The following is a 51841-nucleotide window of genomic DNA, read 5'->3' on the forward strand; positions in this document are numbered from 1 at the left end:
CAATCCGTCTCCGTCATTCTCGTCAACATCGCCGACCTCCGAACCAGCCGGCATTCCATGAATCACATCGAGTCTCTTGGCGGAATCCTCAAACCGATACCTGAGTCAATTCGTCCACACTGCCTAGTGTCGGCGCACCGGGCTGGATAGAATGGCCGCCGGAATGGCTGCAGCGGAACAGGCGCAATCGTCACCGTGAGCAAAGGGCAGGGCCGCGGATGGGCGATCGCCGCGCTTCTCCCGCTTCTTCTCGGCGGCCTCATCGCGGCGGCGATCCTGCCCGTGATCCTGGTCGGATTCTTCGGATCGCAGGATGTGTCCCGGCGATTGCTGCGCGATCGCACCGACCTGCTGATCGAAGCCGTCGTCACGCCCATCGAGCATCTGTTGACGCCGGTCAGCCAGGAAACGGACAGGGCGGCGGGGCTGGTCGCCGAGGGGCGCATCGACCCGGCGGACATCGATGCCTTCGGGGCGTTCACCGCAGGCCTGGCCGCTTCGACCCCCCAGGTCAGCACGATCGCCGTCATCACGCCTGATGGCGGCCAGCGTCTCTGGCCAGGGGGCGAGCTGGCTCCGCCGGTCGACACGAACGTCCTCGCGATCCGGAAGCGCCTGCTCGACCAGGCGGAGCGCGGAGCCGCCGGGCGGTGGTCGGCGCCGTTCGTGCGCCATTCGGATGGGGCGATCGTGCTGAGCTATCGCGCCCCCATCCGCAGGGACGGGCGGCTTCTCGGCCTTCTGGCCGCCGACGTCTCCGTCGGAAGCCTGTCGTCTTCGCTCGACGGCATCGGCCGAGAGTTCGAGGTGGTGCCCTTCATTCTGGCGGATCGCACCCGCGTGGTGGCCCATCCCGCCATGGCCGCACCGGAGCGGCTGCGGTCCATTGCCGAGGCCGGCGATGTGCCGACGATCGACACGATCGACGACGCCAGCATGGCGGCGATCTGGTCCTCGCCCAATGCACTGACCTCGATCGATCCGCCGCGGCGGGGGACCGCCCATTGGGGACCGGTCGGCGACGCGTATTACACCTACATCTATCGGGATCTTCCGATCCCGGCCGATCTGCCGCTGATCGCCGGCTTCTACCGCAACTCGGCCACCACCGGGCGCGACCGCTGGAGCGGCACGGTCGTCCTCGGCGTCAGCATCGTCCTCCTGATGCTGGCGGTGCTGGCGGCTGCCGTCCTGGGCCGCCGCCTGGCGCGCCCGCTGACCGCGTTCGGAGAGGCGTCGACGGCGATCGCGCAGTTCGACTTCCGGGAGCCGGGGTTGGAGCGCTGGGAGAGGAGCCCGGTCAGCGAGGTGGCGAGCACGGCTGCGGCCATCCGGCGAACGGCCACGGCGGTCCGGTCGTTCGAACGCTATGCGCCCAAGGCCCTGGTTCGCGAGCTGCTGTCCCTGGGCCCGGAAAGCAGCCTGCCGGACAAGCGCGAGATGACCATCCTGTTCCTCGATCTCGAGGGCTACACCCGTTTCGCCGACGGGCGCAGCGCGACGGAGGTCGCGGACTATCTCAATACGATCTTCGGCCGCATCGGGCCGATCGTCGAAGAGGCGGGGGGCACTATCGACAAATACACCGGCGACGGGCTGATGGCCTTCTGGGGCGCGCCGCTGCGGGACGACGATCATGCCCGGCATGCGGTGGCGGGAGCCCGGCGGATCGCCGTGGAACTGGCCGGCTTCATCGACGGGGAGCGGAGCGCCGGCCGCGCCGCCTGCCGGGTCCGGATCGGCCTGCACACGGGCGAGGTCGTGGTCGGCGACCTCGGCTATCCCGGACGGATGAACTACACGGTGGTGGGGGAGACGGCGAACACGGCCAAGCGGACGGAAGCAGCGCTGCGCGGGGTGAGGCCGGAGGCGCCCGTGGTGCTGGGCGTCACCCGAAGCACGATCGAGCGGTCCGGCCTGGAGCAGAGCGGCCGCCCGCTGACGCCGCTCGAGGGCGGCCGGGTCTGGCTGGTCGGTCTGGATTGAGGGAGCCCCGGAGGCGCAAGCATCCCTTCTACTCTCCCCCTCCCCTCGCGGGAGGGGGCAGGGGGAGGGGGTTGGCGCCATCAAGGCCGGGCTGAACTCTGACGCTTCGGCCATGACGGCGAGGCCTGTCCTCCGCGCATTGGCGCGCGGACGCGCGCAGACCCCTCCCCCAACCCCCTCCCGCAAGGGGAGGGGGAGTGTGGAAGGCTGCGTTCGCGAATGCTGAAGGTTGGTGAAGCGGGTGGGTTCGCCGGCGGTCACCCCGTATCCGGCGGCCTGGGCTTGCGGCCGCCGGCTGAGCCGGGCTTGGGCGGATCCTCAGGCGGATCGTCCTCGCCGTCCTGCGGCGGTATGAAGCCCAGCTCCTCCATGGCCACGTCGGCCATCTCCAGCCAGCGCTCCACTTGCACCGGGAAGCCCCAGCGCCGGCACAACGCCGCCACCGCGACCGGCGCCCGGCTGGCCTCGATCAGCTCCAGCACCTCGGGCCGCTCCAGCTGCTCGCGCACCTCGGTGACGCGGCGGTCGATCTCCTCATTGTCCTCGGACACCTCGTAGGCCGCCGCCAGCATCGCCAGCTTCACCCGCAGATCGTGAAAATCCTCCTGCGCCGCCTCCCGCTTCGCCGCGGCCTTGCGACGCTCGTCGACCTGCTGCGACAGCTTGTCCTTGAGCAGCAGGGTCAGCCGCACCGAGCGCGCGACGGTGGCGATCCGCTGGCAATAGTCAACGCCGGGCTGCGGTGCTTGCAACGCCTCCTGCTGCGTCGCCCGGGCGATCGACATCTGGATCTCGACCAGCTCCGCCAGCACGCGCAGATCCGCGGCCCGCTCCTCCTGGGGAGCGGCCGGGGCTTCCGGGATCGAATCGGTCTGCGCGGTGTCCATAGAACGTAGCATGAACATGATCGCAGATTAATACAAGAGAACAATGTGTTAACAGCCGATCGCACCAACCGGCGAGGTGTTGCCCCGAAGCGGTTCTTTTTTGTTCCCCCTCCCCTTGCGGGAGGGGGCAGGGGGAGGGGTCTGCGCGCGTCCGCGCGCGAATGCGCAGGAACAGGTCCCAGGTCGGAGCCGGATCGCCAGAGTCCAGGCCAGTCTTGGCGGCAAAAACCCCCTCCCCCTACCCCCTCCCGCGAGGGGAGGGGGGACTCTTTTCTCTTTCGGTCGATGCCGTTACTGGTCCCCAAAATGGCCCGAGAGACATTCTGAAGAAATCCCGCTTGCGGGACCTTTTCGGAACAGCAATCCATCCCTTTGCCGTCATTCCCGCGAAAGCGGGAATCTCTGTCCGGTCAAAGCGTGACGAGATCCCCGCTTTCGCGGGGATGACGGGTTGGGGGATTCTGAAAAGTCCCGCAAGCGGAAGAGGGCGGAAACGCCCGTCATTCCGTTTGTTCTTCGGCGCCGGCATGATTCAGCCTGAAACGATCACGCCCCCCGTCATTGAGTTTGCGAATCTTGCTTGTGGGTCTCGCAGCTCGCGAATAGGATGCTATGCATTCGACGGATGGGGACGCCCGTCGCGGCCAAGTAATTCAGTTCCGGATATCGAGACCCCCGATAGTTTTCCGATCTTTTGCGCGCTGTCGAAACATGGCCCTGGACGCGGTGGCCGGCGGTGAATTCGAGTTGGGGGGTGTGATGACGCGACTGTCTTCCTGGTATGTCCGCTCGACCGCAGCACTGCCGGTCGCCGAGATTTCCGCGGCCGAGGCATGGGCCCGGCCCGCGACACCGCCGACCGGGCGGGTGGCGATGCAGGGCTGGTCGACCCCCGCCTCGCGAAGCCTCCTCGCCGGGCTGCTCGGCAGCGCGGCGTGGCTCGCCTTGCCGGTCCAGGCCACGGCGCAGAGCTGCAGCTTGCAGAACGGCGTCTATACCTGCACCATCCCGCAAGGAACCTCTACGTCTACCATCCACGCGACGGCACCGCACGACGGCCCGAATGCCGCGGAGCCTTCGCCCATGGCGGTGACGTCCCAGGGCGACCTGCAGATCGCGGTGTCGTCCAGCCAGACGGTCGGGCTGTTGCTCTCTGCCGCCGGGAATGATGACGGAGGCAATACCGGCGGGAACACCCAGGGGATCGACCTCACCAATTCGGGATCGATCACCTTGTCGGAAAATGCGTCGTCGATCGACCTGACCGTCGACGCCATCTTCGTGCGGCAGGAGGCCGGATCGGGCAATCCCGGCGGCTCCAGCGTCAGCGTGTCCGGCAGCAGCGTCCAGGCAGGGATCACCATCGACAACTCCGGCCAGATCACCCTGAACCTGTCGACCCTCCAGGGGCAGGGCGGAGCGGCGATCTGGGCGGAGGACATCGGCGGCGCCGGATTCTCGAACCAGGGCAGCAGCGGCGGGGATTCCGCAAGCGTGAGCATCGTGAACAGCGGCACGATCTTCGCCTCGCTGGCAGGTCAGGGCGGCTTCGTCGGAATCGGGGCCATCAGCCGCGGCGGAGCTGGCGGCAGCGGCGGCTCGGGCTCGAACGGCGGAGCCGCCGGTACTGCCACCATAACCAACAGCGCGGCGGTCGCGGTCGACTGGGCCTGGCAGAACGATCCCCAAGGCAACGATGGTGTCTTTGGCATCGCGGCGTGGTCCGAGGGCGGGGGCACCAGCAACAATAGCGGCGGCGCCGGTGGTGGAGGGGGGGCCGCAGGGCAGGCGAGCGTCAACCTCTCCGGCGATGTGAGCCTCACCGTGACCGGGACGCCCCCGAGTTCCTCCTCCCAAGAGATCCTGAGCGCCGGGGTCGCGGCGGTGAGCGAGGGCGGCGACGGTGGGGATGGGAACGACGTGGACCCCGACGGCGGCAATGGCGGCGGCGGCGGGACTGCCGGAGGCGCCGACATCGCCGTGGCCGCGCCCGGCTCGGCCCCCGTCTCCGTAACGACAGCAGGCCCGACCTCGCCAGGGCTCCTTGCGGGCAGTCTCGGCGGCACTGGCGGCGACGGGGGCCAAGGCAGCACCAGCTTCGGCGGGGTCGCCGAGGGCGGCCAGGGCGGCACGGGCGGAGCCGGCGGCGACATTTCCGTCGGCCTGACGGGCGGCTCCATAGCGACGACAGGCGCTTCCTCCCCGGGCATCGTCGCCTACTCGGAGGGAGGCATCGGGGGTGACGGCGGAATGGCTATAGCCTCCTTCGGCAAAGCGATCACCGGAGACGGTGGGGATGGCGGCGACGCGGGCGACGTGTCGGTGACGCTCGACAGCGCCTCCGGGATCCAGACGTCCAGTACGGACTCCGTCGGCATCCTGGCGCAGAGCCTCAGCGCCTCGGGCGGTGATGCCGGCGGCGGGTCCGGTGGTGGCGGCGGCGGCGGCCAAGGCGGGGCCAGCGGCGATGCGGGCAATGTGACGGTCACGAACGGCGGTTCGATCACCACGGAAGGGACGACGGCCCGCGGCATCCTCGTGCAATCGATGGCGGGGGCTGGCGGCTCGGGAGGATCGGCCTGGGGCCTGATCCACGGCGGCGGCGGCTCGGGCGGCTCGGCCGGCACCACCGGCAATGTGAGCGTGACCAACAACGGGTCGATCGTCACCGGCGGGTCGAACGCCGAGGCTGTCCTGCTGCAGGCGATCGGCGGCGGCGGCGGCGCCGGTGGGCAGGGATCGGGCCCGATCTCCTCGGTCGGCGGCAACGGCGACGTGGCCGGCAACGGGGGCACCGTCGATTTCACCGCCGGGGACGGCAGCAGCATCGCGACGAGCGGCTTCGCCACGATCGGCGTGCTGGGCCAGTCGATCGGCGGCGGCGGCGGCGATGGCGGCGGCGCGAAGGGTGGTGTCGCCACCGTGGGTGGGTCAGGCGCCGCGGGCGGCGCCGGCGGGGCCGTGACCGGGACGTTCGGCGCCGGCGCGAACGTCGTCGGCACGACCGGCGATTTCTCGCCTGCCATCGTCATGCAATCGATCGGCGGCGGCGGCGGCAACGCCGGCAATGCCGCCGCCGGGCAGCTGTTCGCGTCGGTCGTCATCGGCGGCTCGGGCGGCGGCGGCAACACCGGCGGGTCGGTCACCATCGACACCAATGGGGCGACGATCACGACCAGCGGGTCGAAGTCGCCCGGGCTCGTCGCCCAGTCGATCGGCGGCGGCGGCGGGACCGGCGGCGGGGCGTTCGCCGGGTCGGTGGGGCCGGGATTTTCGGGCTCGGTCGCCGTGGGCGGCACGGGGGGCTCGGGTGGAGCCAGTGGCCTGGCTGCGGTCACGGTGGTCGGCGGCACGATCGCGACGGGCCAGGACTCACTGCTGCTGACCGGTCAGGGGTCCAGCCAGAGTGCCTGCCCCTCGTCGCCCTGCAACACGCTCCCGGTCGACGCCTATGGGGTCGTGGTCCAGAGCATCGGCGGCGGGGGCGGCCATGGCGGCTCGGCGACGGCGAAATCCATCGCGATCGCAGTCCCCACCCCCGACGAGGGCGGACAGAACTCACTGGCCGTCTCCGTCGCGGTCGGCGGGGCGGGCGGCTCCGGGGCCGCGTCCGGCAACGGGGGCGATGCCGCACAGTTTTCCCTGTCGAATGGCGGGGCGATCACGACCAGCGGCCAGGGCTCGACGGCCGTGCTGCTGCAGTCGATCGGCGGCGGCGGCGGGGCGGGCGGCGATTCCTCCGCAATGTCCGCGGTGCTGGGATACGACCTGACGCCGGTGCCTGACAATCCGTCGACACTCGGCACGACGATAAACGTCAAGGTCGGGGGCACCGGCGGCCCCGGCGGTGCGGGCGGTGACGTCCAGGCGGCGATCGGCGGCACGGTCACGGGCAGCGTGATCTCTCAGGATCCGACCGGCAGCAACCCGACCTCCATCGTGACCTTCGGCGACTATGCGGACGGGCTCAAGGCGCAATCGATCGGCGGCGGCGGCGGCGATTCCGGCATCGGCAGCGGCAACACGCAGTCGTTCGGCACCGGGAACACCGCGTCGGTCAACGTCACGCTGGGCTCGCAGGGCGGGAACGGCGGCAATGGCGGTGACGTCACGGCCTTTCTCTACGGCGGATCGAGCGGCATCACGACCTACGGCTCGGGGGCGATCGGGCTGCTGGCGCATTCGATCGGCGGCGGCGGCGGCTCGTCCCAGGGCGGCTCCGTCAGCGCGGCGCAGTCGTACTCGGTGGGCGAGAAGGGGACCGTCAAGCCGAGCGTGACATTCAGCCTCGGTGCCACCGGCACCGGCGGCGGAAACGGCGGCGATGTCACGGTCGCCGTGACAGCCCCGATCGCGACCCATGGCGGCGATGCGACCGGCATTCTGGCGCAGTCGATCGGCGGCGGCGGCGGGCTTGGCGGCTCGGCCGGGTCCGACGCTTCGCCCGACAACCCGGTCATCGCCGCACTGAAGGGGCGCGAGGCGCAGAGCGAGATCGAGGGCTATCTCAACAGCGGTTCGATTCCGCAGATCGATATCGGCTTGTCCCTCTCCCTCGGCGGCACCGGGGGGACGGGCGGCACGGGTGGATCGGTCACGGTGTACCCCGCCGCGTCGATCACGACGCTAGGGGATTGGGCCAACGGCGTCGTCGCGCAGTCGATCGGCGGCGGCGGCGGCAAGGGCGGCACCGCGGCCGCGCACGGCACCGGCGGGTTTCCCGAGATATCGGTCAACCTCGATATGCTCGTCGGCGGCAACGGCGGCGACGGTGGTGACGGCGGCGACGTGATCGTCCAGCAGGGCAGCGGCGAGACGACCATCAGCACCGCGGGGTTCGGCGCCGCCGGTGTGATCGCCCAGAGCATCGGCGGTGGCGGAGGCATCGGCGCCGACGGCTCGGACAGCGCGGTCGGCAATCTCAGATTGGGCTGGAATTTGGACCACGGCGGCGACAGCAATGGCGGCACGGTGGTGCTGAACTTCGGGCAGGGCAACGCCATGACGATTGCCACCAACGTCGACACGGCCAACGGCGACGCGGCCGACGGCATCGTCCTGCAATCGATCGGCGGCGGCGGCGGGATTGTGGGCGCCGGCAGCCACTACTTCGAATCCGGCTTTCAACAGTCCGGCACCCTGCAATTCCACGCCGGCCAGGGCCAGGCCACCAGCGGCGACGGCGGCTCGGTCACTCTCGAACCTGTCGGGGGACCGGCGCCCCTCACGATCAGCACGACCGGCAATAATTCCTACGGCATCCTGGCACAGAGCATCGGCGGCAGCGGCGGGAGCATCATCAGCCAGCCGAGCGGCCAGATCACGATCAACGCCGACAATATCGGGCTCGGGGGTGGGGGGGCCAGCGGCGGTGGCGGACCCGTCAGCATCACCCTCGACAATCAGAGCAGCATCTCGACGACAGGCGTCGGGGCGCACGGCGTCGTGGCGCAGTCGGTCGGCGGCGGCGGCGGGCTCATCCGCGTCGTCAACCAATCCAGCGACACTCCGGAAGTGACCACGGACTTGTCGCCCCTCGCGTACCACTCGTCCAGTGGGACCGGCGGAGCCGTATCCGTCGAGACCGATGGCGCGATCAGCGTCACCGGCGCGGGGGCGATCGGCATCCTTGCGCAAAGCGTCGGCGGCGCCGGGGGGATCGTCAGCATCGGCGACACGATCTACGCCGGTTCACCTTATACCTCGGCCGCCGGTGGGGCCGTCACCGTCACCGTGGATGGTACGGTGTCGGCCACCGGCACGAACGGGATCGGCATCTTCGCACAAAGCGCGGGCTCCTCCGACAGCGGGCCGGTCAACATCAACGTCTCCGGCACCGTTGTCGGCGGGACGACGAAGAGCAGCGGTCAAACGGCGGCGCCCCTCGGTGCGAACGCCGACGCCGCGGGCGCATCCGGCGGCACGGCCATTCGGCTCGACACGCCCGCCGCCGGCAAGGTGACTGTGGGCTCGGTGGGCTTGATCACCACGGTGTCCGGGACAGACGGCACGGCCATCCGGGCGTCGGGGGGCGGACATGCCGATGTCACCAGCGACGGCACCGTCACCGGCTCGCTGTTCCACAATGGCGGCCTGTTCGCCAATCGCGGCACCTACAACTCCGGCGCCGAGGTGCAGGGCCGCGTGCTCAACAGCGGCACCGTCAATCTCGGCATGCCGGGCGAGCTGCGGGCCACCCATGTCACCGGCGACTTCACCCAGACCGGTGAGGGCCGGCTGGGCGTGACCGTCGACTCGCTCAACAAGGCGGCCGACCACCTGCAGGTCGACGGCACGGCGACGCTGGACGGCAAGATCGTGCCGACGGTGCTGACGCTGCTGCCGGGCGCGTTGCCGGTGGTGACCGCGGGGCACCTCACCTCCACCGCCGACGGGCTGGACGCGCTGCTGTTCCATTGGGACACGGCGCAGTCCGGCAATACCCTGACGCTGGCGCCGCGGTCGGACTTCAAGCCCGGCGACGTGGCGCTGAACGACAGCCAGTCCTCGCTCGCCGGCTATTACGGCCGGGCCTGGACCAATGGCGACAAGGCCTTCGCCACCCGCTTCGCCCAGCTGTCGACGATCAACGACCGCAGCGACTACAAGGCAGCGCTCGACGCCTGGTCCAGCAAGGCGGCGCATGCCCAGTCGATCGCCCTGGCCAATTCGGCCGGCACCATCCTGGGGGCGGCGATGAGCTGCCCGGTCTTCATCGACGACACCGTGCTGCTGGGCGAGGACAACTGCGCCTGGGCCAAGGTCACCGGGCGCTGGACCGACCAGTCCTCCACCAGCGACACCCAGGGCTACTACGTCTCGGGCACGACCTACCGGATCGGCGCCCAGCACGAGATCGCCCCGGACTGGTATCTCGGCGCCTCCTTCGGCTTCGGCCAGAGCTGGGCGACCATGGATGGCGGCTCCTCCGGCAACGGCGACACCTATGACGGGTCGGTCACGGTCAAGCGGGTCATGGGGCCGTGGCAGTTCGCCGGGTCGGTCGCCTTCGCCGGCGGCTCGTTCCACACCGACCGGCGGGTCGACATCCCCGGCATCGCCGGCGAGACGCTGAAGAGCGACCCGAGCATCTTCCTGGCCGGCGGCCGGTTGCGCGCCGCCTATGAGGTCGCCTTCGACGACTGGTACATCCGGCCTTATGGCGACCTCGACGTGGTCTACACCGACCTGCCCGGCTTCGAGGAGAAGGGCGACGACCTCTACGCGCTGGATGTGCGCGGCAGCAGCAAGACCAGCGTGGCGCTGTCGCCGATGGTGGAGTTCGGCGGGCGGCTGGACCTGGATCCGGAGACCGCGCTGCGGGCCTATGTCGCCTTCGGCATGAGCTACCTGCCGGACAACAGCCGGACGATCCATTCCAGCTTCGCCGGGGCGTCCTCGGCGAACGGCACCTTCAGCGACCAGATCGACTCGCCGGAGGTGCTGGGCCGGATCGATGTCGGGCTGCAGCTGTTCCGGGCCGGCGGCTTCGAGCTGAAGGGCGAGTACACGGCCGATATCGGCGGCTCGTTCCTCAGCCAGTCCGCCAGCGCCCGCGCCGCCTATCACTTCTGACGGCGAGACAGCAAAGCCATCGACCGAAAGTGAAAAGAGTCCCCACTCCCCTCGCGGGCTACGGCATTCACCCATCTCATCCGCACGCCCGCCGAGTCCTGTTGTCCGACCTCTCCCGCAAGCGGGAGAGGCAATCTGTTCGCCTACCTGCAGTCGGTCTCACTGATCGATGTGCGAATGCCGTAGCCCTCGCGGGAGGGGGGTAGGGGGAGGGGGTTTTCGCCGTCAAGATCGGCCTGGACTCTGGCGATCCGGCTCTGATCGCGGGACCTGTTCTCTGCCCATTCGCGCGCGGACGCGCGCAGACCCTCCCCCTTGCCCCCTCCCGCAAGGGGAGGGGGGACTAAAAAGGAAGGGGCTTCGGCTATTTTGAAAAGGTCCTGTTTGCGGAAGACAAAAAAGAAAGGGCTACAGCTATTTTTCAAAAGGTCCCGCTTGAGGGGGACTAAAAAGGAACGGGCTTCAACTGTTTTGAAAAGGTCTCGCTTGCAGATTTTTTCAGAATCCCCAACACCGTCATTGCGAGCGCAGCGAAGCAATCCAGGGCCGCTTGGCGTGGCCTCTGGATTGCTTCGTCGGCTTCGCCCCCTCGCAATGACGGCGAGGGATAGGCGTCGTGAAAAGGTCCCGACAGGCGGGAGAGGCAACATGACGACGGCCGACGTCCTTTCAGTCCCCGCCGAAATACGCTGACGTGACCCGACCCCAATTCATTCCGCTCTGAACTCATCCCGATCTAGCCAGGCCACAGCTTGTGGGCCTTCAGCGGCAGGGTGCGGATGCGCTTTCCCGTCGCGGCGAACACCGCATTGGCCAGGGCGGCTGCCACCGGCGGCAGCCCGGTCTCGCCGATGCCGCCCCAGCGGTCGCTGTAGCGGTCACCGCTCGGCACGATCGCGGTCTCGACCGGCGGGACCTCGTCGATGCGCAGGATGGTGTAGTCGTGGAAGTTGCTCTGCTCCGGCCGGCCGTCCTTGAAGGTGATCTCGCCGCTCAGCGCCGCCGACAGGCCCTGGATGATCGCGCTCTCGATCTGGGCCGTGATCGTGTCCGGATTGATGGCGTAACCCGGATCCACGGCGCAGACGACCCGATGCAGCTTGATCGTGCCGTCGGTCCCGACCGAGATCTCGACCACCTGGGCGCAGACCGAGCCGTCGCCTTCGATCACGGCGATGCCCTGGTGAATGCCGTCCGGCGCCTGGCCCCAGCCCGCCCGCCGCGCCGCCTCGTCCAGCACGGCCAGCGTGCGCGGCGCCCCGGCCAGCAGCGTGCGCCGGAACTGGTAGGGGTCCTGGCCAGAGGCCTGGGCCATCTCGTCGACGAAGGCCTCGCGGAAGTAGCCGTTCTGGGACAGGTTCACGCCGCGCCAGAAGCCGACCGGGATGGCGGTGGTCCGTATCACGCTGCCGGATTCGAAGTTCGGCACGTCGTACAGCATGTCGTCGTCGTGGAAGCCGTCCGTCATCGCCATGTCCTGGCCGTCGCGCAGCCATTGCGGCGACAGCGTCGCGGCGATCGAGGAGCCGCAGACCCGGACCCGCCAGGCGACCAGCCGCCCCAGGGCGTCGAAGCCGGCGACATGGCGGGCCGCGACCATCGGCCGGTAGTAGTCGTGGGTGATGTCCTCCTCGCGGCTCCACACCACCTTCACCGGCAGCCCCACGGCCTTGCCGATCAGCGCCGCCTGCCGGGCCCAGTCCTGGGCGATGCCGCGGCGCCCGAAGCCGCCGCCGAGCTGGCGCTTGTGCACGATCACCTGGGACGGGTCGAGCTTCAGCGTCCCGGCGACGGCGCGCAGCGTGCCTTCGCCGTTCTGCGTCGGCGCCCAGATCTCGGCCCGGTCCGCCGTCACATGGGCGGTGCAGGTCTGCGGCTCCATGGTGCCATGGGCGAGGTAGGGCGCGCGGTAGACCGCCTCGATGCGGGTGACGGCCGAGGCGAGGGCGGCATCGACGTCGCCGCGCCGCAGCGCGAATTTGGCGTCGCCGTCGGCGTCGAGGCCCTGCTCGAACATCTGCTGCAGGGCGTCGGTCGACAGCCCGGCGCCGCCGCTCTCGTCCCAGGTCACCGGCAAGGCATCCAGCGCGGTCTTGGCCTGCCACCAGGATGCGGCCACCACGGCGACCGCGGAGTCCCCGACCGGCACGACGCTGTGCACGCCGGGCATCGCCTGCACGGTGCCGGCGTCGAAGCCCTTCAGCTTGCCGCCATAGGCCGGGCAGGCGCTGACCGCCGCATACAGCATGCCCGGCAGGCGCATGTCGCTGGCGTAGATCGGCTGGCCCATGGTCTTTTCCACCGTGTCCAGGCGGCGGACCGGCGTGCCGATCAGATGCCAGGCCTCAGGCGGCTTCAGCGTCACCTCGGCCGGGACCGGGCGGCGGGACGCGGCCTCGGCGATCTCGCCGTAGCGCAGGGTCCGGCCGGTCCCGGCATGGCTGACCACACTGTCCTTGGCGCTGCAGTCCTCGACCGGGACGCCCCAGCGGCCGGCCGCCTCCGCCAGCAGCATCGACCGCGCTTGCGCCCCGGCCTTGCGCAGCATCTCCTGCGAGTTGCGGACCGAGTTGCTGTTCGAGGTCACCATGTCGCCCCAGGGCTTGCCCCGGGCCAGGTTCTCGGCGGCGCCGATATATTCCGTCCGCACCCGCGACCAGTCGCATTCCAGCTCTTCCGCCACCAGCATGGCCAGGGCCGTGGCGATGCCCTGGCCCATCTCCGAGCGGGCGATGCGGATGACCGTGGTGTCGTCGGGCTCGATCACCACCCAGGCCGTCACCTCCGGCGCGCCTGCGATGGCGTCGAGGTCGGGCTGGGCCAGCGCGGCGCCGGGGCGGAGGCCGAGCACAAGCCCGCCGCCGAGGGCGCTGATGCCGAAGACGAAGCCGCGGCGCGAGATCACGGGCTGCATGATGGTCATGGCCGGGCCTGCGGCTCGGCCGGCGCGGCGTCGGCCCGCCGGCCGGCATCGCCGCCGGCCGCGGCGGCCTGGTGGATGGCGGCGCGGATCCGCGGATAGGTGCCGCAGCGGCACAGATTGCCCGACATCGCCGTGTCGATATCGGCATCGGTCGGGCTGGGGGTGGTGGCCAGCAGCGCCGCCGCCTGCATGATCTGCCCGGACTGACAGTAGCCGCATTGCGGCACGCCGATCGCGATCCAGGCGGCCTGCAGCGGGTGCGGACCGCCGGCGCCCAGCCCCTCGATGGTCAGGACCGAGGCGCCGCCCAGATCGGCCATGGTGACGCTGCAGGACCGGGTGGCCTCGCCGCCGACATGGACGGTGCAGCAGCCGCACAGCCCGGCGCCGCAGCCGAAGCGGGTGCCCATCAGGCCGATCTCGTCGCGCAGGAACCAGAGCAGGGGCGTGCCGGGATCGCCGTCGAAGCGGTGCGGGCTGCCGTTGACCGTGAGCTCGATCATGGGGGGCGTCACTTCGCAGTCGTGGAACAGCCGGTGCCTGAAGGCGCCAGCGTCCCAAGGATGGGGAGGGGTCTGATCGGCGTCCAATCGGAATCTCGCGATCTGTGATAAGGAATGGCTATCACAAGAGGAGAGGCCCGATGGATGTGCGGTCGCTGGAATGCTTTGCCGTGGTGGCGGAGGAGCTGCATTTCCGGCGCGCCGCGGCCCGGCTCAACCTGACCCAGCCGTCGCTGAGCGGGCGCATCCAGGCGCTCGAGGCCGAGGTCGGCGTGACCCTGCTGGAGCGGAACCGGCGCCAAGTCCTGCTCACCGATGCGGGCCGCAGTTTCCTCGACCATGCCCGGGTCGCGGTGCGCAGCGCCAGGGACGCGATGGCGGGCGCGCGCCGGGCCGCGGCCGGCGAGATCGGGCGCCTGCGCTTCGGCTTCACGGCGCTGACCTCCTATGTCGGGATGCCCGAGCTAGTGCAGCGCTTCCGGTCCGCCTTCCCCGAGGTCGCGATCGATCTCGTGCAGGCCGAGACGGCGCGGCTGGAGGCCGGGCTGCTGGCGGAGGAGATCGACATCGCGCTGCTGCACCCGCCGCTTTCGGCCCCGGGCCTGGCGCAGCGGGATCTCGGCGCGGACGAGCTGGTCCTGGCGATCCCGATGTCGAATGAGCTGTCCCGGCTGGAAGCGGTTCCACCGCACCGCCTGGCCGGCCAGCCCTTCCTGATCGGCCCTCGTTCCATCGGGCCGCATCTCTACGATCAGATCATCCTGCTCTGCCGGCAGGCCGGCTTCAGCCCGAACATCGTCCAGGAGCTTGCGTCGATGACCACCCTGATCGGCCTGGCCGCGGCCGGGGTCGGCTGCGGCTTCGTCGCCGGATCGCTGCAGGTCATCCAGCGGCCCGGCGTCGCCTACCGGCCCCTGTCGGGCGTCCGGGCACCCAGCCTGCCCACCGCGCTGGCCTGGCGGGACGGCGCCTTGTCCGCGCCCGGCCGCCGGTTCCTCGAGCTGGCCTCGGCCGAACGGCCTCAGATAGCCTGAAAGCTGTGGTTCTTGACCGGCAGGTCGCGAATCCGTTGGCCGGTGGCCGCAAAGATGGCGTTGAGGACGGCCGGCGCGGCAACACTGATCACAGGCTCGCCGGCGCCGCCCCAGAAGCCGCCGGACGGCACGATCACGGTTTCCGCCAGCGGCATGTCTGCCAGACGCATGACCTCGTAGTCGTGATAGTTGGTCTGCTCGATCGCACCGTTGGCGACCGTGCATTCGCCGTAGAGGCAGGCGGAGAGGCCGAAGGCGAGGCAGCCTTCGGTCTGTCGCCTCACAAGTTCGGGGTTGACCACATAACCGGGGTCGATCGCGGCCACGACGCGATGGATCTTGAGGCGGCCGTCCGCGACCGACACTTCCGCGACCGCGGCGATGTAGCTGCCGTAGCCCATCGCGACGGCCAGGCCTCGATGCACGCCCGGGGGCGGCCGGGTCGACCATCCCGCCCGTTCCGCGGCCGCCGTCAGAACGGCGAGATGCTTCGGGTGCTCGCGCAAAAGCTCCTGACGGAAGACCAGCGGGTCCTTGCCGGCCGCGTGCGCGACCTCGTCGAGGAAGCATTCCACGTAGATGGTGTTCTGGTTGAGGTGAACCCCCCGCCAGGAACCGGGCGTCACGGCCGGCTGGCAGATGACGTGGTCGATCAGGAGGTTCGGGATCGAGTAGCCGAATGTCTCCTCGGTCAGGCCGTGAAACACGTGCGGGTCGCCCGTGCCGCCGTTGACCAGCCGGTGCGGCGCCCATCTGGCGCGGATGGACTGGCCAGCGATGCGCATGTGCAGCGCGGTCAGATGGCCTTGCGCGTCCAATGCCGCGGTCAATCTGGACTTGGTGATCGGGTGATAGGCGTCATGCGTCATGTCCTCTTCGCGCGACCAGATCAGCTTGATCGGCGTGCCCGGAACCTGTTTGGCGATCAGGACGGCTTGCCGCACGAAATCGGTGTAGAGACGCCGTCCGAAGCCCCCGCCGAGATGCAGCCGGTAGACTTCGCACTGCTCGCGCGGGAGCCCGCTCGCGGACGCCGTTTCCTCGAGGCTCGCCGTCGTGTTCTGCGTCGGAGCCCAGACCTCGCATCTGTCGGGGGTGTAGAGCGCGGTCGCGTTGAGCGGCTCCATGGCGGCATGCGCCTGGTAAGGGTAGCTGTAGGTCGCGGTGACGGTCCGGGCCGCATGGGCGAGCGTCGAGCGCGCATCGCCGATCTCGTGGCCGGCAAATCCTTCCTCGCGGGCCAGGCCCGCGTCGATCATCGCGGCAATCGACGCGCTGCTGAGGTCACGGTTCGGTCCGGGATCCCATTCGATCGGCAACGCCTCGATGGCGGTTTTCGCCTGCCACCAACTATCGGCAACGACCGCGACCGTGGCGTCGTCGATCTGCAGCACATGACGGACACCCGACATTTTTGCCACCGCCGTGGCATCGAAGCTCTCGACCCGGCCGCCGAAGGTGGGGCAGGCGCGAACCGCTGCGTTCAGCATGCCCGGCAAGGTGAAGTCGACGCCGAAGATCTGCTTTCCGGTCAGCTTGTCGGCGGTGTCGATCCGACGCACGGACGTGCCGATGAGACGCCATTCGCTCGGCTCCTTGAGCCTGACATCGTTTGGAACGGGCATGGCGGCGGCGAGCCTGGCGACTTTGCCGTAGGTTGTCGTGCGATCGGATGCGCGGATCTCGCCACGGGACACGGTGCACAGGCCGGGGTCGACGCCCCAACTCTTCGCAGCTGCGGCGACAAGCATGAGCCTCGCGGTGGCTCCGGCCTGGCGCAGCTCCTGATGCGTTTCCCGGATCGAGCCGCTTCCGCCCGTGCTGAGATCGCCCCAGGCGTTGCCGCGGGCGATGTTTCGGGCCGGCAGGGCGTATTCGGTCCTGATGCGCGACCAGTCGCACTCCAGCTCCTCCGCCACCAGCTGCGCGAGACCGGTCAGGCTGCCCTGGCCCATCTCCGACTTGGCCATCCGAAGGACGACCGTCTCGTCGGGCTGAATGACGATCCAGGCGTTCACCTCGTCAGCAGCTGCCGTATCGGACTGTGCGCCGGCGACGCTGAAGCCCAGGCTGAAGCTGCCGGCGGCCGCGGCGGAACCGACGATGAAGCCACGGCGGGACAGGGTGATCATTGTCGTTTCCTCCCTCAGCCGCGGTTGGCAGGGCTGCCGTTGCGGGCGGCAAGCTTGATGGCGTCCCGGACGCGGTTATAGGTGCCGCAGCGGCAGATGTTGGTGATGCCTGCCGCAATATCCTCGTCGGACGGTTGTGCGTTCTCTTTGAGGAGCCCGGCTGCCGCCATGATCATTCCGGATTGGCAGTAGCCGCATTGCGGAACCTCCAGCTCCGCCCAGGCGCGCTGCACCGGATGCGAGGCGTCCGTCGACAGGCCCTCGATCGTCACGATGCGCTGGGTCTCCTTGATGGCGGAGACCGGCAGAACGCAGGAGCGCGTCGCGACGCCGTCGATCTGGACAGTGCAGGCGCCGCATTGAGCCATTCCGCAACCGTACTTCGTCCCGGTCAGCCGCAGGTCCTCGCGCAACACCCAGAGCAATGGCTTTTCTGCCTCGACCTCGACAACCCGATCCGTTCCATTGACGTTGAGTCGTTGCATTCTGTGATCTCCCCCGGCGTCTTGGCCACGACAGCGATGCTGTTCAGCGGCGAGATCGGAGCTTAGGCGCGGGCGTCTCTACAGGTTTGCCAAGGCTGTTCCGAGTTTTATCAAAGTGTGCCGAACGGCGGTCCTGGCGAACACTATTGCAATCGGCGCCGACATCTTAAGGGGCCGGCCGGCTCACGCGGCGTCCGACGCTTCGGTCTTCGCGAATTCGCCGGGGATCGGCGGCAGGTGAATGACGGCGCGCAAGCCATGCGGCACGTTGCTCAGGATGACGTCGCCGCCATGGGCTCGGGCGACGGTCCGCGCGATGGAGAGCCCCAGGCCGATGCCGCCCGTGCGCACGTTGCGGGATGCCTCCAGGCGCACGAAGGGCAGGAACACGCGCTCGATCTCCTTGTCCGGAATGCCGGGACCGTTGTCTTCGATCGCGATGTCCACGCCGGCAGGCGAGCTGGTGACCGAGACTTGTGCCCGATCCCCGTAGCGGAGGGCATTCTCGATGAGATTGCGCGTTGCGCGGCGGAGGGCCTCCGGCCTGCAGCGATAGGGAATGACGCCGCTCTCGGCGAAATGCACGTCCCGGCCCAGATCGGCAAGATCCTCGCAAATGCTTTCGACCAGCGCGGCGACATCAACCGGCCGGGTCGGCTCGTCGACCGACTGCTCCTGCGTGAGCTCGAGAGTGGCATCGGTGATGGCCTGCATCTCGTTGACGGTATCGAGCAGGCGGGCCCTGACCTCGGTATCGGCGATGAACTCGGTTCGCAGGCGCATGGTCGTGATCGGGGTGCGCAGATCGTGCCCGATGGCCGCCAGCATGGTCGTCCGGTCTGCCAGAAACCGGGTCAGGCGCTCCCGCATCTGGTTGAAGGCGATGGCTGTGCGCCGGATATCGTCCGGCCCCTCCTCGGGGATCCGGCCATTCTGCTCGCCGCGACCGAGCGATTCCACCGCAGCGGTCAGGCGCCGTATGGGCCGGGCGATGCGTCGGGCCACCAGAACCGCGAGGGCCGACAGCATGATCGCCGTGATCGCGAGCGAAACGGTCGAGGGGGACGTCCAGATGAATTTCTTGGGCGGCTTGGCATACGCCGCGTTCAGCCACAGCCCGTCGGACAGCCTGGCCACCAGCCCTGCACCGTAGTTGTCGTCGAGATGCACGATCTGCGCCGGCGTCGGCCGGTCCAGCGAATCGAGCTCGATCGGCTGCCAGTCAGCGTCCTTGGTGCGGTTCGTCGACTCCAGCACCGGGCTTCCCGTCGTGCCCCATTCGTTGTCGCTGCCGTCGCCCGAGCCCCAGGGTCCGCTCGGGGCATCGGGGGTGGCGGACGTGCCTTGCCGAAGCGGCAGGTGCAGCCGATGCCAGGCGTCCCGGCTCCAGGCCTCCAGGTCCCCCGGGCCGTCGGGGCTGAGCCAGAACCGGGAGTAGTTGGTCGCCATCGCGTTCAGGAGGGTATCCTGGTAGGCGCTTGGCGTGGTGTCGACGAGCTGGGCGGCCGTTGCCGAGCGGACCACGAATTCATCGAGCGCGATTTCGCGCAGCTCCGCCGCCCGGTCGTCGGCCGTGACCAGGAAGCCGATGCTCTGCGCCAGAAGCAGGATGGGCAGCATGAACCAGATGATCTGCGCCGCGAGGCTCTTGGCCCAAAACCTGTTCATGCCGCCTCGACCTCCGCGGTGAAGCAGTAGCCGCCGCCCCAATGTGTCTTGATGAACTCTGGATTGCGGGGGTCGGCTTCGATCTTCTTGCGGAGACGGCTGACCTGGTTGTCGACGCTGCGGTCGAAGACGTCGGCGGCCCGACCGACGGTGAGATCAAGCAATTGATCCCTCGTCAGGACCATCTGGGGGTGATCGAGCAGCACCATCAGCAGCCGATACTCGGCGGTGCTCAAGGGTGTGGCCAGACCCGCTCGATTGAGAAGCTCCCGCTTGCTGACATCGAGGATCCAGGGTCCGAAGCGCAGCCGCTGGCTGGTCCGACGTTGCTGCTTCGGCGGCATGCTGTTGGCGCGCCGCAGGACGGCCCTGACCCGCGCCAGCAGTTCGCGGGCGTTGAATGGCTTGGTGACGTAGTCGTCAGCTCCCATCTCGAGACCGATGATCCGGTCGGTCTCGGCGGATACCGCCGTCAGCAGGATGATCGGGATGTTCGTGGTTTCCCGCAGGTATCGGCACAGTGACAGGCCGTCTTCACCCGGCATCATGATATCGAGGACAACTAAATCCGGGGCGCTCTTCTGCAATAAGTCGCGCAGCTCGCCCGCATCTTCGGCGGCGGTGACGCGATATCCGTTCTCACTCAGGTATCGGCTGAGCAAGTTCCGGATTTCTTTATGGTCATCGACGACCGCAATATGCAGATTGGTTGCCATCTTTCAGATCCCGTTGTGAACCGTAGCACCGGGATAGGGCGATGGCGTGCGGATTTTTGTATCAATGCTTGTCAACGGGCCGACGGCTGCATAGGTCCGGAAGACATAGGCTCGTCATGCCGATCGACCCTCTGGCACACTGGCCGAATGGCCGGGGCGCCGCATCGTCGATCGATGCAGCGCCCCGTGATCGGTGCTTACGCCGCGGCCTGGGCGATGACGGACGCCACGATGTCCGAATTGGAGACGTAGACGGCGTGGCTGCCCGGCGCCTCCGTCACCCGGGCCTCGATCCGGGATGCCATCATGCGCTGCGCGTCGGGCGGGATCATCCGGTCGTCGGTCGCGACCAGGTACCAGCTCGGCTTGCTGCGCCATGCCGGCTCGCTGACGGCACCGGTCAGGGCCTCGACGGCCCACGGCACCTGGGAATCGGCCATGAACGAGGCCAGGTCCGGGCGGACGTCGGTGGCGAAAGAGGCCGCGAACCGGGCCTTGTCGAGGAACAGATAGCCATCCTGGGGCGGCAGGATGGGCGGAACGGGCGCGCCGGCCGGCGGGTTGGCGATCAGCGACGACACCGATTCGCCCCGGTCCGGCGCGAACGCGGCGATGTAGACGAGGCTGGACACCTTCGGATCATTGCCGGCCTCGGTCACGACCACCCCGCCATAGGAATGGCCGACAAGGACGACATCACCGGCGGCCGCGGCAATGGCGCGCCGGGTGACGGCGACATCGTCGGCCAGCGAAAGGGTCGGGTTCTGAACGATCGAGACCTCGAAGCCATCCTTCTTGAGCAGGCGGTAGACGCCCTCCCATCCCGAACCGTCGACGAAGCCGCCATGCACGAGGACGATGGTTTTTGCGTTGGACATGATGTCTCCAGTGGCAGGTTTTACGGGAGTCGACGGTGCGGCATGCCGGTGCCGGGCGTGGATGAACGGTCCCGCAGTGCGGAATTCATACCGGATGGCCGACTCCGGCCGGTAGCGGGATTTCGCCAGAAACTATCCCCGGCCGGCCAAGCCCATCAGCGCCGGACGATGGGTCGATCACAGGCCCGCGACCGCATTCAGGCGGCACACATAGCTGGCGGCGTCGCTGATGCTCCCGGCGCCCCGGTACCGCGGCAGGGCGGGCCAGGCGCAGGCGGGGAGGGTGGCGACGACGGCGCATGGGCCCAGCCGGCGGCCAGCAGCAGCGTCAGGCAGAGCAGGGATATCCAAAGCTGGCGACAGCGGGGCAAGGCGCGCATCGGGCTCTCCTCCGTTGACATGGTGTGCGGCAAGGCTCGCGAGCTCCGATCGCCGGTCGCTCATGCGCCGGATCGGGGTCTCTGCGGAACGGCAACCGAAGTTCGGAGGCGACCCGCGGCCGCAGGGTCTCTCCACACGATTCCAACAAACCGGTGGCTGGATAATTAACCGATCGATCGGTTAATTCAAGAGGTATGATGTTTCCGCCGATGCCCGTTTCGCGGAATTGTCGGGATGCCTAGGCGACTGCGGCGACCTCGCGCGCGAAGCCGGGAACAGCCGCCAGCAGCTCGCGGGTATAGGGGTCCTCCGGGGCCTCGAAGACGCGCTGCGCCGGCCCGATCTCGACGATCCGCCCGCGCTGCATCACCGCGACCCGGTCGCAGATGTTCGAGGCCACGCGCAGGTCGTGGGTGACGAAGATCATGGCGAAGCCGATGCGGCGCTGCAGATCCTCCAGCAGCTGCAGCACCTGCGCCTGCACCGAGACGTCGAGCGCCGACACGGCTTCGTCCGCCACGATCACCGCGGGCTCCATCGCCAGCGCGCGGGCGATGCAGATGCGCTGGCGCTGGCCGCCCGAGAACTCGTGCGGGAAACGGTCGAGCGCATCACGCCGCAAGCCGACGAGATCCATCAGATCGGCGGCGCGCCGGGTGGCGTCGCCGCGGGACAGCCCGTGCTGGACTGGCCCCTCGACCAGCGACTGGCCGATCCGGCGGCGCGGGTTGAGCGATTTGTAGGGGTCCTGGAAGATCATCTGGATGTGGCGGCGCATCTCGCGCAGGGCGGCGCCGGCGAGCCGGGAGATGTCCTGTCCCTGGAACAGGATGCGGCCTGAGTCCGGCGTCTCAAAGCGCAGCAGCGTCTTGGCCAGGCTGGTCTTGCCGGAGCCGGACTCGCCGACGATGCCGAGCGTCTCGCCGGGCGCGAGGCTGAGCGAGACGGCGTCGAGCGCGCGCGTCTCGCGCCGGGCGCCGAGGAAGCCGGTGCTGCGATAGGTCAGCGACAGCGCCTCGACGGACAGGACGGCCTCTCGCGCTGGTTCCGGCTCCGGGCGATAGCGGAACCGGGGGACGGCGTCGATCAGCGCGCGGGTATAGGGGTGCTTCGGTGCGCGCAGCACCTCGCCCGGCGCGCCGCGTTCGACCACCTCGCCCTGCCGCATCACCACGACATGGTCGGCGACATCGGCGACGACGCCGAAATCATGGGTGATCATCAGCACGCCGCTGTCGTGCTTGGTCAGCAGCTCGCGGAACAGGCGCAGGATCTGGGCCTGGGTGGTGACGTCGAGCGCCGTCGTCGGCTCGTCGGCGACGATCAGCGCCGGCTCCAACGCCAGCGCCATCGCGATCATCACCCGCTGGCGCTGGCCGCCGGAAAGCTGGTGCGGATAGGCCTTCGCCAGCCGCCCGGGATCGGGCAGGTGGACATCGGTCATCAGCTCGACGACCCGGGCCTCGACCTGCGCGCGACCCGTCCCCGGCCGGTGGATCCGCAGCACCTCGGCGATCTGGTCGCCGACCCGCATCACCGGGTTCAGCGCGGTCAGCGGCTCCTGGAAGATCATCGCCATCCGGTTGCCGCGCAGCGCGCACAGGCGCGCCGGATCGGCGGCGGCGATGTCCTCGCCCTCCAGCCGGATCGTGCCCCCGGTGATGCGCAGCGTCTTCTCGGGCAGGAGGCGCATCACCGCCGCGGCCGTCACCGATTTGCCCGAGCCGGATTCGCCGACCAGGCAGACGATCTGCCGGCGATGGACCTCGATCGACACGTCATGCACCGCATGGGTGCGGTCGAGGCCGTCGGGCAGTGCGACACTCAGGGCCTCGATGCGCAGGATCGGCTCGGATGCGGTCATGACGACACCTTCGCGGCGCGGGACAGCCGGGGGTCGAGCCGGTCGCGCAGCCCGTCGCCGAGCAGGTTCACGGCCATCACGGCGGCGGCGAGGAACAGGCCCGGAGCGAGGATCGTCCAGGGCGCGAGCTGGAACACGGCCCGGCCGTCGGCCAGCACGTTGCCCCAGCTCGGGATGTCCGGCGGAAAGCCGACGCCGAGGAAGCCGAGCACGGCCTCGGACAGGATCGCGCCGGCGAACATGTGGGTGGTCTGGACGATCAGCGGCGCGACGCAGCTCGGCAGGATGTGGCGCAGCAGGACCAGGACAGGCGGGATGCCGAGCCCTTCGGCGGCGCGGACATAGGGTTCCTCGCGCACGCTGAGAACGACGCTGCGCACCAGCCGGGCCACGCGCGGGATCTCGGCGAAGGTGATCGCCGCGACGATGCTGACGATGCCGGGGCCGACCAGCGAGACCAGGGCCACGGCGAACAGGATGCCGGGGATCGCCATCATGCCGTCCATGACCCGCATCACCACTGGATCGAGCCAGCGCAGATAGCCGGTGAGCAGGCCGATCGCGGTGCCGATGACGGCGCCGGCCAGGGCGGTGAGCAGGCCGATCAGCAGCGAGACCCGGCCGCCATGCAGCACCAGCGCGAACACGTCCCGCCCCAGCGCATCGGTGCCGAACCAGGACTCGCCGCCCGGCGGGCGCAGCCGCAGCCGCGGATGGATCAGGAAGGGATCGCCGCCGGTGATCAGCCCGGCGCAGACCGCGGAGAGGATGATCGCCAGCAGCAGGATGCCGCTGAACAGGGCGACGCGGTTGCCGCGCAGCGCCCCGGCCAGGCTGCCGCGGCGTGTCAGGGAAGGGGCCTGTCCGGCTGCCGGCATGACGGCCCTCAATAGCGGATGCGCGGGTCGACGATCACATAGGCGATGTCGATCAGCAGGTTCACGCCGACATAGATCAGCGCGAAGAACAGGATCAGCCCCTGCACCACCGGATAGTCGCGGGCGAGGATGGCGTCGATGGTGAGCCGGCCGACGCCGGGGATGTTGAACACGCTCTCGGTCACCACCACGCCGCCGATCAGCAGCGCAATGCCGAGCCCGATCACGGTGATGATCGGCACCGCCGCGTTCGGCAGCGCATGGCGCCACAGCACGCGGCGCTCGACATTGCCCTTGGCGCGCGCGGTGCGGACGAAGTCCTCGCCCAGCACCTCGAGCAGGCTGGAGCGGGTGACGCGCGCGATCAGCGCCATGAACACCAGCGCCAGCGTCACTGACGGCAGGGCGAGATGGCGCAGCGCGTCCAGCGGATCCTCGAACGGGCTGACATAGCCCTGCACCGGGAACAGGTCGGCCTTCACCGAGAACAGCAGGATCAGGATGTAGCCGATGACGAAGCCCGGCACCGAGAAGCCGACGACCGACAGCATCATCACGGCCCGGTCGATCCAGCTGTTGTGCTTCCAGGCCGCGACGGCGCCGAGCGGCACCGCGACCAGGACGGTGATCACGATCGCGCTCAGCGCCAGCACCAGCGTCGGCTCCAGCCGGTCGAAGATCAGGCTGAGCACCGGGATCTTCGACAGGATCGAGATGCCGAGATGGCCGCGCGCGATCTCGCCGAGCCAGGCGAGATACTGCACGACCAGCGGCTGGTCGAGGCCCATCTCGGCCCGGATGCGGGCCAGCGCCTCCGGCCCGGCGGTCTCGCCGGCCAGGATCAGCGCCGGGTCGCCGGGGCTCAGGCGCAGCAGCAGGAAGACGATGGTGGCGACGACCAGCATCACCGGGATGGCCATCGCGATCCGGAGGGCGATCAGCCTGGGCATCAGGCCTTGTCCGCGCCCCAGGCCACCATGACCGGCGAGGGCACGTAGCCCGAGACGTCGGCGCGGAAGGCCTCGTAGTCGAAATAGGTGCCGAGCGGGATGTAGAAGACCAGGTCGTAGGCGCGCTGCTGCATCTGCTCGACGATCGCCTTCTGCTTCGCCGGGTCGGTCTCGCGCTGATAGCGGCCCTTCAGCGCCTCGGTCTCGGGATCGTCGACGAAGCCGGTATAGGCCTTCTTGCCGCGGGCGTCGAAATTGAGGTTGCCGAGCGGCGAGATCAGGTCGATCCGGTCGAACACCGCATGGGCCAGGTTCCAGCCGCCCTCGGCGACCGGATCGGGCTTGGCGCGCCGGGCCAGGAACCCGCTCCACTCCATGGTCTGGATCTCCGACGGGATGCCGATCTGGCGCAGGACCTGCTGGGTCAGCGGCGCCAGCGGCGCGAAGGAGGCGATGTCGCCGGGCGTGATGATGACGATCTTCTCGCCGTTGTAGCCGGCCTCCTGCAGCAGGGTCTTGGCCTTGGCGATGTCGGCCGTGCCGGTGTCGGGGAAGCCGACGGCCGTCTCCAGCGGCGTGCCGCAGCCGAACAGGGCCGGGCAGAGCTGGTAGGATCCGGGATCGCCGATCGCGGCGTCCATGTAGTCCTGCTGGGTCACCACCGCTTGCACCGCCTGCCGCATCTTGACGTTGTCGAAGGGCGGCTGCGCCCAGTTGAAGCGGACGGTCGAGGCGTTCAGCCCGACCCGGCGCCGGACGACGACATCGGTGTTGTCCTGCAGCAGCGCGCGCTGGTCGGCGCCGATGTTCTCGATCAGGTCGATCTCGCCCTTGGCCAGCGCGTTGATCGCGGTCTGCTTGCTCGGGAAGGAGATCACCTCGACCCGGTCGACCTTGACGGCCTTGCCGCCGGCGAGGGCGCTCGGGGGCTCGGCGCGCGGCACATAGTTGTCGTTGCGCTCATAGGCCCAGCTGACGCCGGGCCGGAATTCGGACGCGATGAAGCGGAAGGGGCCCGAGCCGACGACCTCTTCCAGCACCGTCTCCGGCGCCAGCGCGGCGATGCGCGCGGGCATGACGAAGAGCGGGATCGAGCTCGGCCGGGCGAGGGCTTGCAGCATCGGGCCGAACGGCTCCTTCAGGGAGATCCGGAAGGTCTTGCCGTCCACCGCCGCCATGGCGGCGGTCACGGCGGCGAGGCGCAGGCCGACCACGTCCTTCTTCGCCCAGCGCGCGATCGACGCGACGCAGTCGGCGGCGGTGACCGGCTGCCCGTCATGGAAGGCGAGGCCGTCGCGCAGGGTGAAGGTCCAGACCAGCTCGTCGGGGGTGACCGACCAGTCCTGCACCATCTGCGGCTGCGGCCGGTACTGCGCGTCGACCGAGAACAGCGTGTCGTAGACCATGTAGCCGTGGTTGCGGGTGATGTAGGCGTTGGTCACCACCGGGTCGAGCACGCGCAGCGCCGCGTGCGGGGCGATGCGCAGCGTCTTCCGGCCCTGCGCCCGGGCCGGGGCCATCGCGGCGAAGAACATGCCGGCGGAGAGGGTCAGCGCGGCCCGACGGTTGATCAGCATCTTCGGTTCTCCCTGTTCCCGGGCTCGGTGCCCGTTCGTTTGAATCGGCCTGGTCAGTAGCTGCGGCCGCGGCGCGGATCGGGCCAGAACGAGACGCCCTGCCGCGCGGCACCGCCGCCGACGCCCATCGGCACGCCGTCGGCCCGCCAGCAGGCCGCGCCGGTCATCAAGCCATCCGCGCCGAAGCCGATGATCCCCATGCCGCCGGCGACATGGGCGACGGCGGAAACGCGGTGGCCGAGCCCGGCGAGCGTCGCGCGCACGGCCTCGGGCACGCCGCGCTCGATCTCCGCCTCCTGCCCCCAGGTGAAGACGCGCGGCGCCTCGGCCGCCTCCTGCGGGCTCATGCCGTGATCGACGAGGTTGAGCACGGCCTGCATGGCGGAGGCCGGGATGCGGTGCGCGCCGGGCAGGCCCAGCGCGAAGACCGGGCGGCCGTCGCGCTTGCCGATCAGCGCCGTGATACCGCTGGTGATGCGCTTGCCCGGCTCGAGCGACAGCGCCTGCCCTGGATGCGGATCGAACAGATACATGTAGTTGTTCGGGATGATCCCGGTGCCGGGGATCATGATGCGGGCGCCGAACAGACTGTTGATGGTCTGGGTCGAGGTGACGATGTTGCCGTCGCCATCGGCGATGGTGACATGGGTGGTGTTGGCGGATTCGGTGGAGCGGATGCGGGCCTCGAAGCTGCCGGCGCGGCCGCGGTCGATCTCCGGCCGGCGCAGCGCCGCGTAGTCCTTGGAGATCAGCCGCGCCACCGGCACGTCGACGAAGTCCGGATCGGCGGTGACGGCGCGGCGGTCGGCGGCGGCGATCTTCAGCGCCTCCAGCACCAGATGCAGCGTCTCGGCCGTGCCGAAGCCGAGCTCGCCGATGTCCCAGGCTTCGAGCAGGTTCAGGATCTGCAGGGTCTGGACGCCGCCGGAACAGGGCGGCGGCGGCCCGACGATCTCGACCCCGCGATAGGTGCCGCGCATCGGCTCGCGCTCGATGGTCCGGTACGATTCCAGGTCGTCGAAGCGCAGGAAGGACCCGATGCCTTCCAGATGGCTGGCGATCCTGCGGCCGAGGTTGCCGCCATAGACGGCGTCCGGCCCCTCCCGGGCGATCAGGCGCAGGGTTTCGGCGTAGTCCGTCTGGACCAGCAGGTCGCCGGCGCCGAGCGGCCGCCCGCCGGGCAGGAACACCGCGGCGATGGCGGGGTCCAGCGCCAGGTCGGGCTCGATCTCGGCGATGCAGGTGGCGAGATAGGGCGACAGCAGGAAGCCGCGTTCGGCATGGCGGATCGCCGGCTCGATCAGGTCGCGCAGCGGCAGCCGGCCGAAGCGTTCGGCCGCCTCGCACCAGGCCTTCAGCGTGCCCGGCACGGCCACGGCCTTGGGCCCGACGCGGTTGGCGCGGCCCTGCGCCTCCATATAGTCCGGCCAGTCGTCGGCGACCGGGGTGAAGCTGTCGGACCGGGACGCGGCCGGCGCGGTCGACAGCCCGTCCAGCACGATCTCCCGGCCGTCCGCGAGCCGGATCAGGGCGACGCCGCCGCCGAGGATGCCGACCATCATCGGCTCGACCACGGTCAGCGTGAACAGGGCCGAGACCGCGGCGTCGATGGCGTTGCCGCCGGCCGCCAGCATCTCGACCGCCGCCGCCGAGGCGAGGGGGTGATTGGTTACCGCCATGCCGCGATGCGCAGCGACGGCGGTCTTCTCGCAGGTGAAGGGGCTTCCGGTCCGGTCGCGCCAATCCATCGTGCCAGTCCGATCTGGATGATCGCCGATTATCGGCGCGGATATTCAGATCAGTCCAATATGCAGTCTGTCAATTTTTGAGAACTGGAGATTATCAGACCGGGTTCGCCGCCGCGCTCCGCCGGGCATGGGCCGCGAAGGCCCGCGCCACCGGGGACGGCTCGTTGCGGCGGAAGGCGACGGCCAGCTCCGCCAGCACCGGCTCGCCGGCGATGGCGCGATAGCGCAGGCCGGGCACCTGGATGCTGCGCAGCGACTGCGGCACCAGCGCGACGCCGAGGCCGACGGCGACCATGCTGGCGATGGTGACGAAATCGCGCCCCTGCGGGCCGAGGCGTGGGAAGAACCCGGCCGCGCGGCAGGCCGCGGTGGTGTGCTCGTGGAAGCTGACGCCCGCCTGATGCCGCGGCGTGATGAAGATGTCGCCGTTGAGCGCCGAGAGCGGAACGCTGTCCCGCTTCGCCAGCGGATGGCTCTCCGGCAGGGCCAGGATGATCTCCTCGAACAGGATCGGCGTCGACACGATCCCCAGCGGCAGCGGCACCGGCGGCCGGATGAAGCCGATATCGAGCTTGCCCTGGTCGAGCTGGTCCAGCTGCTGCAGCATCTCCATCTCGAAGATGTCGAGCTCGACCTCCGGATAGGCGTGGCGGAACTCGCCGATCATCGTCGTCAGGGCCCCCGAATAGGCGGCCGAGCCGACATAGCCGATCGCGATCCGCCCGATCTCGCCACGCCCGGACCGGCGCGCCACCAGCAGCGCCGTCTCGGTCTGCTGCAGCGCCTTGCGCGCCTCCTCGGCGAACAGCTCGCCGGCCAGCGTCAGCTTCACCGAGCGGCGGGTCCGGTCGAACAGCGGGGTGCCGACGATCTCCTCCAGCTTCTTGATCTGCTGGCTCAGCCCCGGCTGGGCGATGCGCAGCTTCTCCGCCGCGCGGCCGTAGTTCAGCGCCTCGGCGGTGGCCAGGAAATAGCGCAGATGGCGCAGCTCGAGCGTCGCGCTGCTGGGGCGGCGGCCTGGCGACATGGCGCTCTCCTGAGAAGCCGGAGTTCTTGAAATCCACGACTGCGCATATTGGACTGATATGAGCGGTGCCAGCAATATCGGCCGGTATCCGTCGGCGGGCGTCTCCCGGGCGCCGCCGTCCTCCTCGGCGAGTTACGCATGGACGATCCGCGCGGCATTCCCCACGCCGCCCATTGGGGCAGCTTCTTCGCGCGCCGCGACGGCGACCGGCTGGTGGTGACGCCGCATCCGGACGATCCGGCGCCGTCGCCGATCCTCGGCAATTTCACCGATGTGCTGCGCCACAAGGCTCGGATCCGCCGGCCGATGGTCCGGCGCGGCTGGCTGGATGGCGGGCCGGGGCCGCGCGACCGCGATTTCCGCGACGATCTCGTCGCCATCGGCTGGGACGAGGTGCTGGACCGGCTGGCGGCCGAGATCGCCCGGGTCCAGCGGGACTTCGGGCCGCAGGCGATCTATGGCGGTTCCTATGGCTGGGCCAGCGCCGGGCGCTTCCACCATGCCCAGAGCCAGATCCACCGCTTCTTCAACCTCGCCTGCGGCGGCTATGTCCGCTCGATCAACAGCTACAGCGCCGGCGCCTCCTCGGTGATCCTGCCGCATGTGCTGGGGCCGTTCGAGACCCTGTCGCGGCGCAACGTCACCTGGGACCAGGTCGCCGAGCACACCGATTTCGTGCTCGCCTTCGGCGGCATGCCGCTGAAGAATTCGATGATCGCCAGCGGCGGCATCACCCGCCATGTCGAGCCCGACGCCATGGCGCGAGCCGCCGCCCGGGGCTGCGCCTTCTGGTCGGTCAGCCCCCTGCGCGACGACATGCCGGGGGAGGCGCGGCCGCGCTGGCTGCCGATCCGTCCGGGCACCGACGTCGCGCTGATGCTCGGCATCGCCCACACGCTCGTCGCCGAGGACCTGTACGACCGCGCCTTCCTCGACCGCTGCTGCGTCGGCTTCGACGAGTTTGCGGCGTATCTGGCGGGCAAGGATGCGGGCTGGGCCGAAGCCATCTGCGGCATCGATGCCGGCACGATCCGCGGCATCGCCCGCAGGCTCGTCGCCGGGCGCAGCCTGATCACCGTCGCCCATGCGCTGCAGCGGGCGCAATATGGCGAGCAGCCGGTCTGGATGGCGGCGGTGCTGGCGGCGATGGTCGGCCAGATCGGCCTGCCGGGCGGCGGCTACAACTACGCGCTCGGCGCCATGGGCCACACCGGCCGGCGGGTGAACGCGGTGCCGATCCCGACCATGCCGCAGGGCAGCAACGGGGTGAAAAGCTTCATCCCCGTCGCCCGCATCGCCGACATGCTGCTCGGGCCGGGAACGCCCTTCGCTTACAACGGCCAAGCGCTCGCCTATCCCGACATCCGGCTGGTCTACTGGGCCGGGGGCAACCCGTTCCACCATCACCAGGACCTGAACCGGCTGCGCCGGGCCTTCTCGCGGGTCGACACCATCATCTGCCACGAAAGCGCCTGGACGCCGATGGCGCGCTTCGCCGATATCGTGCTGCCGGCGACGATGTCGCTCGAACGCGACGACATCGGCGCGGCCGCGACCGATCCGCGCCTGATCGCGATGAAGCGTGTGGCGGATCCAGCGGGGGAGGCCCGCGACGATTTCGAGATCTTCCGGGGGCTGGCCCGGCGCATGGGCTGCGAGGCGGCGTTCACGGAAGGGCGCTCGGCGCGCGAATGGCTGGAGCATCTCTACGAGCCCACCCGCGCCGCGCTGGCCGGACAGGGTTGGCCGGCGCCGGGCTTCGCCGAATTCTGGGACCGCGGCGAGCTCGCGCTTCCGTCCGCGCCGGACGATGGCGGCCTGCTGCGCGCCTTCCGCGACGATCCCGAGGGCCATGCCCTGCCGACGCCGAGCGGGCGGATCGAGATCGTCTCCGGGACGATCGCCGGCTTCGGCTATGACGACTGCCCGGGACACCCGGCCTGGCTGCCCGCGACCGAACAGCCCGACGCGGCCGCTCCGCTCACGCTGATCGCCAACCAGCCGGCCACGCGGCTGCACAGCCAGCTCGATTTCGGCGCCTACAGCCAGTCGGCCAAGCATCGCGGCCGGGAGTTGGTGCGCCTCCATCCGCGGGACGCGGCCGTCCGCGGCATCGGCGAGGGCGATCTGGTCCGCCTGTTCAACGCGCGCGGCGCCTGCCTCGCGGCGGCCCGTCTCAGCGACGGTGTCATGCCGGGCGTGGTCAATCTCTCCACCGGTGCCTGGTACGACCCGGTCGAGGACGGCTCGGACCGTCCGCTGTGCGGCCATGGCAACCCCAACGTCCTGACTCGCGACATCGGCACCTCGCGGCTGGCGCAGGGATGCTGCGGCCAGGTCACGACGGTCCAGTGCGAGCGCTTTGACGGCGAAGCGCCGCCCGTGCGGGCCTATGATCCGCCGCAGGACGGGGGCGGTTCACGATGACGGGGCCGCTCGCCGGGATCCGGGTCCTGGACATGACCTCGGTGCTCATGGGTCCCTACGCCACCTCGATCATGGGCGACATGGGCGCCGACGTGATCAAGCTGGAATCGCCGGAGGGCGACCTCATCCGGCAGGTCGGCCCGAGCCGCAGCGGCGCGATGGGCGGCATGTTCATGCACGCCAACCGGTCCAAGCGCAGCATCGCCGTCGACCTCAAGCAGCCCGGCGGCCGCGACGTCGCGCTCAGGCTGGCCCGGACCGCCGACGTCCTCGTCTACAACCTGCGGCCGCAGGCGATGGAACGGCTCGGGCTCGGCTACGAGGATGTGGCGAAGGCGCGGGCCGACATCATCTATGTCGGCACCTTCGGCTTCGGCCAGGACGGCCCCTATGCGGCGAAGCCGGCCTATGACGATCTCGTCCAGGGCCTGTGTGCCGTGCCGGCGCTGTTCGCCGAGGCCGGCGACGGCACGCCGCGCTACGCGCCGATCAACATCGCCGATCGCGTGGTCGGGCTGCACGCCCTGGCCGCGATCCTCGCGGCGCTGCGCCATCGCGACCGGACCGGCCAGGGCCAGCGCATCGACGTGCCGATGTTCGAGACCATGGCGAGCTTCGTGCTGGGCGACCATCTCGGCGGGCTCAGCTACGAGCCGCCGCTGGACCAGGGCGGCTATCCGCGCCTGCTGGCCCCCGAGCGCCGGCCCTTCCGGACGGCGGACGGTTTCCTCTGCGCCGTCATCTACACCGACCGTCACTGGCAGCGCTTCATCGACATCGCGGGCCGCGAGGACTGGCGCGACGATCCGCGCTTCGCCAGCCATGCCAGCCGCACGCACCACATGGCCGGGATCATGGAGAGCGTGGCGGAGATCTTCGCCGGCAGAACGACGGCCGTGTGGGAGAGCGTCCTGGTCGCGGCGGACATCCCCCATGCCCGGATGCACACGCTGGAATCGCTGCTGCAGGACCCGCATCTGGCCGCAGCCGGGTTCTTCCCGGTGTCGGACCATCCGACGGAGGGGGCTGTCCGCACCATGCGGGTCCCGTCCCGCTGGAGCGCCAGCCAGCCGGAACCGACGCGGCCTGCACCGAGGCTGGGAGAGCACAGCCGCGAGCTGCTGCAGGAGCTCCGGCTGCCGGAAGCGGAGATCGGAAGGCTGCTGTCGACGCGGGCGGTGATCTGCCCTGACGACTGATCCGATGCGCCATGAGCTAGGCCCCCGCGGCTCGACATTCGTCCGGCTTGACCGCGGCGCATGGCTTGCAGCATAGAGAGAATGAGAATGATTTGCGTTCGCGTAAGGGTGAATGGGCGATGCCTGGGCATGTGAGATCGAGATCCTGGTTCTGGTCGGGAGGAGCGGGGTGCGCCGTGTTCCTGGCGATCCCGGCGCTTCAGGCCCAGGATCAGGCCCAGGATGTCCCGCAGCTCGAGCCGATCGTGGTCCAGGGCGCGGGCCGGGAGGATCCGAAGGCGCCGGTGATCGGCTATGTCGCCACCACCAGCTCGACCGCGTCGAAGACCGGGACGCCGTTGCTGGAGACGCCGCAGTCGATCTCGGTGATCACCGCCGACCAGTTGAAGGCGCAGGGCGCCCAGACCCTGGGGCAGGCGCTGAACTACACCCCCGGCGTCGTCGGCGAGCCCTTCGGTGCCGATCCGCGCTTCGATTCGCCGATCATCCGCGGCTTCGACGGCCGCCAGAGCCAGTTCCTGAACGGGCTGAAGCTGATGCGCACGGCCGGCGCGCCGGCGATCGAGCTCTACGGCCTCGAACGTGTCGAGGTGCTGCGCGGCCCGGCCTCGGTGCTGTACGGCCAGGGCAATCCCGGCGGCCTGATCAACATGGTCAGCAAGCGCCCGGTCTTCGAGCCGTTCGGCGAGGTCGGCGCCCAGTTCGGCAGCTTCGACACCTATGAGGGGACCTTCGATCTCGGCGGCCCGATCGGCCAGGACGAGACGCTGGCCTATCGCGTGACGGGGCTTGTCCGCAACGCGGGCGAGCAGACCGATCATCTCGACAACGACCGGTATTTCCTGGCCCCGGCCCTGACCTGGAAGCCGGATTCGGACACGATGCTGACCTTCCTGACCAGCGTCCAGCACGACAATCCCAGCTCGCCGTCCGGCCTGCCGGCGGCGCTGACCCTGAACGCCGACGGCCACAAGCTGCCGCGGGACTTCTTTGTCGGCGACAAGGATTTCGACGAGTCCAGCCGGACGCTGGTCAACCTCGGCTACGAGTTCGAGCACCGCTTCGCCGACAATCTGAGCTTCCGGCAGAATTTCCGCTATTCGAACTTCGACTGGAACTACCAGGACCTGTATTTCAGCAGCCTGGGCGCCGATGGCCACACCCTGAACCGCGGCGCCATCTACCAGAGGGAGAGCCTGAACACCGTCAATGTCGACAACCAGGTCCAGGCGTCGGTCTCGACCGGTCCCGTCGACCACACCCTTCTGGTCGGTCTGGACGTCCGGTACTTCGACAACCGCACCCGGACCGAATTCGGGCTGGCCCCCACCCTCGACAGCGACGATCCGGACTACAGCATGTCGGTGCCCAAGAGCGTCTGGTACAAGGCCGATGTCCGGTCGAATCTGTGGCAGGTCGGCCTCTATGCCCAGGATGAGATCGCCCTCGACCGCTGGCGCTTGACGCTGGGTCTGCGGCAGGACTGGGCCAGCTCCAGCAGCACGACCGACTATCTCACCCGCACCTCGAAGGTGGATCAGGACGACAGCGCGCTGACCGGCCGGGCCGGCCTCAGCTATGTCTTCGACAACGGCATCGCGCCGTATATCAGCTACGCCACGTCCTTCGAGCCCGTCGTCAGCCAGGACGCCAGCGGAAATGCGCTGGAGCCGACCACGGGCGAGCAGGTGGAAGCCGGCATCAAGTACCAGCCCACCGGCTGGAACGGCTTCTTCACCGCCGCGGTCTACGACCTGCGCCAGAAGAACGTGCTGACCACGGTCGTCACCGATGGCGTGACCACCAGCGAGCAGATCGGCGAGGTGCATGTCCAGGGCCTGGAGCTGGAAGGCGTCGCCAGCCTCGCGGAGGGCCTGGATCTCAGGGCGGCCTACACCTACACGAAGGCGAGGGTGATCGGCGGCGAGGATGACGGCAACCGCCCCCAGAACGTGCCGGAGCATTCCGCCAGCCTGTGGCTCGACTACACCATCCGCGACAGCTCCGCCTGGGACGGCTTCGGCATCGGCGGCGGCGTGCGCTATATCGGGCAGCGCTTCGGCGACGCCGACAACACCTACGATCTCGAGGGCGTCACCCTGTTCGACGCGACGATCCACTACCAGTGGGACCGGTATCGGGCCTCGCTCAACATCCAGAACATCGCCGACCGGGACTATGTCGCGAATTGCGGCAGCTTCGGCTGCTACTACGGCGACGGCCGGACGATCATGGGCAAGCTGTCCTACGCCTGGTAACGCGTGCGCTCGTCGGTGTTCCCCCGGATGGACGAGACCGCGCGGCTCCTGCGGCGGCGCCGCGTGCTGGCGATGCTGGCCGGGTTGGCGCTGCCGTCCGGCGCCCGCGCCGAAGCCGTGCCGCGACGCATCGCGGCGATCGACTGGGCCATGCTCGAGACGCTGGTGGCCCTGGGCGTCGAGCCGGTGGCCGCGGCGGAGCTCCAGCTGTTCCGTGTGGATGCGGTCGAGCCGGCCCTGTCGCCGACGGTGGTGGATCTCGGCCTGCGCGGGTCCCCGAACTTCGAGCTCCTCACGCTGCTGCGCCCCGACCTGATCCTGATCTCGCCCTATTACACCCGTCACCAGGCGATCCTCGAGACCATCGCTCCGACGCTGTCGCTGACCTTCTACCTGCGCGGCGAGCCGCCCTTCGCCAAGGCGCAGGCGGCGGTCACGGAGCTCGGCCGGCGGCTTGACCTGGCGCCGCGGGCCGCGGCCGTCCTCGCCGCGGCGGACCAGGCGCTGGCGCGGGGGCGCGACCGGCTGTCGGCCTTCGCCGGCCGGCCGACCTACATCATCAACATCGGCGACGCCCGCCATTTCCGCGCCTTCGGCCGCGACAGCATGTTCGGCGACGTGCTGGAGCGGCTGGGGCTGCCGAACGCCTGGACCAGGCCGACCCGATTCAGCTTCGCCGCGCCGGTGCCGATCGAGGCGCTGGCGGAGACCCCCGAGGCCCGCATCGTCATCGTCTCCGACATTCCGGTCGAGGCGCGGACCTCGCTGGCCGGCAGCGTGCTGTGGAACGCCCTGCCGGCGGTCCGGCAGAACCGCGTGCTGCGGATCGGCAACATCAACCCCTTTGGCGGCGTCACCGCCGGGCTGCGCTTTGCCAAGCTCCTCGCCGACGGGCTGACCGAGCAGGGGGGCCTGACGTGACCGGCGCGGTCGTGCTCAGGTCCGGGCTGCCGCTGTGGGGCGCGGCGGCGCTGGCGGCGCTGTGGCTCTCCGCCTCCGCCGCGCTGGCGCATCTGGCGGCCGGGCCGTGGCCGTCCTTCCCGTTCGACCCGGCGATGATGACGACCGACCAGATCATCACGGTCTACGGGCTGCTGCCGCGGGCCGTCATCGCCATCCTCGCCGGGGCGGCGCTCGGCCTGTCCGGCGCGCTGATGCAGGCCCTGCTGCGCAATCCGATCTCCGACCCGTCCACCCTCGGCGTCTCCGCCGGGGCGCAGCTGGCCATCGTCGCCGCGACGATCTTCTTCCCCGCGACCCTGGATGGCGGCCGCGGCCTGGTGGCCTTCGCCGGCGCCGCCGTGGCGGCGGGCATCGTCTTCCTGCTCGGCTGGCGGCGGTCGTTCGAGCCGATCACCATGGTGATCGGAGGGCTGGTGGTCGGCATTCTCGCCGGCTCCCTGTCCGCCGCCTTCACCCTGTCCCAGGGCGAGTACCTGATGTCGCTGGTCGCCTGGAACGGCGGCTCGCTCAGCCAGCAGGACTGGTCCGCGACCCGAGACCTCGCGGTGCAGCTCGGCCTCGGCGCGGTTCTCGCGGCGCTGCTGATCCGGCCCCTGACCATTCTCGGGCTGGACGACGCCAATGCCCGTTCGCTGGGCGTCCGGCTGGCGCTGATACGGTTCGCCGTGGCCGTGCTCGCGGTCTGGCTCGCCGCCGCGGTGGCCGCCGCCGTCGGCCTCGTCAGCTTCATCGGCCTGGCCGCGCCCGCGCTGGTCCGCCTGTCCGGAGTCCGCCGGACCGGGGCGCTCCTGCTGTATTCGCCGCTGGCGGGCGGCCTGCTGCTCTGGCTCACCGACGGGATGGTGCAGTGGGTCGCGGGATCGGTCGGCGAGATGTTCCCGACCGGGTCCGTCACGGCCCTGGTCGGCGGGCCGCTGCTGCTCTGGCTGCTGCCGCGGCTCCCCCTGTCCCGGCCGGCACCGCCGGCCGCGGCCGCCGCCGCGGTGCCGATCGGGCGCCCCCGGCTCGCGCTGCTGCTGATCGGCGCAGGCCTGCCGCTGCTGGCGGCGGCGTTCCTGGTCGTCGCCCGGATGCCGGACGGATGGCTGGTGCTCGGCGGCCCGGAGCTGCAGGCCCTGCTGCCGCTGCGCTGGCCCCGCCTGCTGGCCGCCGCCGCCGCGGGCGGGCTGCTGGCGCTGGCCGGGACGATCCTGCAGCGGCTGACGGCGAATCCGCTGGCCAGCCCGGAGGTCATGGGCATCAGCGGCGGGGCAGGGGTCGGCCTGGCCGCCACCCTGACCCTGCTGCCGGCGGCCGGGCCGCTCGAGCTTCTCGGCGGCGCCGGCGCCTGCGCCGCGCTGGTGCTGATCGTGATCGCGGGTTTCGCCGCCCGTCGCGATCTGCCGCCGGACCGGCTGCTGCTGGCCGGGATCGCGATCAGCTCGCTCAGTTCGGCCCTGCTGAATGCCCTCCTCGCGGTCGGCGACCAGCGGTCCTGGCAGATCCTGTCCTGGCTCAGCGGCTCGGCCGTCGCCGTCGGGCCGCTGTCCGCCGTCGTCCTGGCGGGCCTTGCGGTGGCCGCTCTCCTGATCGGCCTCCTCTGCACGCGCTGGCTGGCGATCCTGCCGCTCGGCCAGGGCGTCTCACAGTCGCTGGGATTGCCGCTGCGCGGCAGCCGGCTGGTGCTGATCGTCCTGGCCGCGGTCGCCACCGCGGCGGCGTCGCTGCTGGTCGGGCCGTTGAGCTTCATCGGGCTGATGGCGCCGCACATGGCGCGCGAGGCGGGCTTCGTCCGCGCCGGCCATCACCTCGCGGCCTCGTTCCTGATCGGCATGATCCTGATCCTGATCGGCGATTTCGGCGCGCATACCGCGACCTTCCCCTACGAACTGCCGCTCGGCCTCTTCGCCTCGATGATCGGAGCGCCGTATCTGATCTGGCTGATCGGCACGAGACGGAGCGCCTGAAAAAGGTGTCGGAAACCGGTTTACTAAACCGGTTTCCGACCCTAGGATGCCGCTTCGGAGGCAGGATGGCGACCATTCGCGACGTCGCGCGGGAGGCGGGTGTTTCACCGGCCACGGTCTCGCGCTACCTGAACCGCAACATCGAGCTGCCGGCGGAGACCGCCGGGCGGATCGACGCCGCCTCGAAGCGGCTGGACTATCGCCCGAACCTGCTGGCCAAGCGCCTCAGCCTCGGCAGCTCCGAGACCATCGGCCTGGTCACGCCCGAGATCGCCAATCCGTTCTTCGCCGCGCTGGCCGCGGCGGCGGAGGCCGAGGCGCGGCGCGCGGGCTTCTCGATCCTGCTGAGCAGCACCGGCGGGGATCTGGAGATGGAGGCCGCCAGCATCGACCGGCTGGCCGCCCGCCATGTCGACGGCCTGCTGGTGCTGACCAACCGGGTCGATGACGGCCGCCTGCGCGACCTGATCGACGGGCGCACCGACGTGGTCGTGCTCGACGAGGACGTGCCTGGCGCCAGGGTCACCCGGATCTTCGTCGAGAACGAGGCCGGCGCCCGTGACGCCACCCGCCACCTGATCGCCGCGGGGCATCGCCGCATCGCCCATATCGGCGGCCCGGAGCGGCTGCTGAGCACGGAGGAGCGTTTCGCCGGCTTCGCCCGGGCCATGGCGGAGGCAGGGCTGGCGGTCGAGGACGGGCTGGTCCGCTTCGGCGCCTATGAACGGGATTTCGGGCGCGACGCCACCCGGGCGATCCTCGCCCATGGCCGGCCGACCGCCGTGTTCACCGGCAGCGACTACATCGCGATCGGCGTGCTGGAGGCGCTGGCGGCCCATGGCCTGTCGGTGCCCGGCGACCTGTCCCTCGCCAGCTTCGACGACATGCCCTTTGCGGACCTCCTCAGCCCGCCGATCACCACCGTGCGCCAGCCGATCGAGGCGCTCGGCCGGCTCGGCATCCGGACGCTGCTGGCGCAGATCCGGGGCGAGGAGACGCCGCCGATCCAACGCCTGCCCACCGAACTGGTGATCCGCAAATCCGTCGGACCGCCGCCGGGGAAGGCCAACACGGCAGGCTGATCGCGACACCTGCCGCCGGGGAAGAAACGCGACAACAACAGCACCAGAGGAGAGCTTCATGACCCGACTGAACGCATTGATGTCCGCCGCGGCGCTGGCGGCGATGCTGGCCTTCACCGCCCAGGCACAGGCCGAGACCATCGCGCTGGTGACGATCAACCAGCAGGCCCTGTTCTTCAACCAGATCAACCAGGGCGCGCAGAAGGCGGCCGACGCCGCCGGCGCCAAGCTGGTGATCTTCAACGCCAACAACGTGCCCAGCGCCCAGAACGACGCGATCGAGAATTACATCACCCAGAAGGTCGACGGCATCGTCCTGGTGGCGATCGACGTCAACGGCGTGAAGCCGGCGATCACCGCGGCCAAGCAGGCCGGCATCCCGGTGATCGCGGTCGACGCCCAGATCCCGGACGGCGACAACGCCGCCTTTGTCGGCGTCGACAACCTCAAGGCCGGCGAGGAGATCGGCAAGCACACCGCCGAGTATGTGAAGGCGCAGATGGGCGGCAGCGCCAAGCTCGGCGTCATCGGCGCGCTGAACTCCTTCATCCAGAACCAGCGGCTGGACGGGTTCAAGAAGGCGCTTACGGCGTCGGGGGTGAAGGTCGAGATCGTCGACACGGTGGATGGCCAGAACGTCCAGGACGTCGCCCTGACGGCGTCGGAGAACCTGATGACCGCCAACCCGGCCATGACCGCGCTCTACGCCACCGGCGAGCCGGCGCTGATCGGTGCCGTTTCCGCCGTCACCAGCCAGGGCCGCACCGGCGACATCAAGGTGTTCGGCTGGGACCTGACCGCCCAGGCGATCGCCGGCATCGACGCCGGCTGGGTCGCCGCGGTGGTCCAGCAGGACCCGGCCACCGAGGGCAAGGTCGCGGTCGAGAGCCTGCTGAAGCTGAAGAAGGGCGAGACCGTGCCGGCGATCATCAACGTGCCGGTCACCATCGTCACCAAGGCGAACGTCGACCAGTTCCGCGGCATGTTCAAGTAACCTGCCGAGGCTGCCCCTTCGCCCGGAGGGGCAGCCGCCGACGCAGCGATCAAGCATGGAGGGACCGTTGGACGAACCCGTCCGCGTCCGCATGAGCGGCATCTGCAAGCGCTACGGCGCGATCCAGACGCTCGAGAATGTCGACCTGACCCTGCGCCGCGGCGAGGTGCTGGGGCTGGTCGGCGACAACGGCGCCGGCAAGTCGACGCTGAGCAAGGTGCTGTCCGGCGCCGTGGTCCCGGATGCCGGCACGATCGAGATCGACGGCGCCGCGGTGCGGTTCGACAGCCCGGCCGATGCCCGCCGGCACCATGTCGAAATGGTCTACCAGGACCTGTCGCTGTGCGACACGGTCGACGTCGCCGGCAATTTGTTCCTGGGGCGCGAGCCGCGGCGCGGCGCCTTCGGCCTGTCCTTCCTCGACAAGGGCCGGATGCATGCCGAGGCGCGGACGATGCTGGACGGGCTGGGCATCCGCATCCCCAACACCTGGCTGAAGGTCGAGAACCTGTCGGGCGGCCAGCGCCAGAGCATCGCCATCGGCCGCGCCGCCTCCTTCGACCCCAAGGTGCTGATCATGGACGAGCCGACGGCGGCCCTGGCCGTGGCCGAGGTCGAGGCGGTGCTGGAGCTGATCCGCACCGTCAGCGCCCGCGGCGTCAGCGTCATCCTGATCACCCACCGGCTGCAGGACCTGTTCCTGGTCTGCGACCGGGTCCAGGTGATGTATGAGGGCCGCGCCATCGCCGAGCGCCAGATCGCCGACACCAATATCGAGGAGGTCGTCGACCTGATCGTCGGCCGGAAATTCACCGCCCGCTCGGCCCGCATGGCCGCGGGTCCGGAGGCGCGGGCATGAGCGCGGCAGGGAGCACTGCAATGACCGAGGACCGGAGCGGCACCGGGAAGGCCGACCGGCCGCCGGGGCTGCGCCACCAGGTGATGGCCAATGGCGGTGTCGCCAGCATCTTCCTGTTCTTCCTGGCGGTCTGCATCCTGTTCGGCCTGGTCACGGATGCCTTCCTGACCGAGGCCAACATCCTCAACATCCTGCGCCAGAGCGCGCCGCTGCTGATCGTCGCCACGGCGATGACCTTCGTCATCACCACCGGCGGCATCGACCTGTCGGTCGGTTCGATGCTCGGCCTGATCGGCGCCCTGTCGGCGGTGGCCCTGCAGGCCGGCGTGCCCTGGCCCCTGGCCCTGGTGGGGCTGGTGCTGCTGGGCGCCGCGATCGGTGCGGTGCAGGGCTTCTTCATCGCCTATGAGGGCATCCCCGCCTTCATCGTCACCCTGGCCGGGCTCGGCATCATCCGCGGCGTGGCCCTCTTGATCACCCAGGGCTATTCGATCCCGGTCGATCCCGGCAGCGCCTTCGTCATCATCGGCCGCGGCTGGGTGGCCGGGCTGCCGCTGCCGGCGATCATCGCTGTCGCGGTGCTGGCGCTCGGCATCCTGATCTTCACCCAGACCCGGTTCGGCCGCTACGTCACCGGCATCGGCGCCAATGCCGAGGCGGTGCGCCGCGCCGGGGTGAACATCCGGCGGGTGACCCTGCTGGTCTATGTCCTGTCCGGTGCCGCCGCGGCGCTGGCCGCCGTGGTGATCGCGGCGCGGCTGGGCAGCGGCTCGGCCAATGCCGGGGCGGGGTTCGAGCTCGACGTCATCGCCGCGGTGGTGCTGGGCGGCACCAGCCTGTTCGGCGGCCGCGGCACCATGATCGGCACCGTGCTGGGCGCCCTGACAGTGGCCGTGATCGGCAACGGCCTGATCCTGGCGCATATGTCGCCGTTCCTGACCCCCATCATCACGGGCGTGATCATCCTGATCGCGATCTGGCTCAACTTCCGGATCTTCCGGACCACGACCCGCCGCTGAGGCCCACCATGACGACCACTGACACCATCGGCGTGCGCTCCGGCCGGGTCATGACCGTGCTGGGGCCGATCGCGGTCGAGGCGATGGGCGTGACCCTGATGCATGAGCACATCCTGCTCGACACCTCCAGCTGGTGGCGCCGGCCCTGCTGCGCCAGCCACATCGCCCTGGCCGAGAAGCCGATCGACATCACCATGATCGGCGAGCTGCGGATGAACCCGTTCCTGAACCGGGACAACTGCTTCCTGCTCGACACCGACCTGGCGGTGGAGGAACTGGGCAAGTTCACCGAGCTGGGCGGCGCCACCGTGGTCGACCCGACCTGCCTGGGCATCGGCCGCGACCCGGAGGCGCTGCAGCGCATCAGCCGCCGCACCGGGCTGAACATCGTCATGGGCTCCGGCTACTACCTCGGCCAGTCGCATCCGGAGGAGGTGCGGACCATGGACGCCGACATCATCGCCGAGATGATCGTGCGCGACGTCGGCGGGGCGCCGCCGCCGGAGGATGACGACGCGCCGGTGATCCCGGCCGGGCTGATCGGCGAGATCGGCGTCAGCAAGGACTTCACGGCCGAGGAGGAGAAGTCGCTGCGCGGCGCCGCCCGCGCCGCGCGCCGCACCGGGGTGCCGCTGTCGATCCACCTGCCGGGGTGGGAAAGGCTGGCCCATCGCGTGCTGGACGTGATCGAGGAGGAGGGGGCGGATCTGCGGCACACCGTGCTGTGCCACATGAACCCGAGCCATGCCGATCTGCCGTATCAGAGGGCGCTGGCCGACCGCGGCGCCTTCCTGGAATACGACATGATCGGCATGGACTACTACTACGCCGACCAGAAGGCGCAGTCGCCGAGCGACGAGGAGAACGCCCGGGCGATCGTCAGCCTGATCGAGTCCGGCCATGAAGACCGGCTGCTGCTGTCGCAGGACGTGTTCCTGAAGATGATGCTGACCCGCTACGGCGGCTTCGGCTACGGCTACATCCTGAAGCATTTCGTGCCGCGGCTGCGCCGGCACGGCGTCGATCGCGCGACGATCGACCGGCTGCTGATCGACAATCCGCGGCGCGTCTTCTCCGCCGCCCACAACACCAAGGCCTGAGCAATGGCGAAGCACAAGATCCTGCTGGCGGGCGAATCCTGGGTCTCGACCGCGACCCACATCAAGGGCTTCGACCAGTTCCCGACCGTGACCTACCACCAGGGCGCCGAGCCGCTCTTGGAGGCGCTGAAGGACTCGCCCTTCGACATCCACTACATGCCGGCGCATCTGGCGCAGCGCGACTTCCCGCAGTCGCTGGAGGGCCTGCAGGCCTATGAAGCGGTGATCCTGTCCGACATCGGCGCCAACACGCTGCTGCTGCACCCCGACACCTGGGTGCACAGCAAGCGCACGCCGAACCGGCTGAAGCTGCTGCGCGACTATGTCCGCGGCGGCGGCGGCCTCTTGATGTTCGGCGGCTATTACAGCTTCCAGGGCATCAATGGCGGCGCCCGCTTCCACAAGACCGCGGTGGAGGAGGTGCTGCCGGTGGAGATCCTGCCGGTCGACGACCGGGTCGAGGTGCCGGAGGGCTTCGACCCCAGGCTCGTCGCCGACCACCCGATCCTGGCCGGGCTGCCGGGCCCCTGGCCGGCGCTGCTCGGCTTCAACGAGGTCAAGCCGAAGCCGGGGGCGCAGGTGCTGGCCACGGTCGGCGCGGAATACGGCGACCTGCCGCTGCTGGTGGTCGGGGAATACGGGCAGGGCCGCACCCTGGCCTGGACCTCCGACATCGGGCCGCACTGGCTGCCGCCGGACTTCGCCGCCTGGGACGGCTATGGCCGCCTGTGGTCGCAGGCCCTGGCCTGGACGATCGGGAAGGCGTAGTCCGTCCGCCATGACCGTCCACGTCGTCGGCAATGCCTGTCTCGACACCCTCTATCGGCTGCAGCGCTTCCCGGAGCCGGGGGAGACGATGGTGGCCGACGGCGTGGCAGAGGATCTGGGCGGGAAGGGGCTGAACCAGGCGGTCGCCGCGGCGCGCACCGGCGCCCGGGTCCGGCTGCTCGCCGCGGTCGGCTCGGACCGGCCGGGCGAGGCGGTGGCGGAACGGCTGGCGGCGGAGGGGATCGACGCCGCCGGGCTGGTCCGGCTCGATTGTCCGACCGACCGGTCGATGATCCAGGTCGATGCCGCCGGCGAGAACACCATCGTCAGCGTCACCGCCTGCGCCGACCGCTTCGACCCGCCGCAGGGCACCGATCTCGACACGGCGCTGAAGGCCGGCGACCTGCTGCTGATGCAGGGCAACCTGCGCATCGCGGCGGTGCGCGACGGCTTCGCCCTGGCCCGCAAGCGCGGCGCCGGCACCGTGCTGAACCCGTCGCCGATCCGCGATTCCTACGCCGCGGTGCTGCCGCTGACCGACCTGCTGGTGGTCAATCGGGGCGAGGCCTGCCGGCTGGGCGGCGACCCCGACCCGCACCGGGCGGCGCAGACCCTGCTGCGCCGCGGCGTGCCCATGGTCGTGGTCACCCTCGGGGCCGCCGGCGCGTCGCTGGTCACGGCGGAAGGGCGGCGAGACTTTGCCGCACCCGCGGTGACGGCGGTCGACACCGTCGGTGCCGGCGACCTGCTGTGCGGCGTGCTGGCCGGGCTGCTCGACCTCGGCGCCGCGATCGAGACGGCGCTGCCCACGGCCATCCAGGCCGCTGCCATCGGCGTGACCCGGCCGGGCGTCCTGTCTTCCTTTCCGACACGGGCGGAGATCGCAGCGATCCTGCCCGCATCCCTGGCCCGAGGAGGGGCCGAGCGATGACCGAGACCAAAGCCGTCGCCGAGACCCGTGGCCACGCCATCCGCGACATCTTCGGCCGGACCAAGGCGGTGATCGGCGTCGTCCACCTGCTGGCGCTGCCGGGCGCGCCGCAGTACCGCGGCGGCGGGGTGGACCCGATCATCGACCGGGCCATGGCGGATGCCGAGGCCTATCTGGCCGGCGGCTGCGACGGGCTGATCGTCGAGAACCACGGCGACATCCCGTTCTCCAAGCCGGACGACATCGGGCCGGAGACGGCATCGCACATGGCGGTGATCGCCGACCGCATCCGGCGCCAGTTCGGCAAGCCGATCGGCATCAACGTGCTGGCCAACGCCGCGATCCCTGCCTTCGCCATCGCTTCGGCGGCCCAGGCGGCCTTCATCCGGGTGAACCAATGGGCCAACGCCTATGTCGCCAATGAAGGCTTCGTCGAAGGCGAGGCGGCGCGGGCCCTGCGCTACCGCGCCCGGCTGCGGGCCGACGGCATCCGCGTCTTCGCCGACGCCCATGTCAAGCACGGCGCCCACGCCATCACCGGCGACCGCTCGGTGGAGGAGCTGGTGCGGGATGTCGAATTCTTCGATGCCGATGCGGTGATCGCCACCGGCCAGCGCACCGGCCACGCCGCCGACCTCGATTACATCCGCACCATCGCCGGGGCCACCACGCTGCCCTCGCTGGTCGGCAGCGGCGTGACGCCGGAGAACGTCAACGCCATCCTGAGCGTGGTCGACGCAGTGATCGTCGCCAGCGCGCTGAAGCGGGACGGGGTGTGGTGGAACCCGGTCGACCCGGCCCGCGTCCGCAGCTTCATTGCAAGCATCGACCGGTGAGGGCGGCGATCGCCCTCTTGCGGTGCTGCATCATGAGCACCTGAGTGGTGCACCATAGATCCAGATCGGAAGGGAGGAGAGGCACCGGGCCACGACAGCACGGCTAGTCACATCTGCGGTAGGTGTTCTCATCGACTATCGCCACCCAATACCAATTGGGCGGCGAGCCCCAGGAGCGCTGCTCCAGCACGCCATCGAATTCGAATACGTCGCTGGGTTCCAAACAAAAGACCGTCACCGGCATCCCGGCGCGAAACGCCGGATCATTTTCCGCCGGTATCCACACGGCCCCATCTGGATCACAGGTGTTGAAGTCCACCCCGATGCGCAACCTTGTCATCATCGACGGATAGTTCCCTTGGATGTTGATGATGTCAATCCACGAGGGGGTGCCGGCCCGAGAAGCTCTCAATCCTCTCGCGGCCCGTCCGGAGAGCTTCAAGATCCAATTCCCAGTACACGATCTTCGGCCAGCGCATCGTCGCCAGCGCGCTGAAGCGGGACGGCGTGTGGTGGAACCCGGTCGACCCGGACCGGGTGCGCCGCTTCATCGCCGGCATCGACCGGTAGGCGCTCAGCCCACCTTGCGTTCCTGCAGGATGTTGCCGCCGTCCACGACAAGCAGCGAGCCGTTCACATAGCTCGCTTCGGCCGACGCCAGGAAGGCGACGGCCGCCGCCACCTCGTCGGGTGTCCCCGCCCGGCCGGGCGGCGTGTGCCGGGCGGCGATCCGCTCTTCCTCCGTCGAGGACCCGGTCTCGATCCAGCCCGGCGCGACCGCATTTGCGGTCACTCCGTAGCGGGCGACCTCGAGGGCCAACGCGTGGGTCAGCCCCACCATCCCGGCTTTCGCCGCCGAATACGCCGCCTCCCCCGGATTGGAGACCAGGGGACCCGTCACGGACGCGACATTGACGATGCGGCCGCCCCGCCCGCTTTCCGTCATCGCGCCGAGGAAGGCGCGCGTCACCAGGAACGCCGTCTTGAGGCTGACATCGATCCCGGCGTCCCAGTCGGCTTCGTCCAGTTCCAGGAACGGGCGCTGCATGGCAGGCGCGGCCACCGATCCCATGCCCGCATTGTTGACCAGGATATCGACGGCTCCCACCTCCTGGCGCAGGCGTGAGACTTCGGCAGCCTTGGTCAGGTCCGCCGTGCAGGAGGTCACGTCGAGGCCTTCCGCCCGCAGTTCCGCGGCGCGGGCATGGATGCGGTCGGTCGCCCCGGTGATGAAGATGGTGAGGCCCCGGTCCGCGAGCCTGCGCGCGATCGCGATGCCGATGCCGTCCCTGGCGCCGGCGCCGGTGACGAGGGCTGTGGTGAAGACGGTCATCGCATCGGCCTTCCGGGTTCTCGAAGACGTCTCAGTAGCCGGCGGTGACGCCGAAATCGATCGGCAGCGCGACCCCCGTGATCGGTGCCGCCTTGTCCTCGCACAGGAACTGCACCAGCCGGGCCACTTCCTCGGCCCGGATGAAGCGTGCCGACCGGCCCTGGGGATAGTGCTTGAGCAGATTGGCCCGATAGCCGTCCTGGTCGCCGCCGCCATAGATCTCGGCCTGCCGGTCCAGCATGGGCGTCGCCACGTCGGCCGGGCAGACGGCGTTGACCCGGACACCTTGCGGTGCCAGCTCGAGCGCCAGGGCCTTGGTCAGGAGCACAAGCCCGCCCTTCGAGGCGCAGTAGACGGCAGCGCCATTGTTGCCGACCAGGCCGGCATCCGATGCGATGTTCACCACCGCGCCGCGCGACCGCACCAGATGGGGAATGGCCGCCGAGATCATGAAGAAGGCGCCCTTGAGATTGACGTCGAGGACGCGGTCCCATTCGTCCTCCGCGACCTTCGCCGAGGGGCCTTCCAGCCAGACCCCGGCGGCGTTGACCAGCACGTCGATGCCGTTGCCCCAGGCCGCCGCCCGCTCGACCGCGCGGCGGCATTGCTCGACCGATCGAATGTCGAGCTCGATCACGGTGCCGTCGGCCTTGATCTCCGCCAGCACGGCCGCGGCGGCCAGGGTGCGGTCCCCCGGCAGATCGGCGATGGTGATCCTGTCGCCCGCGGCGGCGAAGGCCCTGGCGATCTCGATCCCCATGCCGCCGGCCCCGCCGACGACAACGACGTGGCGGCCTGCCGTCATATGACGCCTCCATAATAGGCGAACTCTTCCGCGGTCACCTCGGCGGCGAAGCGGACATATTCGGCTCGCTTGAGCGCGACGAAGACGGCGGCGAGCCGCTCGCCCAGCGCGTCCTTGATGAAGCCGGACCCGGCGGCCCGCTCGATCGCCGATCGCCAGTCGGGCGGCAGGGCGCCGTCGTCGCCGCTGCTGTAGGAGGACGCCTCCGCATCCGGCTGAAGCTGGTTCCGGATCCCGTGGCGCATGCCGGCGAGAACCGTCGCCGCCACCAGATAGGGGTTGGCGTCGACGCTGGGCGAGCGATGCTCGAAATGCCGGTTCGCCGGGCTGCCGGCGGGCACCCTGATCGCGACGCTGCGGTTGTTGCGCCCCCAGGTCGGGGCCGTCGGGGCGTAGCTGTTGCGGGCAAACCGGCGCCAGGAGTTGAGGTTGGGGGCGAACACCAGCATCGACTCCGCCATGGTCTGCTGCACGCCGGCGATCGCCTGCCGCAGCAGCGGCGCCAGATCGTCGCCCGCGTCGGCGAACAGGTTGCGGCCCGACGGGTCCGCCAGGCTGGCGTGCAGATGCATGCCGGAGCCGGCGCGATCGGCGAAGGGCTTGGCCATGAAGTTGGCCCGCATGCCATGGCGCAGTGCCAGGCCCCGGACCAGGCGCTTGAGCATCACCAGGTCATCCGCCGCGCGCAGGCCGTCGTCACGATGGCGCAGGGTCAGCTCATACTGGCCGGGCGCGTATTCCGAGATCAGCGTCTCGACCGGCAGCGTCTGCACCGCGGCGCAGTCGTAGAGCGCTTCGGTGAAGGGGGTTAGCTGGTCGAGCGCGTCCACGCTGTAGACCTGGTTTCCCCGCGGATGCTCTCCCGTCAGCGGCATCCGCGCGGCCCTCGGCTTGCCGAGGGCGTCGGGTTCCGCGTCGAGGAGATAGAACTCCAGCTCGAATGCCAGGACGGGGGACAGGCCCACCGATCGGCACCGCTCGATCTGGCCCGCCAAAGCGTGGCGCGGGTCGGCCGCCATCGGCGAGCCGTCGAGCTCATACAGGCTGACCCGGACTTCGCCGCGCCGGGGCGAGGTCCAGGGCAGCTCCACAAGGGACCCCGGAATGGGCCAGGCCAGGCGGTCGGCATCGCCGTCATCCCACACCAGCCCGGTCTCCTCGACATCGGCGCCGGAGATGTCGAGGCCCAGGATCGACCCCGGCAGGTGGCGGCCGGAGCGGTAGAGCGACAGGAGCTCGTGCCGCCGGATGATCTTGCCGCGCGCCACGCCGTTGGCATCGATCAGCACGAGGTCGAAGGCCGCGATGCCGTCATGCTTCGCCAGGAAGGCCTCGGCTTCCTCGATCGGTGCGGCGCCGATGGGCCGGGCACCGCTCACTTGGCCACCGCCGTGGCCGTCAATCGCGACAGGACCTGCCCGAAGCCGGCGACCAGCCCCGTCACCTGCGGTTCGGAGGTCGTCGGCGCCACCAGGACCATGTTGTGGAACGGGGTCAGCAGATAGCCGCGGTTGAGCAGCGCGAGATGAATCGCCTTCTGCACCACGGGAATGGCCGCGGCGCGGGCTTCGGCCGCATTCCTGACGAGGCTGGGCGCGAACACGACCTCCAGCCTGGCGCCGACGCGGCTGACATGCCACGGCAGTCCGGCGCTGCCGATCGCGGCGGAGAACCCCGCTTCGACCTGGTCGGCGAGCCTGTTCATCGTCGCATACGCCGCGCCGGTCATGACCGTCTCCAGGCACGCCCGCAGGCACGCCAGCTGCAGCGCGCTTCCCGACAGCGTCGTGCCGATGCCGGAATGGCCGATGCCGCTCTTGCGGGCCCGGACCGCGTCGAGCCGGCCCGCGATCGCCTCGGTCATGCCCCAGACCGCCACGGGCACGCCGCCGCCGACGGGCTTGCCGACGACGAGGATGTCGGGCTCGAGCCCATGGGTCTTCGTGTAGCCGCCGAGCCCGGTCGAGATCGTGTGCGTCTCGTCGATGTGCAGCAGCGTTCCGTGCGCCCGGGTCAGCTCGCGCAGCGCTGTGTGGAATCCGGCCTGCGGCAGGATCATGCCGCAATTGGTCATCACCGGCTCGGCGACGACGCACGCGATCTCACCCGTCGCCAGCACGGTTTCGAGGGCGGGCAGGTCGTTGAAGGGGATGCAGACCGTGGTCTCGGCCAGATCGACCGCCTGGCCCAGCAGGTTCTCCCGGCCGACCGTCCGCCCGTCCACGAGGTCGACCAGCGTCTCGTCGGCCGCGCCATGGTAGCAGCCGTCGAACACCAGGATCTTGCGCCGGCCCGTGACGGCGCGGGCGACCCGGAAGGCGAAGCGGTTGGCATCGCTGGCCGTGGCCGTCACCTGCCACCGCGACAGGCCGAAGGTCTGCGACAGGAGGCGGCCGACCACGCCGACATCCCCGGAGGGCAGCATGGTGGTGAGGCCGATCTCGGCCGTCCGCGCCAGCGCTTCGAGAATGGCCCCCGGCCCATGCCCGAACATGGCGCCGGTATCGCCGAGGCAGAAGTCGACGGCAGCGTTGCCGTCGATATCGGTCACGTCGCTGCCGCTGGCGGTGGACAGCGCCATCGGGAACGGCATCGGCCAATCGCGCATCCAATGCAGCGGCACCTGGTTGAGGAAGCCGGACGAGGTGTCGTCGAACAGGGCTTTGCTGCGGGGGTGCCGGTCGACGAAGGTCGCAGTCTCTTCGGCGAGGACCCGGTGGGCAACGGCGGATATCGCAGCGACGCTCCCGCGAGGGCCGTGCTGCTGGCTTGACTGGCTATCGAGCACTCCGGATCCCCTGCGTCATCGAATTGTGATCACATTGCCTTGGGGTATGGGGGCTGTCAACCTCTGGTCGAGGCCATCTCTCTACAAAATGGCGGATTTTCTGGGGAGATGTCGTGGCCATCCGCGGTGTCTGGCGGCGGTGTCAAAATATGTGATCACAAAAACAATACCCGCTCCGGGCTTTATCTCGCGACCTTGATCTGCGGCAGATCCCGGGTCAGTTGGCGAAAGCCGACGCCGTAATACAGGGTCCGGGCGGCCGGGTGCGCCGGCGCGCCAAGGCAGGCGACCAGCATGCGGTTCGCGCCGGCCGCCCTGGCCAGATGCATGCCGTGCAGCTGCAACGCGGTGCCCAAGCCCCGTCGCCGGAAGTCCCGGTGTGTGCCGACGGGCTCGAATTCGGCGGTTTGCGTCGACTCGTCCAGCCAGATGATCGCGGTCGCGGCCAAGGTGCCGTCCGGTGCCGCGATCAGCGGATGCAGATCGGCCCGATACGGCCAGGTCTGCCGGACCCGCTCGAACGCCCTCTCGGTGAGACTGGCCGGATGCCACGCGGCCCGATGCGCCTTGACCGCGTCCGCCGCCGAGACGTCCTCGGCCGCCAGAAACCGGAATCCCTCGGGCAGCACCGGATCCGGCACGTCCGTCAGCTCCCGCACATTGAACTGCACCCAGGACCCGTCATCCGAACCGGCTTCCGCATCGAATGCGTATCCGTGCGCGGCGACGATGGGATGCGCCTGCACATCCGCGGACTGTACCGTCAGCAACCGGTCGACGCCGCCGGCCACATCGTCGTACCAGTCCAGGATCCCGGCCAGCAGCTCCGGCCGGTCCGGATGCGCCTGCCAGATCAGGTTGGCCGCCTTGGCCTCACGGAACGTCCCGTCGCCGCGCGGGACCCGGTGAGGCAGATGCGCCCAGCCCCACGCGGCCAGCCGGCCGTCGACGAACCACAATCGGTGCCGCCAGAACCGGCTGAGCGCGTCGACATCCTTGGCCCAGACCCAGGCCAGCTCGCCAACGGTCGCGTCGCCGTTCAGCAGCTCCGGCCGCAGCGCGGTCACCTGCTGGGCCAGGCCCTGCATCAGCCGGAGTTCGGTCGGGCCAAGATCGTCCATGCGGGCACCTTGGCAAGGCCGGACCGTGCTGTCGAGGGCATGCGGTCAGGAGGGCGCAGACCGAGTCCTGCCGCCCTAGGCAGTGTGGACGAATTGACTCAGGTATCGGTTTGAGGATTCCGCCAAGAGACTCGATGTGATTCATGGAATGCCGGCTGGTTCGGAGGTCGGCGATGTTGACGAGAATGACGGAGACGGAT

General features: G+C 69.7%; 36 protein-coding genes. 16 read left to right on the plus strand and 20 right to left on the minus strand.

The annotated features are described in order from the left end of the window. The first annotated feature begins 195 nt into the window (after positions 1-195). Entirely contained in the window at positions 196-1986 is a 1791-nt protein-coding gene (locus ACTOWL_RS26240; RefSeq protein ID WP_441324240.1) for an adenylate/guanylate cyclase domain-containing protein, read from the plus strand. Between the two features lie 257 nt (positions 1987-2243). Here the strand turns inward: ACTOWL_RS26240 and ACTOWL_RS26245 are convergent, their stop codons facing one another. After that, positions 2244-2885, minus strand: a complete 642-nt coding sequence (locus tag ACTOWL_RS26245; protein ID WP_441324241.1) for a hypothetical protein — start codon at positions 2883-2885, stop codon at positions 2244-2246. Between the two features lie 747 nt (positions 2886-3632). On the opposite strand from ACTOWL_RS26245, the gene ACTOWL_RS26250 reads away from it, so the two are divergent. Next, positions 3633-10448, plus strand: a complete 6816-nt coding sequence (locus ACTOWL_RS26250) for a hypothetical protein (protein ID WP_441324242.1) — start codon at positions 3633-3635, stop codon at positions 10446-10448. Positions 10449-11184: 736 nt separating this feature from the next. Here ACTOWL_RS26250 and ACTOWL_RS26255 read toward each other — a convergent pair. Further along, the gene (locus ACTOWL_RS26255; protein WP_441324243.1) at positions 11185-13371 is read right to left on the minus strand and encodes a molybdopterin cofactor-binding domain-containing protein; all 2187 of its coding nucleotides are present in this window, start codon (positions 13369-13371) and stop codon (positions 11185-11187) included. After that, the gene (locus ACTOWL_RS26260) at positions 13368-13874 is read right to left on the minus strand and encodes a (2Fe-2S)-binding protein (protein WP_441324244.1); all 507 of its coding nucleotides are present in this window, start codon (positions 13872-13874) and stop codon (positions 13368-13370) included. The genes ACTOWL_RS26255 and ACTOWL_RS26260 overlap by 4 nt, the downstream gene beginning before the upstream one ends. Positions 13875-14014: 140 nt before the next feature. On the opposite strand from ACTOWL_RS26260, the gene ACTOWL_RS26265 reads away from it, so the two are divergent. Then, positions 14015-14908, plus strand: coding sequence for a LysR family transcriptional regulator (locus ACTOWL_RS26265; RefSeq protein ID WP_441324245.1), 894 nt, complete (start codon positions 14015-14017; stop codon positions 14906-14908). Here the strand turns inward: ACTOWL_RS26265 and ACTOWL_RS26270 are convergent. From ACTOWL_RS26270 to ACTOWL_RS26320, 11 genes are all read right to left on the minus strand, one after another. Further along, positions 14896-17040, minus strand: a complete 2145-nt coding sequence (locus ACTOWL_RS26270) for a molybdopterin cofactor-binding domain-containing protein (protein ID WP_441324246.1) — start codon at positions 17038-17040, stop codon at positions 14896-14898. The two genes, ACTOWL_RS26265 and ACTOWL_RS26270, sit on opposite strands and share 13 nt — an antisense overlap. A gap of 14 nt (positions 17041-17054) precedes the next feature. Beyond that, positions 17055-17525, minus strand: coding sequence for a (2Fe-2S)-binding protein (locus ACTOWL_RS26275; protein ID WP_441324247.1), 471 nt, complete (start codon positions 17523-17525; stop codon positions 17055-17057). 183 nt (positions 17526-17708) lie between these two features. After that, entirely contained in the window at positions 17709-19193 is a 1485-nt protein-coding gene (locus ACTOWL_RS26280; protein WP_441324248.1) for a sensor histidine kinase, read from the minus strand. Further along, positions 19190-19909 carry a response regulator gene (locus tag ACTOWL_RS26285; RefSeq protein ID WP_441324249.1) on the minus strand — a complete coding sequence of 240 codons (720 nt, stop codon included), beginning with the start codon at positions 19907-19909 and terminating at the stop codon, positions 19190-19192. The genes ACTOWL_RS26280 and ACTOWL_RS26285 overlap by 4 nt, the downstream gene beginning before the upstream one ends. A gap of 197 nt (positions 19910-20106) precedes the next feature. Beyond that, positions 20107-20787 carry an alpha/beta fold hydrolase gene (locus tag ACTOWL_RS26290; RefSeq protein WP_441324250.1) on the minus strand — a complete coding sequence of 227 codons (681 nt, stop codon included), beginning with the start codon at positions 20785-20787 and terminating at the stop codon, positions 20107-20109. 619 nt (positions 20788-21406) lie between these two features. Further along, positions 21407-23032: a dipeptide ABC transporter ATP-binding protein gene (locus tag ACTOWL_RS26295; RefSeq protein WP_441324251.1), complete on the minus strand. Its 1626-nt coding sequence runs from the start codon at positions 23030-23032 to the stop codon at positions 21407-21409. Beyond that, positions 23029-23910: an ABC transporter permease gene (locus ACTOWL_RS26300; protein WP_441324252.1), complete on the minus strand. Its 882-nt coding sequence runs from the start codon at positions 23908-23910 to the stop codon at positions 23029-23031. The genes ACTOWL_RS26295 and ACTOWL_RS26300 overlap by 4 nt, the downstream gene beginning before the upstream one ends. Positions 23911-23918: 8 nt before the next feature. Continuing rightward, a complete protein-coding gene (locus ACTOWL_RS26305; RefSeq protein WP_441324253.1) occupies positions 23919-24860 on the minus strand; it encodes an ABC transporter permease in 942 nt (313 codons plus the stop codon). Then, on the minus strand, positions 24860-26437 hold the full coding sequence (locus ACTOWL_RS26310; RefSeq protein ID WP_441324254.1) for an ABC transporter substrate-binding protein: 1578 nt from the start codon (positions 26435-26437) through the stop codon (positions 24860-24862). Before ACTOWL_RS26310 ends, ACTOWL_RS26305 begins: the two co-directional genes overlap by 1 nt. Positions 26438-26490: 53 nt before the next feature. Beyond that, a complete protein-coding gene (ggt, locus tag ACTOWL_RS26315; protein WP_441324255.1) occupies positions 26491-28185 on the minus strand; it encodes a gamma-glutamyltransferase in 1695 nt (564 codons plus the stop codon). A 94-nt stretch (positions 28186-28279) separates the two neighbouring features. After that, entirely contained in the window at positions 28280-29212 is a 933-nt protein-coding gene (locus ACTOWL_RS26320; RefSeq protein ID WP_441324256.1) for a LysR substrate-binding domain-containing protein, read from the minus strand. A 138-nt stretch (positions 29213-29350) separates the two neighbouring features. On the opposite strand from ACTOWL_RS26320, the gene ACTOWL_RS26325 reads away from it, so the two are divergent. The 13 genes from ACTOWL_RS26325 (at position 29351) to ACTOWL_RS26385 (ending at position 45594) form a co-directional block, all read left to right on the plus strand. Then, positions 29351-31639: a molybdopterin guanine dinucleotide-containing S/N-oxide reductase gene (locus tag ACTOWL_RS26325; protein ID WP_441324257.1), complete on the plus strand. Its 2289-nt coding sequence runs from the start codon at positions 29351-29353 to the stop codon at positions 31637-31639. Continuing rightward, complete coding sequence (locus ACTOWL_RS26330) at positions 31636-32838, plus strand: CaiB/BaiF CoA transferase family protein (protein ID WP_441324258.1); 1203 nt, start codon at positions 31636-31638, stop codon at positions 32836-32838. The genes ACTOWL_RS26325 and ACTOWL_RS26330 overlap by 4 nt, the downstream gene beginning before the upstream one ends. Positions 32839-33014: 176 nt before the next feature. Then, a complete protein-coding gene (locus ACTOWL_RS26335) occupies positions 33015-35096 on the plus strand; it encodes a TonB-dependent siderophore receptor (RefSeq protein WP_441324259.1) in 2082 nt (693 codons plus the stop codon). A gap of 27 nt (positions 35097-35123) precedes the next feature. After that, positions 35124-36017 (plus strand): iron-siderophore ABC transporter substrate-binding protein, encoded by an 894-nt coding sequence (locus ACTOWL_RS26340; RefSeq protein ID WP_441324260.1) that lies wholly within the window; start codon positions 35124-35126, stop codon positions 36015-36017. Continuing rightward, positions 36014-38005 carry a Fe(3+)-hydroxamate ABC transporter permease FhuB gene (fhuB, locus tag ACTOWL_RS26345; protein WP_441324261.1) on the plus strand — a complete coding sequence of 664 codons (1992 nt, stop codon included), beginning with the start codon at positions 36014-36016 and terminating at the stop codon, positions 38003-38005. Before ACTOWL_RS26340 ends, fhuB begins: the two co-directional genes overlap by 4 nt. A 65-nt stretch (positions 38006-38070) precedes the next feature. Beyond that, a complete protein-coding gene (locus ACTOWL_RS26350) occupies positions 38071-39087 on the plus strand; it encodes a LacI family DNA-binding transcriptional regulator (RefSeq protein WP_441324262.1) in 1017 nt (338 codons plus the stop codon). A 58-nt stretch (positions 39088-39145) separates the two neighbouring features. After that, complete coding sequence (locus ACTOWL_RS26355) at positions 39146-40081, plus strand: ABC transporter substrate-binding protein (RefSeq protein ID WP_441324263.1); 936 nt, start codon at positions 39146-39148, stop codon at positions 40079-40081. A gap of 67 nt (positions 40082-40148) precedes the next feature. Beyond that, the gene (locus ACTOWL_RS26360) at positions 40149-40940 is read left to right on the plus strand and encodes an ATP-binding cassette domain-containing protein (RefSeq protein WP_441324264.1); all 792 of its coding nucleotides are present in this window, start codon (positions 40149-40151) and stop codon (positions 40938-40940) included. A gap of 20 nt (positions 40941-40960) precedes the next feature. After that, positions 40961-41959 carry an ABC transporter permease gene (locus tag ACTOWL_RS26365; RefSeq protein WP_441324265.1) on the plus strand — a complete coding sequence of 333 codons (999 nt, stop codon included), beginning with the start codon at positions 40961-40963 and terminating at the stop codon, positions 41957-41959. Positions 41960-41967: 8 nt separating this feature from the next. Then, complete coding sequence (locus ACTOWL_RS26370; protein ID WP_441324266.1) at positions 41968-43059, plus strand: phosphotriesterase family protein; 1092 nt, start codon at positions 41968-41970, stop codon at positions 43057-43059. Positions 43060-43062: 3 nt separating this feature from the next. Further along, positions 43063-43827 carry a glutamine amidotransferase gene (locus ACTOWL_RS26375; RefSeq protein WP_441324267.1) on the plus strand — a complete coding sequence of 255 codons (765 nt, stop codon included), beginning with the start codon at positions 43063-43065 and terminating at the stop codon, positions 43825-43827. A 10-nt stretch (positions 43828-43837) separates the two neighbouring features. Beyond that, entirely contained in the window at positions 43838-44758 is a 921-nt protein-coding gene (locus tag ACTOWL_RS26380) for a ribokinase (RefSeq protein ID WP_441324268.1), read from the plus strand. Further along, positions 44755-45594 (plus strand): BtpA/SgcQ family protein, encoded by an 840-nt coding sequence (locus ACTOWL_RS26385; RefSeq protein ID WP_441324269.1) that lies wholly within the window; start codon positions 44755-44757, stop codon positions 45592-45594. The genes ACTOWL_RS26380 and ACTOWL_RS26385 overlap by 4 nt, the downstream gene beginning before the upstream one ends. 103 nt (positions 45595-45697) lie before the next feature. On the opposite strand, the gene ACTOWL_RS26390 is transcribed toward ACTOWL_RS26385, so the two are convergent. The 6 genes from ACTOWL_RS26390 to ACTOWL_RS26415 all read right to left on the minus strand — a co-directional run bounded on the left by ACTOWL_RS26390 (position 45698) and on the right by ACTOWL_RS26415 (position 51641). Beyond that, positions 45698-46036 carry a hypothetical protein gene (locus ACTOWL_RS26390; RefSeq protein WP_441324270.1) on the minus strand — a complete coding sequence of 113 codons (339 nt, stop codon included), beginning with the start codon at positions 46034-46036 and terminating at the stop codon, positions 45698-45700. Between the two features lie 132 nt (positions 46037-46168). Next, positions 46169-46927 (minus strand): SDR family NAD(P)-dependent oxidoreductase, encoded by a 759-nt coding sequence (locus tag ACTOWL_RS26395; protein WP_441324271.1) that lies wholly within the window; start codon positions 46925-46927, stop codon positions 46169-46171. Positions 46928-46958: 31 nt separating this feature from the next. After that, a complete protein-coding gene (locus tag ACTOWL_RS26400; protein WP_441324272.1) occupies positions 46959-47732 on the minus strand; it encodes an SDR family NAD(P)-dependent oxidoreductase in 774 nt (257 codons plus the stop codon). Further along, positions 47729-49111, minus strand: coding sequence for a glutamine synthetase family protein (locus tag ACTOWL_RS26405; RefSeq protein ID WP_441324273.1), 1383 nt, complete (start codon positions 49109-49111; stop codon positions 47729-47731). The genes ACTOWL_RS26400 and ACTOWL_RS26405 overlap by 4 nt, the downstream gene beginning before the upstream one ends. After that, on the minus strand, positions 49108-50520 hold the full coding sequence (locus tag ACTOWL_RS26410) for a transaminase (RefSeq protein ID WP_441324274.1): 1413 nt from the start codon (positions 50518-50520) through the stop codon (positions 49108-49110). Before ACTOWL_RS26410 ends, ACTOWL_RS26405 begins: the two co-directional genes overlap by 4 nt. 182 nt (positions 50521-50702) lie before the next feature. Beyond that, a complete protein-coding gene (locus tag ACTOWL_RS26415; protein WP_441324275.1) occupies positions 50703-51641 on the minus strand; it encodes a GNAT family N-acetyltransferase in 939 nt (312 codons plus the stop codon). Positions 51642-51841: the final 200 nt, after the last annotated feature.

The organism is Inquilinus sp. CA228, from assembly GCF_052078665.1.
In the GTDB taxonomy this organism is placed as follows: Bacteria; Pseudomonadota; Alphaproteobacteria; order DSM-16000; family Inquilinaceae; genus Inquilinus.

Excerpts from the sequence above, each read along its gene's own strand:
- ACTOWL_RS26310 (WP_441324254.1), bottom strand. The coding sequence starts at position 26,437 with ATGCTGATCAACCGTCGGGCCGCGCTGACCCTCTCCGCCGGCATGTTC.
- ACTOWL_RS26340 (WP_441324260.1), top strand. The coding sequence starts at position 35,124 with ATGGACGAGACCGCGCGGCTCCTGCGGCGGCGCCGCGTGCTGGCGATG.
- ACTOWL_RS26290 (WP_441324250.1), bottom strand. The coding sequence starts at position 20,787 with ATGTCCAACGCAAAAACCATCGTCCTCGTGCATGGCGGCTTCGTCGAC.
- ACTOWL_RS26415 (WP_441324275.1), bottom strand. The coding sequence starts at position 51,641 with ATGGACGATCTTGGCCCGACCGAACTCCGGCTGATGCAGGGCCTGGCC.
- ACTOWL_RS26400 (WP_441324272.1), bottom strand. The coding sequence starts at position 47,732 with ATGACGGCAGGCCGCCACGTCGTTGTCGTCGGCGGGGCCGGCGGCATG.
- ACTOWL_RS26275 (WP_441324247.1), bottom strand. The coding sequence starts at position 17,525 with ATGCAACGACTCAACGTCAATGGAACGGATCGGGTTGTCGAGGTCGAG.
- ACTOWL_RS26285 (WP_441324249.1), bottom strand. The coding sequence starts at position 19,909 with ATGGCAACCAATCTGCATATTGCGGTCGTCGATGACCATAAAGAAATC.
- ACTOWL_RS26355 (WP_441324263.1), top strand. The coding sequence starts at position 39,146 with ATGACCCGACTGAACGCATTGATGTCCGCCGCGGCGCTGGCGGCGATG.
- ggt (WP_441324255.1), bottom strand. The coding sequence starts at position 28,185 with ATGGATTGGCGCGACCGGACCGGAAGCCCCTTCACCTGCGAGAAGACC.
- ACTOWL_RS26280 (WP_441324248.1), bottom strand. The coding sequence starts at position 19,193 with ATGAACAGGTTTTGGGCCAAGAGCCTCGCGGCGCAGATCATCTGGTTC.
- ACTOWL_RS26260 (WP_441324244.1), bottom strand. The coding sequence starts at position 13,874 with ATGATCGAGCTCACGGTCAACGGCAGCCCGCACCGCTTCGACGGCGAT.
- ACTOWL_RS26330 (WP_441324258.1), top strand. The coding sequence starts at position 31,636 with ATGACGGGGCCGCTCGCCGGGATCCGGGTCCTGGACATGACCTCGGTG.
- ACTOWL_RS26375 (WP_441324267.1), top strand. The coding sequence starts at position 43,063 with ATGGCGAAGCACAAGATCCTGCTGGCGGGCGAATCCTGGGTCTCGACC.
- ACTOWL_RS26265 (WP_441324245.1), top strand. The coding sequence starts at position 14,015 with ATGGATGTGCGGTCGCTGGAATGCTTTGCCGTGGTGGCGGAGGAGCTG.
- ACTOWL_RS26370 (WP_441324266.1), top strand. The coding sequence starts at position 41,968 with ATGACGACCACTGACACCATCGGCGTGCGCTCCGGCCGGGTCATGACC.
- ACTOWL_RS26300 (WP_441324252.1), bottom strand. The coding sequence starts at position 23,910 with ATGCCGGCAGCCGGACAGGCCCCTTCCCTGACACGCCGCGGCAGCCTG.
- ACTOWL_RS26365 (WP_441324265.1), top strand. The coding sequence starts at position 40,961 with ATGACCGAGGACCGGAGCGGCACCGGGAAGGCCGACCGGCCGCCGGGG.
- ACTOWL_RS26245 (WP_441324241.1), bottom strand. The coding sequence starts at position 2,885 with ATGCTACGTTCTATGGACACCGCGCAGACCGATTCGATCCCGGAAGCC.
- ACTOWL_RS26350 (WP_441324262.1), top strand. The coding sequence starts at position 38,071 with ATGGCGACCATTCGCGACGTCGCGCGGGAGGCGGGTGTTTCACCGGCC.
- ACTOWL_RS26270 (WP_441324246.1), bottom strand. The coding sequence starts at position 17,040 with ATGATCACCCTGTCCCGCCGTGGCTTCATCGTCGGTTCCGCCGCGGCC.
- ACTOWL_RS26320 (WP_441324256.1), bottom strand. The coding sequence starts at position 29,212 with ATGTCGCCAGGCCGCCGCCCCAGCAGCGCGACGCTCGAGCTGCGCCAT.
- ACTOWL_RS26295 (WP_441324251.1), bottom strand. The coding sequence starts at position 23,032 with ATGACCGCATCCGAGCCGATCCTGCGCATCGAGGCCCTGAGTGTCGCA.
- ACTOWL_RS26385 (WP_441324269.1), top strand. The coding sequence starts at position 44,755 with ATGACCGAGACCAAAGCCGTCGCCGAGACCCGTGGCCACGCCATCCGC.
- ACTOWL_RS26305 (WP_441324253.1), bottom strand. The coding sequence starts at position 24,860 with ATGCCCAGGCTGATCGCCCTCCGGATCGCGATGGCCATCCCGGTGATG.
- ACTOWL_RS26255 (WP_441324243.1), bottom strand. The coding sequence starts at position 13,371 with ATGACCATCATGCAGCCCGTGATCTCGCGCCGCGGCTTCGTCTTCGGC.
- ACTOWL_RS26380 (WP_441324268.1), top strand. The coding sequence starts at position 43,838 with ATGACCGTCCACGTCGTCGGCAATGCCTGTCTCGACACCCTCTATCGG.
- ACTOWL_RS26325 (WP_441324257.1), top strand. The coding sequence starts at position 29,351 with ATGGACGATCCGCGCGGCATTCCCCACGCCGCCCATTGGGGCAGCTTC.
- ACTOWL_RS26250 (WP_441324242.1), top strand. The coding sequence starts at position 3,633 with ATGACGCGACTGTCTTCCTGGTATGTCCGCTCGACCGCAGCACTGCCG.
- ACTOWL_RS26395 (WP_441324271.1), bottom strand. The coding sequence starts at position 46,927 with ATGACCGTCTTCACCACAGCCCTCGTCACCGGCGCCGGCGCCAGGGAC.